This is a genomic window from Sphingobacterium sp. UBA3519, assembly GCF_002377215.1.
Classification (GTDB): Bacteria; Bacteroidota; Bacteroidia; order Sphingobacteriales; family Sphingobacteriaceae; genus Sphingobacterium; species Sphingobacterium multivorum.
The window spans coordinates 57,672-115,342 of record NZ_DFPI01000021.1; the positions used below are offsets into that span (position 1 = coordinate 57,672).

Here is a 57,671-nt window from a genome sequence, read left to right on the forward strand (position 1 = left end):
ATCTTTCTGTTATATTAAACAACGTTTTTACTGCAGCACTATTGTGTTGACAGACTTTACTAGAACTTATTGCGAGTTTATTTAGCCTGTGATTCTTGCGTCTTTTGAGATTCTTTATATACTTTGTTGTCCTCGTCATCCATTTCCATGTCGAGATCTTCTTCTTTGTATTTTCCCATTTTTAAGTGAAAGTTATCTGGAGTGCCCGTAATTCGCATAGGTATCCCAAAGATTCCAAAAGGAGGTAAGCCCAGTCGAAAACCCAGGTTCATCCGCCCATCTAAGGTCACTTGACCTTCAAAACGAGGCCTGAATCCCATCATTTTCATTTTCGTGCGTTCGATGGTCATCACATTATTTTTGATATGGGATTTAATAACAACTTTTTTCACTTCGCCATCTTTCAATTTTTCCTTGGAAGTAGATTGACTAATTCCATTAAGTAACTTGAAGCCTCTGAATTTAATTTGATTCAGTGTTAGGGATCCATCGCCGACGATGGAGGGCATTACTGGTTGCATATTGCCATTCAATAAACCACCCAATTTATAATCCAATGAAACCAGGCCATAAGCATTTTTGGCAGAGCTAACCATTTCTCTGAATAGCGGTATCTCTTTGTAAGCGCGTTGAATATCAAAGCTGTCAGCTTTCACAGCATAATCAAAACTTGCTCTACGTGGATTTAGAGGACGATAGCTTCCGTTCATATCTACTTTCAGTCCCGCTAGTTCAAAGTTTTTCTTATGAAGAATCATCTTACCGTCTTTTATCTGTAGGTCACCTTTGAAGTCTTTGATATTCATTTTATTATATGCTATGGCATTGACAAGCCCCAAGACCTGAATGTCCAAATTTTTAGGCAGAAGAACTACACCACTTTCCGAAGAGCTTGCAGTCGTCGATGTGGCCGGAGAAGCAAAAACCATAAAATCATCCACATTGATTTTCTTGCTGCTGAGTGTAAATTGCCCCTTTAACGGTGCTTGACTACTTGTTGCATAATTAATAATGTTGTTGAGATATCCTTTGATGGAAATATCATTCTTCGCATAGGCTACCAAGAATTTATCGAAATTCATTTTCTCCTGATAAAAACTGAAGTTCCCACTTCTAATTGCAATAGGCTGTGGAAGCATGTCGGACTGAACCTGGATGTTTCCAATACTTAACTGACCACTATTTTGGAGTCGGTTATAATGACCATTGGTGGCATCGCTCTGTAAACCTTTTAAACTGAAATCCGTATAGATAAAACCATCGACATTGGTACCATCTAATGCAAAGAGTTTATAAATAGGGCCGAGATTAAGCTTACCCTTGGATTGTATGCTGTACTTGATATTATTGAAGTTCTTGAGGTCTGCATTCAAGAAAAATGGTTCGCCAGCAAATGTAAATGATACCGGTAGGATTTTGACATTCAGATCCGAAGTGAGCCTTTTTTGCTATTGACAAAGGCTTCGACCTGAATATTTTCCATCGGGATAGGATAATCATTTGACTTGATCAAGCCATTCTTCATCACGATGGATGTATTGGTTTCGGGAAAAATGTTTCGTTTGAGATCCACATAACCTTTTGCCATGAGGTTGACATCCACTAATCCTGCCAATTCAACTTGTTTAATGGGATAGAAATTTTTGATATCTGCTAAATTAAATGAAGCTTTTAAATCCGAGTTGACCGCAATTTTATTAAAATCTGTTATTGAAATAAAACCCTTTATATAGTTGTTAAGCGCCTGAACAGAAATATCATGGATTGCTATTGATGCACTTTTTAATTGGCCATCGGGATCCTTTGCTTCCAGACGATAAGCAATTTTGTCCAACCCCTGTGGGAGGTTCGCCAATTTGAATTTACCATCTACGAGTGTATTTTTGATATCAAAAGTAGGAATGGATGCAATGTATTCCTGTTCGCGTTTTTGAAGTCCTACCTTACGAATAGCTTTGGCGTATGTTCCGTCGATTTTTGCGTAAAGATTCCATTTTCCACCAAATGAAAAGTCTGGGAATTGTAGGGATTCATTGAGTTTACCGAGATCAAGATCACTTTTTATGTTGGCATGCATGGTTACAGGGTGTAAACCCGCAATGTTGCCCTGTGCATTGAAATAGCCTGAAGCAACTTTAAAGTCAAATTGTTTCAGATCAATTTGTAGTGAGTCTGGATTCAGTGCCGGCAGGTCTATCCGTAATTTTGCATTCCAGTCTGTTAGCGGATTGGTGGATTGTTTATACGCGAGAAAGCCATTGTTGACCATGAGTCCAAGGGAAAGATTAGGCATTTTGTTGTTGTCGACAATATAGTCTCCTTCTAAATTGACAAAAAAACCTCCGATGTACCTTTCACGGAGAGGTCCTTGATCCAAGAAGCGTAGCTATTTGGGACTAATGAAAGTAATTCGGCCAAGGTGCTTTCCTGTGATTTTAATTTGAAATCCAGGTGATAACCATGGGAGATAAAAGACAACAACCCACGGAAACGAACCGGTAATTGATTTATTTTAATATCATTTCGTTCGAAGACGAAAGATAAGGTATTGGTATTGATCCGTGTTAGCAAATTGGCATCGATCGACTTTTTGTCCACATACAATTCATTGTCAAAGGAAAATGAAAAGGATGCAATTTTTGCACGTGTGTTCAAGTCAAAGATATTTGACATCAGATCTCCCTTACCCTCATATTCCAGATCTTTTGCCTCTATCTGTAGCGGAATGGAGCGATCTTCATAATGGAGATTTGTTTTTTCAAGTTTAATCAGTTGGAAGGCTAAAGCACTGCTTTCGGAATTGTCTTGTGTTTTTGTAGCATCAGCGGAGCTAGATTTATAAATATTGTAATTGGCATTTCCCAAAGAATCAACCAGGATGTTGATCTTCCCGCTGTTCACGATAAACTTGTCGATTACAATTTTAGATTTGAGAAGACTCATAAGGTCCACGCCAAAACTGACTTTTTTTGCAGCGAGCAGCGTGTCGTTTTTGAAAGGTTCGGCCCCTTTTAGTAAGACATCATCCATCGATGCAGTAAGCAAAGGGAATTGATCAAAGAAGGTTAATCTTACTTTGGAATAATTTAATTCACCTGTAATGTGCTCGTTTACGAGCGATTTGACCTTGCTGTTTACTTCATTTTCGAATATATAAGGAATAGATAATATGCTGATAACGAGTAGTACGGCGATGTTTGTAAAAACGATAGCGATACTTTTCACAACTTTTATAAATGTTGCTTTTGACACTTTGGAATTTTTTGTGGTTACAAAAATCAGAAAATTATTATTAATCACAGTTATGTGATGCATTTATTTTGAAAAGGGCTTGGATTATGTCGTTTTTCATTGACAAGAGGCCGCGTTAAAGCCTTTCTTGCGAAGTGCTTTGCATAGGCTTTTAAAAATTTCATGTATTTTTGCAGCGTGAAATTTCGATTTAAAAATGCCGAACAGAAGAATAGTATCATCCTGACTGCCTGTTTGTTTTTGTTGTTGTTGATTGGGGGAGGCTTGCTCGGTATTATCCATCATAAAGTAGACCTCCTTAAGAAGAGGATACTGATCGATTTTGCAGATGAGAATATGTTGCTTGTCAAAAAGCAATTGGAGTTGTTGCAGCAAGATCTATTCCTTTCGGAAAAAAAGATCTTAAATCAGCCCGCCTTTGATCTAAAAGAAAGTGCTGACTCGCTGTTGGTCGTTTTGCCGGTTGGACAAGCGGACTCTGTCAATCAGCGAATGCTTACCTTGTTACGCACACGGACAATAAATCACCGACTATATCACATTTATCTGGATGTAGTAAAATTGAATGCCTATTTCGCGGAACTCAATTTCGGAAGACGAGCTTATTTCGAGATTTACGACGACCGTGGATTATGTGTGTATTCTCCAGATAATCGAAAGTGGGGTAAGCGGGCCAGTACAGCAGTTGCAAAACAAGGACAGATTGTGAAATCTGATTTTCTTCAGCTGGACGTTATGGTCAATTCGTATCCCTGTAACATTCTTTTAGTGGGTGGTGAAATCAAGGTGTATGTCCTGTTGCTGAGTATTGAAGAGGAAATCCAAGAATTGCTAACGTATAGCATCTTGCTTGGTGTGGGCTTGATGTTGGTAGCTATGGTGTTAATCTACTTTAATATCGTGGAGCGTCGCAAGATTCAGCAGCTGAAACTGCAATCCCTGAAGCAAGAGAATGAATATACGCGCATGCAGTTGGTTCAACTGCGGCAGCAGATCAATCCGCATTTTTTATTCAATACATTTGGGTCGCTTCAATACCTGATTGGAAAGGACAATGATCTTGCGAAGTCTTTTATTGGCAAGATGACAAAAGTCTACCGGAAGATGCTCCGCACAGATGAAGCCGAATGGTCATCATTGGGGGAGGAGCTGGAATTGGCCAAAGCCTATTTCTTTTTACAGCAGGTGCGGTTCGGAGCGGCCTTAAGTGATATGGAAATTCGGCTGCCAGCAACATGTTTGGATCGGAAAATTCCACGTTTGGGCCTGCAGATGCTGGTAGAAAATGCGATCAAGCATACCCGTATTTCGATCGAACATCCGCTGAAGATTCAGATCATCTATCTTGTTGAAGAAAACGTGCTGGAAATCCGCAATAACTGGCAGCCCAGACAGGGGGCAGAGCTGGAAGGTGAGGGGTACGGACTTAATTATTTAGCATCCATCTATCGTTATTATGCGATGTCGGGATTCCGGTACGGGATAGAATCGGACTTTTTTTCGGTATACTTACCACTCTCATCCAGTTGAAAATGAAGAATAAAAGATGGTCGGTTTACGTGTTCATGTTTTAGTAGCGCGTGTTCATACCTTTAAACTGCGTGTTCATCGCTTTGCATACTTTTCTGTATAATATTTTTAACAAATTTGGCTCCTAATCTAGAAATATTAGTTCGTGGTTAGCCTAATCCTATCCGATCAAATAGCATAAGTTTTAAGTATAAATGACTTGGAATTGACCTGCTTGGAATAGACAAAATTACTTTCTAATCGTTCTGTAGTAAGCTAAAATTAGCTTATGGATAACACGAGATAATAGCTTGATGATCCGTCATCACTTTTGAAAAACACATGGAGTGCAACGAGCTCAGATATCACCTTTGAAAACAAGGGCTCAAAATATTTATTTGATGAAAAACACTTACACTAAGTTAGCCATAGGTCTTTTATTTTCCGCTGGTCTAATGCAATCTTGTTCATTATTGCAAACAGTAGGCCTGCGAAAAAAAGAAACGGTTACTTCTGCTAAAGATTCTATTGCCAAGAAAGATACGACAGCTGCGTACGACAAATTGTTTAAAGATGCCCGGGTTGATACTGGTATGTTTACGGTAATTCGTAAGGAAAATAATTACTATTTTGAAATTCCATTGAAGAAAATGGGACAGGATATTCTGTTGATACAGAAGCTGTCTTCCGTTCCATTGGCTTTAAATGAGGCTGGGGTAAACAAAGGAATGAATTATGAAAATAAGGTCATCCGGTTTACACTCCGCAAGGAGAAGAAAGAAGTGTGGGTTTCGGAGATCAAACCTCAGGTGGAAGTCCCTAAAGGTGACGCAATAGCCGCTTCGGTATACGATAATTACCGCCCTTCTTATATTGAATCTTTTAAGATTGAAAGTTATTCAAAAGATTCAAGTGCTGTTGTAATCAAAGTCAATAAGGTATTTGATGGTTCAGAAAAGAGTTTTACGGATGTGTTTACTTCCTTGGGTTTGGGAACTTCACCTAAAACCAGTATATCTACAGTTGAAGATATCAAATCCTATGCGAATAATATCGTTGTGAAGTCTGTATTTTCTACCAAGGTGACGGAAGGTAATGAATCTGTACCGGTTTCTTTGGAAATTACAAGTAACCTTTACGAACTGCCTGAAACGCCTATGGTTGCCCGGTTTGCAGATCCAAGGGTTGGTTTCTTTACTTCGCCGCGTTGGTATTTTAACGATAAACAACAAGAACTGGATAAGAAAAATCTGGTCAATCGCTGGCGTTTGGAACCGCGTGACGAAGACAAAGCGCGCTATCTGAAAGGGGAGCTGGTCGAACCCAAAAAACCGATTGTCTTTTATTTGGACCCAGCGACCCCAAAACAATGGCGTCAGGCCATTATTGATGGCGTACATGATTGGCAGGTCGCCTTTGAAGCTGCTGGCTTCAAAAATGCAATTCTGGCCAAACAACAGCCCGATAGTGTCAAATTTGATCCAGACGACGCTAATGTTTCTTCTATTGTATACGCAGCATCTGCTCAAGCTAATGCCATGGGGCCATCTGTTGTTGATCCACGCTCAGGGGAGATATTAGAAGCTGACGTGATTTGGTGGCACAACGTCATGACTATTTTGAACAGTTGGATGCGCATACAGACCGGTATCGTAGATACATCAGTACGTGCTAATGTTTTCTCCGATGAGAAAATGGCACATGCTATTCGTTTTGTGTCGTCCCATGAAATTGGACACACGCTTGGATTGATGCACAATATGGGCTCTTCGGCAAGTTTCCCTGTTGATTCGTTGCGTAGCAAAAGCTTCACCGCTAAAATGGGAGGGACCGCTCCTTCCATTATGGATTACGCACGTTTCAATTATGTGGCGCAACCTGAAGATGGTGTGGAACAGATTACTCCCGTGATCGGTGCTTACGACAAGTACGCCATTGGCTGGGCCTACCGCTGGTATGGCAAAACACAGCCTTGGGATGAAATCCCTTTGCTGAGAAAGGAAATTGATAGCCATGTACATGATCCTATTTATCATTACGGTGAACAGCAGGACTCTAAAAATATCGTTGATCCGCGGGCTCAATCGGAAGATCTTGGTGATGACGCCATGAAGGCTGGCGAATATGGTATGCTGAATCTGCGTCGCATGATGCCTAATATTATCAATTGGACAACCAATGTCGGCGATGATTACTACCGTGCCGGTAAGTTGTATATGGGCGTGGTTGGACAATGGTATGCATATGCTGATCATGTTTTAAATAATATTGGTGGTATTTACCTCGAAAATGCTGTTTTGGGTGATCAAAAAGATGCCTATAGCCCAGTACCAAAAGACAAACAACTACGTGCTTTGGAGTACCTCAAGAAGAATGTCTTTTACATGCCCGAATGGTTGTTCGTTCCGGAGCTGATGGCAAAAACTTTTCCATTGAAAGATTCTCCGTTAGGACCATTTGAGTACGCTCCTTATAACTTACAACGTGAATTTCAATACGCTATGTTGTATAAACTGGTCAATGATGAACGTTTGCTGCGTATGGTTGAGATGGAAAATCTTTTCGGAAGTAAGAAAGCATGGAGCGCACCGGAGTTTTTAACTTCTGTACGTCAGACGGTTTTTGCTAAAACCATCAGCGGACAATCGTTGGATCTTAAAACACGGATGCTGCAACAAAACTATGTGGATGTGCTGATGGTCTCTACCAACAAATCGATGGAGAAACTAAATGCGAAGAAACTAGCAGGTATCGAGCAGCTGGTTGAAGCGACGCAACCTGACCTATGTTTACATCCACAACATGCATCCTCTTCAAAAGCTGGACTGCGGAATGTACATGTCACTGGTATGATCCGTACTTCGGATATGCTGACTTATAAACGCGCTGAATTATATGAGATTTACCAGTTGTTGAAACAAAAGCAGCGGACTGGTGATGCGACGACAAAATCGCATTACATGGATCTTTTATTGCGTATTGCAAATACCTTAGAATTAAACTAATATATTAACATCTACCAAAATGAATAAGTTTTTAATACCGTTGACCTTCATGTGTGTGCACGTTGCGCATGCGCAGGAATCCAGAGAATTGAAAGGAAAGGTTCTGGATGCGGTCACTTTAAAACCTGTCGTGGGGGCGACAGTTGTCGTTGAAAGTTCGGCAGTAGCAGAAGATATCGGTGTACCTAATCAGGTGCAGCAGTCGGCATTGGGTTCATTGACCGATGCGGCTGGTGAATTTCGCTTAAAAGTGCCTAGTAATTTAAAATATGTAACGATTAGCTATGTCGGGTACCAGCGTATTCAGGTGCCGGTATTTCAGGATCATAAGACAATCTTGCTTCAGCCAAGTGGTGAATCTTTAGATGAAGTGATCGTAACAGGTTATACGGATATCAAAAAACGTAAGAATACGACGGCTTACAATAAAATCAATGTCGCTGATATCAAACAAACCGGAGTTTCATCGATCGACGAAATGTTGGCTGGTCAGGTCGCAGGCTTGCAGCTGAGTAATTTTAATGGTGGACCTAACAGCGCGCCACAGATCCGTATCCGGGGTACGGTATCACTCAATGGCACACAAGACCCCTTATGGGTCATCGATGGCTTACCGATTGAAGGAGCTGAATTGCCCAAACGAATTGACAAAGACAATTTGAATAGCTTGAGTAATCTTCCGATTGCGGGTATCAATCCTGACGATATCGCCGATATTACGGTATTAAAGGATGCAGCGGCGACTTCCATCTATGGCGCGAGGGCGGCAAATGGAGTCATTGTGATTACCACAAAAAGGGGGAAATCTGGACCTGCAAAACTGCAGGTATCAGCAAATACTTTTGTGACGCAACGTCCGGATTTCGGTAAACTCAACCTGATGGATGCCAATGAAAAAGTGGACTTTGAACTCTTGATGGCCGACCGCACCGATTTAAATTATCGTGCGGATAAGGGGGCCGTTATGCGGATATTAAACAAAGCAAATGCATTGGATGCTTACCGTTCGGGTGGTTTGGCAGCCTTATCACCTGAAGTACAGCAGTCAATCAATCAATTGCGCACACAACAGACGGATTGGGGAAAAGAACTTTATCGTCAAGCTTTGAATCAGCAGTATTCAGCTTCAATTTCTGGTGGTAATGACGGGCATCGTTATTATTTGTCCAGCAGTTTTTACGATGAGAAGGGAGCAACAAAAGGAGCAGATCTTCGTCGTTATTCTTTGACATTAAATAATGACTTCAATATTAACGACAGATTCAAAGCTGGAATCAATCTATTAGGATCCGTTTCAAATAGGCAGAACCCAATCCAGGATGACGATGCCTTTACTAATCCTAGTAATTATATGCGTTTGGTTAATCCATACTTGACTGTACGTGATCAATCTGGTAAATACAATTATGATCCGGATATTGAAGGCTATGAAAAAGATACCTATATTCCTTTCAATGCTATAGAAGAAAGGGAGAATACCAAATATACGTTAACGAATAAGGCACTGAAAGCGATTGGTTACCTGGAATATACTATTATTCCACAATTGTCATTACGCTCCGAATTTGGTTTGCAGTTTGATGAAAACAGCACAGAAAAATTTGCCGATCAGGAAAGTTATAATACGCGCAAGTTGCGGGCTTCGACGCGGTATTACGATTCTGCAACTAAAACGTATAAATATTTCTTGCCTACAGGAGGTAAGATCGAAAATATCAATAATAGTATCTTCCAATATAATTGGAAAACTTACCTAAAATATAACAAAACTTGGAACGACAGACATGAGCTGGAATTGATGGGAGGAACAGAGCTGCGCCGTAGTACGAATAAAGCCGTATCAACGAAAGGTTTTGGCTACAATCCAGCGACTTTAACTACACAAAGTATTGTTTTTCCAAATAGTAATGATCAAACAAACGCCAAATTCCTTCAGTATAGTAAGGGATATATCGAGAACTCATATGCCTCTTTTTATGGAAATGCGACCTATACGTTTGATCGTAAATACAACGTCAATGGTAGTATTCGTTATGACGGCTCAAATATGTTCGGTGTAGATCCGCAATATCGTTTCTTACCAATCTGGTCTTTGTCCGGATCCTGGAACGTACTTGAGGAGGACTTCATCAAAGGAAAAACGGCGTTATCGGATCTCCGTTTACGTGCTTCCTACGGTATCCAGGGCAATGTCGATCGGAATACCTATCCATTTATCGTTGGAAGGTATGGAAATTCGACTTTAATTCCGGGTTATAATGAAGGAACAGTTACGGTTGAGATACCTGCAAATGATAAATTACGTTGGGAGCGTACGCAATCTTATAATGCTGGAGTTGATCTAGGTCTATGGAAGAATAGATTGAATATTACGGTTGACTATTACAACAGAAAAAGTACCGACCTAATAGCTTATAGTGCATTGCCTTTAGAAAACGGTTTCCAGAATGTGCAGGTCAATTGGGCCTCAGCACGAAACCAAGGTGTAGAACTGACCATATCAAGCCGTCAGATTCAAACAGATAAATTCTCCTGGTCAACGGACTTTAATATCGCACATAATGACAATAAGTTATTGACGGTTATGAATGATCCGAAGGCTTATGCACCAGAGGCACAGGAAGGGCGCCCAATCAGTGGTCTATATGTGCTGGAAACGGCTGGACTGGATAAAGATGGTGTGATGCAATTTAGAAATCAAGATGGATCGGTTTCAAGCTTTGAAGAGTTTTATGGTTTATACGATCCTTGGGCTGATTTCTTGCCGGGTTATATGTCGCAAACCGACATGACAGCTGCAGAATACCGTTCTAAATTTAAATACAAGGGTAGTAAAGATCCGAAGCTTATCGGTGGTATGACCAACCGTTTCCGTTATGCTAACTTTGACTTGGCGATTTCAGCTGTCTTCAATCTGGAGCGTTGGGTAAGCCGTACACCGACTTATAATCCAGCGAAGGTCGACCGCGGACAGAATTATACAACAGATCTTTTGAATGTCCTACAAAAGGGTGGTAATATGCCTGCTTTGGGAAGTATAAGTTCTGAATTAAATGACCGCTGGATGGCCTATGCCTGGATGGAAAGCAACGACCCAATTAATTCGTTTAAACAATATGATATTTGGGCTAAGAAAATGAGTTATGTCCGTATCAATAGTGTACGTTTGGGATATACACTACCTCCTGCACTAAGCAAAAAAATTGGTGCAAGCAATTTACGCGTGAATGTAGAAGGACGTAATCTATTTGTTTTCGGAGCAAATTATGAAGGGTATTTTGATCCGGAGACTTATGGAAACTATTATGCGCAGCCGATCAGCAAATCTTTTGCTTTTGGTCTGTCAGCAAGTTTTTAATTCTTTTAACTGATTTATAACATGAAAAAAATAGTTTATTTTGGAATGATCATGGCAGCGAGTGCATTGGCATCCTGCAATAAATATTTAGATATACAACCGGTAGGAACGGTCATTCCTGCCTCGGAAAGTGATTTTAGAGGGTTAATGACAAGTAGTTATACTGGTTTTCCTGCGCATAAGTCTTATTTGTCCTTGCGTACAGATGAACTATTGTTGGATGAAAGTTCGACAGATGCGGCTAGAACCAAAGATATCTATCTTTGGAACGATCAAAACCCCGATCCTGCAACAATTGCTTATCCTTATTTGGCATTCTATAAAAGTATTTTTTATACGAATCAGATCATCAGTACGATCGATGACAAGTTGGCTAGTAATGGTACAGTAGACCAGATCAAGGGTGAAGCTTATCTCATGCGGTCTTACGCTCATTTTGAGTTGTTAAATCTTTACAGTGAGGTCTATTCGGCGAGTAATGCAGGGCTTCGGGGTGTTCCTTTATCGACAAAGATTGACCTGGAACAACGTTTTGTTCCCGCGACCATTGGAGAGTCTTATATGCAGATCCTAACTGACATGGAAAAAGGGACAGCGTTACTGACTGTCGATGATCAGGCAAAAGGTGTTAATTATCGCTTTAGCAAACGCGCTGCTTTTGCAATGGCCTCACGCGTTCATTTATACCGCGGTGAGTGGCAGGAAGCAATTGATGCCGCTAAAAAAGCTTTGGCTATAAATGACAAATTGGTTGATCTCAATGTTGCTGGAAGCCTACTTCCGAATGATTTTGAATCCGCAGAGATGATTATGGCTTTGGAAAAAGTATCTGTTCCTGGTGTACGTACAAGTTCCTTTATTTCACCGGCCTTATTAGACAGTTATTTAGCAGGCGATTTGAGAAAAGGTCGTTACTTCCAAAAAAGTGGGGGCGATTATGTATCCCTCAAAGGTGGAGACAACCGTTTTAACGTGAGTTTTAGAAATGCTGATCTTTATTTGACGATGGCCGAATGTTATGTTCGCCTGGGAAATACAGCAGAAGCATTAAAATATCTGTCTGCTTTAAAGAAAAACAGATTTACCGCAGATGCCTATGCCAAAGAAACGAAGGCCGACGCAGGTTTGTCAAAGGAGCAATTGCTAGATGCGGTTCTGCTGGAACGCAAGCGTGAACTGGCGCTAGAGGGATTACGCTGGTATGATCTAAAACGGACGACAAGACCGGCGATCACACACAGTAGTTTCGGTAGGACGGTAACCCTGCAGCAGAACGATCCACGTTATGTGATTCGCTATCCACAGGAGGCAATCAATAATAATCCCGATCTGTTAAAATAATCGATTTTTTTTATCCTATATATATTAATCCATTTTCTTTTTTTAGGAAATGGATTTTTTATTACATTCAACCCATGAGATGGAAAATACTGATTGTCGAAGACGAAGACTGGGCTTTTGTAGGCTTAAAGGAAATGTTGACTGCGCTCTATGGAGAAAGCGAACTGATCTTTACCAATGCAAAAGAGGTTCAGGAAGCGGTGATGACGATCAATAGAAATCAATTCGATCTGATTTTTATGGATATCCACCTGATGGATGGGCTGAGCTTTGAAATTTTTAAACAGGTATCGATCGATGTGCCACTGATTTTTACGACTGCTTACGAACAATATGCATTGGAGGCCTTCCAAAATAAGGGTTATGCCTATCTGTTAAAGCCTTTCGATAGCGACGAGTTGGCGAAGATCATGAAACGTATCGAACCGCTACTACCCAACGTAGAACCTCGGCTCAAACAGCGCTTCCTAGTGAAATATGGTAATTTTTTAAAGTCGCTGGCCATTGCTGATATTGCCTATTTTATGGCAGAAGACAAAGAGCTGTATGCCGTAGAAAAAGGATCGGGAATTGCATATATTATTGAAGATACCATCACACATCTCGTTTCACAGGTGGATCCAACAGTTTTCTTTCAGATCAATCGGAAATTCCTTGTTCGGATAGATGCCATCCAGTCCATGTTAAAGATTAGTCGAAATCGAATCAAGTTAGAGCTAATGCCTTCAACCCCAGAAGGAATTGTCGTCATTGTTAGTGAGGAACGGTCCCCGAAGTTTCAAAAATGGCTTGATCAATAATGGTGAATTAGCTAACGAAAAAATATTTTTCTAGACATATTTATAAATTAAATAGCTGAATATTAGTGTTTTTTGTTTTTAGTTCTTAAAATCTAGTAATTCAATGGGTATCGGCTCCATTAATGCCTCCAGTGCACCTTTGATCGTGTTGGATGGTAGTCCCTATGCAGGAGATATTAACTCCATCAATCCGAATGACATTCAGTCCATCTCTGTTTTAAAAGATGCAGCATCAAGTGCACTTTATGGTTCCAGAGGGGCAAATGGGGTGATTATCATTACCACAAAGTCGGGAGTGACTTCCGACAACACCAAGATTAATCTCAATTTTACACAGGGCTATTCAACACGTGCAGTTCGTGACTATGATCAGGTGTCGACCGATGAATATTTTCAACTCTATTGGGAAGCTTTAAGAAATAAAAACCTATCAAATGGCCTTACGGCAGAGCAAGCGGCGTCCAATGCAAGTAAGACCGTATTGACAGATTTAAATATTAATCCTTACGGCAGTCAATACCCACAGCCGGTCGGCGTAGATGGTAAATTGGTTGCTGGAGCAAAAACGCTTTGGAATGATCCATGGACCGACGTATTGCAACGTACTGGGGTGCGTACACAGGCAGACCTCGGATTTAGCGGTGGTAGTGCAAAGAGTACCTACTACATTTCAGGAGGTTATCTCAATGATCAAGGAATTGCAATTGAATCGGGCTTTAAACGCTATAATCTGCGTGCAAATATTGACAGTAAGGTCAAGTCTTGGTTAAATGTAGGCCTGAATATAGGTGGTAGCAGTACACAACAAAAGTATCCGCAGTCTTAAGACAGTAATACGGCTAATATTATAAATTTTACGAGACTGGTCCCGTCTTTTTATCCGTACTATGAGCGGAATGCGGATGGCTCATATGTCCTTGATGGAGCCGGAAACAAGATTTACGATTTTGGAGAATATCGTCCAAGTGGTGCGACTCCACGTAATAATCTGGCAGCATCTCTTCCTTTGGATCGAAATGATATCCGCCGCGAAAATCTATCTGCACGAACCTATCTGGAAGTGTTGTTTTCTAAAAACTTAAAGTTTAAGTCGACTTATAGTCTTGATTATCTCAATGGAAATACGCACGACTACACTAATCCATTGTTGGGCGATGGTGTGAACACCGGGGGGTATGTGTATCGTTCAAACGTACGTACGGTCGCACAGACCTGGAATAATTTGCTGACCTATGAAAAGCAGTTTGGTTTGCATTCCCTCAATGTATTGGCCGGACAGGAATACTATGATTTTAACAGCAGTAATATAAATGGTAGCAGACAACAGTTTGTACTTCCTTATTTTGACGAACCTGCTGCTGCATCTCAACTTAATAATTTTACAGGATCCAGTGTTGATTATAGGTTACTGAGCTTTTTGGGAAGAGCGGAGTATAACTATGATAACAAATACTATTTTTCAACTTCCTTACGGACAGATGGATCATCTCGGTTTTCGCCGGATAAACGTTGGGGTACATTCTGGTCTGTGGGCGGCTCATGGAAACTGAAGCAGGAGGATTTTCTGAAGGATAATACAACGGTTAATCAGTTAACCGTCAGAGCGAGTTATGGTGGACAAGGAAACGATAATCTGGGAACCTATTATGCTTATAAAGGACTTTATACCATTGCAAATAGTTTGGGTAAAGGCGGGACGTATACCGGCAGGCTGGCTACGCCGGATCTAAAATGGGAGTCGAACCTTAATTTGAATGTGGGGGTTGACGTATCCGCTTTTGAGAACCGGGTGTCGTTAAGCGTGGAGTACTTTAACCGTCGAAGTAAAGATTTGCTATTTACAATGCCGATGGCTTATTCAACAGGATATACAGGCTATGATGCAAATATAGGAGCGCTGAAAAATACAGGTGTCGACGTGGATATTCGTACTGTCCCGGTTCGAAATGAAAATTTTAAATGGAATTTAGACGTCAATCTTTCGCATTACAAAAACAAGATTACAGCTTTGCCAAAAGACAATAAACCGATCATCACGGGTAATAAACTCCTGCGTGTAGGTGGAAGTATCTATGATTTTTATCTGCCGGAATGGGCTGGAGTAAATCCAGATAACGGTCTGCCGCAATGGTATACTGCTGATAAGGACGGTAATAAAACAGGTGAAAAAACTTCGGAATACAGTAAGGCCGGTAATTTTATTGCCGGAACTTCATTGCCAGATCTTGTCGGCGGGATTCAAAACAGTTTCACCTACAAAAATTTTGATTTGTCTGCTTTATTGAGTTTTAGTTTGGGTGGACAGATATTAGATAACGATTATATTCAGCTTATGCATAGCGGTAATAATCCAGGACGCGCTTGGTCAAAGGAGATCCTCGAGCGCTGGACGCCTGAGCATACGCAGACCGATGTGCCTAAATTGACAACTGATAACTTGAATTGGACTTCTTCGTCCACACGCTTTCTTTACAGTGGCACTTATGCACGCCTTAAAAATGTAAGTTTAGGTTATCGATTACCTTCGGATTTATTGAAGCGGATAGGTGTAGAAAAACTTCGCGTCTTTGCAACAGCCGAAAATCTATTGACATTTTATGGTCATCAAGGAATGGATCCAGAACAGACGGTGAATGGGGCGACCTATTTTCGCTATCCGGCAATGCGAACAATCTCTGGTGGTATTCAGCTTGTTTTTTAATGCCTTATTGTTAATCTGAGAATTTAAATGAAAATCATGAAACTAAAAATTGTATATATCATATTGGCGCTCTCCCTAGTAAATGCATCATGTAAGGATGCGCTTGAGCTGGATCCGACGACCGCAGTGCCTGAAGGTGAAGTTTTTAAAAACACCGACAATGTTGCTACGGTGATCAACGGTACCTGGAAGTATTTAAATGATACCTATTTTACCTATGCTAATCCGGGATATACAGCGGTAATGCGTACTAGTGATGCGATGGGAAGTGATGTGGCGGTGACCACCAAATATGGCTATCGTGATGCTTATGCCTTTACCGAATTGACAAATAATCGATCAAATCGTGTCAATTCTTTTTGGATTATGTTGTATAAGGTGATCGATAACATGAACAATGTCATTGCAAAGGTAGATGGGGCCGAAGGCTCTACTGAAACTAAAAATGTGTTAAAGGGAAGAGCTAAAGCATTACGTGCATTTTCCTACTTAAATCTGGCCACATTTTATCAGTTTAGTTACCTCAAGGACAAAAATGCGAAATCTGTTCCGATTTATACCGAACCCAGTACACTATCGACTGAAGGAAAATCAAGGTCAACACAGGCAGAAGTGTATGAACTTATCTTGAAAGATCTCAAAGACAGTGAAAGCTTGTTGGCTTCTGCTGGTCGAGCGGATAAATACGAAATCAATGCAGAGGTTGTTTATGGTTTGCTCGCTCGGACTTATCTGCAGGTTGGCGAATGGAAACTGGCCGCAGCGTATGCTGAAAAAGCAGCTCAGAAGTATAATTTAATGACTCCGTCAGATTATCAGGCGGGTTTTAATGATCTTGGAAATAGCGAGTGGATTTGGGGGCATCAGCAGACTAACGAGCAAAATGTGGCAAGTTATACATTTCATTATTTGGATGTTTCGTCAGCTGGATCTTATTACTATAGTTTTATGGCCGATCCTTATTTTAAAGATTTATTCGATACCAGTGATGTGCGTTACGCTTTATTTGAATGGGATAATTTACCCGGTCGGGAGGGCTTTCTACGGTATAAGAAGTTTAAGTTTAAATCGAATTTGATCGGTGACATTGTGTATATGCGTGCTTCGGAAATGGTTTTGATCGCTGCCGAGGGGTACGCACGGGCTGGTGAAAAAGATAAAGCAGTAGCAGCCTTGAATAAGCTGCGTGCAGCGAGGAATGCAAAGCTGTTTTCAGGAAATGATACGGATCAATTAATTGCAGCGATCCTGATTGAAAGACGAAAAGAGCTTTGGGGGGAAGGATTTGCCCTGTCGGATATTCTTCGGACACAAGGAAAGGTTGCACGAAAATCTTATGTTGATGCAGACGGCAAGCCTATTCAAGTCCAAATTGTGGGTGCAGATGGCAAACCGAAGCTAGTGAACGGGCAGGGGCACCGGGTTATTAAGTTTCCTAATGGATCTAATTTTGTGGAAAATAGCCCTTATTATTTGTTTGCTATCCCATACGAAGAGACTGTGCGGAACCCGAATCTGTAAAGTTAGTTGTTGGTTTATTATTGAAGAAATCCGGTGTACCCTGTGCATCGGATTTTCTTTTTTCCCGCTCGCCCTTCTTCTTAGGCTGTATATTGTGGTTCCTTATGTTGAAGAATGCTTCCTTTTTTTAGTGTCGCCCTGTTGGCCCTGCTGCGCGTTGGGCTCTTCTCGATTTAAAGGTTGTCATCTTTTTTCTCTTGTATGTTGTTTTTTCAGCTGGCTTATCGTGTTCCTGTAAATTTGGACAAGAGATTGCGTCGGTAAATAGGGTGAGGGTTAGTTTTCCACATTATGTTAATAACGCTGTTGAAAACCTGTTTAAAAGAAAAATACAGTTATTAACAGTACTTATTAACATTATGTTGATAACCTTTCTTTTTCTTCTTTTTGCTTTTGTTCATCCAGATGATGTATCCGGTGATGGGCAAGGAAGCACAAAAGAGACTGGCAAGGCAAGCGATAATTTTTGTTGTGAGTCCACCGATGGCACCGGTATGAATATCATAGTTAAGTGCACCGAGCTTATCCCCATACTGCAATTCGTTGCTGGATTTGACTGCTGTAAGACTGTTTTCTTCTTTATTATAATAAAGCCAGTCAAATACACCACTTCGTTTTTCATGATGTCTCACCTGTATATCCATTGCTGTTTCGGTCTCTTTTTTTAGTCGGATCGACATCATTTCAGCATCCGGATAATTTGTCAAGGCATACCGCAGCGCATTGTCCTGAAATTTCTTTTCCACAGCGGGCAAGGGTATAGGGGAGCTACGTGTGGAAGAAGCTGTTGGCGACTGCAATAAATTGAATGTTGCGCTATAGGTCTTTTTAAAATCCGGAAAAGCAAAAGCGAGTCCCGTAATGGCAAAAATCAATCCGATAAATAAACTGTAAAATCCGATGACATTGTGGAGGTCGTGGTTCAGTCGCTTCCATTTGACTTTGGTATCTAACCAAAAACTGCGCTTGAGATTCTTGCCCTTCCATTTTTTTGGCCACCAAAGAACAATACCACTAAGTAAGATAAGGACAAAAATGACCGTTGACCAGGCGACGATAGGGTGGCCATATTGCTTGCCCAAGAGGAGGTTTAGGTGAAGCTGAAGCACTAACTGAAAGAACTCTGTTTTTGAATTCTCTACTTGCTGTATCTGGCCAGTATATGGATTGATGAAAACTCGTTTGTAATAGCGGTAATAATTCCAATGGCCAAATGCTTTTTCGTCCGTTTTTATGGCACGAAATACTTAGGTACGATTCTTCGAAGGATAGAGATCAACCCGCGTGATTTTTTGATTTTTTTTGAGGCTTTTCTGTGAGCTGTCAAGAAGTGTGCTTAATGGTAGTGGAGTTTTTGAGTGGATGGTTGTATCGGAGATAAAATATTTTTCAGGATAAGCCCAGAGCTTGAGCTCATCCTGAAAGGTGTATATGCTGCCCGTCAGGCTTAGGATGAATACCACAACTCCGGTGATGATTCCGAGCCATTTATGCAACCAAAGAATGACGGTCTTAAACATATTAAAATTTATAATTGATGTTAAATGAGGCCAACATACCTTGTCCTTTGACGTATTCTTCATTTAAGGCACGATATTGACTGACAACAGGGTAATAGTTTTTATTGAATAAGTTTTCTACACCCATACCGATAGACCATTGTTTGTTTACTTGGTAATTTCCATTTAAGTTAAATAGGTCAACAGTTTTAACGGGGCCTTCACTGTTTTTGTAGACGCCTTTATCGTTTGGAAGAAAGCGATCCCGGGACCCGGTATGTACCCAAAAAAGCTGAAAGGTTAAGGGTTTGATTGGCGTGTAATAGATGTATCCCGTTGCTTTGTCTGGCGAGATCCGTGAACCATTGAGGTAGGATTTTGATCCATCGTCCTTTTTTGACTTTCCTTCCACATAGGCATAGGTTCCACCGATGGTCAATTGAGGCGAAATATGAGCGCTTAATGCAATTTCGTAACCATACACATCTTCTGGAAGACGTTGTGGCATCAGGTAACCGCCAATGTCCACCAGTTCAACACCCATTTTTGAAGTACTGTAGTAATAAGATGCTGATAGCTGGAAAATGCTGTAATTGCTTGAGAATCCGATTTCGTAATTATTGGTGATAATAGGATCAGTTTTTAGGCTATCTAAATCATTATCTGTTGCCCGACGTACAATACGGCCAAGTTCATTGATCGCGAAACCTTGAGAGAAACTCACGAAGGGATTAAAGATCGCGAATTTGTTGTAACGCAAACCTGCATTGAAGGTCGCTCCTTTGTAGGGGATATTGCCTCCTTTTACAGCAATACTTCCTTCGTTGTTGGGACCTGTAGCGATGGTATTGAAATCCTTTATTTTGACTGTTGCATTTTCATAACGTACACCGCCTTTAAAGATTAAGTTTTCTAGGAAATCAATTTTTACCTGGGCGTATGGAGCAACGTTTAACATATTCATATAGGGAATATAGACCCTGCCATCGGTCAGATTTTGATCCGTAACATCATTTAATAAATCCACACCATAGGTGATATCCGCATTGGAACCCAATACCTGGAAAGGTGTGTTTAGGTTAACGCGTAGGCCTTTTTTCTCCGAGTTGATCTGTGTTTGTCCCGGACCGTACCATGCAGAGGCTTTCTCAACATAACGGTTCATGGATCGAAATGTATTGTAGTATGCAGAAGCAGTTAAGGATGTCGAAGCGAATAGATTACTTTTAGTATAGGTTAACATGGCATTGTGGTTATACGGAGTTCCGGCAGGTTTACCTGGATCATCGCCTTTTACGCCTATCGTTGGCGTTTGACCATATACACCTGTTTGGGTGATGTATCTGTTGTGTTGGTTACTTCTGTAGAAGTTGTACACTGCTGTAATATTGGAACTACTATCGATACGGTATCCGGCCTTTAAAAATGCATTGTATTGATAGGTGTTCGAAAGACCGTCTGTCTGACCAAGGGGAACTCCGTCGCCATCGCGCTGCAAGCCAACGTAATCGGCCGAACCGCTAACGGTATAATTCCATCTGTTTTTTTGTCCGTACAAGGTTTGTCCTATGCGATATCCCATGGTGCCGGCGCTGTGTACGGGATTGAATGTTGTTCGTAGACTGGTGATTCCTTGGATAGCTGCAGCGTCTTTGGAGGGATTGCGTGTAATGTAATTGATAATCCCGCCTGCCGATCCATTTCCATAGATGGATGTGGCACCTTTGATAACCTCCACGCGCTCGATGACACTCGGGTCAATGGTCCGGAGATCACGTTGTCCATTCATCAAAGGTGTAGATTGCGGAATTCCATCGATCAACACCAGTACAGATCGCCCACGCAGTGTTTGTCCAGAATTGGTCGCTTTGTTGGTTGAGGTTCCCAAGCCCGGGATGGTATTACCCAAAATTGTGGAAAGATTGGTGCTTATCTGACTTTGAGCTTCGATTTCTTTTGTGGTTAAAATAGAAACTGAAGAAGGAACAGTTGAAATGTTTTCCGCTTTACGTCCAGCTGTTACGATAATTTCATCTAAAAGTTGAGTAGAATTGAGCTGAAATAACAGGGGCTGTTGAACGGTATCTAAATTAACTATTTTTTCAACCGTTGAAAAGCCTGTATAAGACACACGCAATTGAATGGGATTATTCAACGGTCTTTTGGCAAAAATGAATTGTCCAAGTTAATTAGAATAGCCGACGTTTTTTCCGTCAACTTTGATATTCGCTTGACTTAATGGTTTATTGTCACTGTCCTTGACAATTAGGGATAATTCTTGTGCATTGAGTTGAGCGCTTAAAAGCAAAAGTATTCCACTGCTGAACATTGTATAGCATGTTCTATTTTTCATGGTAATTTATTTAGATTAAATATAAATTAATGTGCAAATATAGTTTATTTTATCATTGTGCCGACAGCTATACGTTATTTTTTTGATTTTTATAGATGTTAGGTCGTGATTTTCAAGTTCATTTTGTCGCACTTGATGCATATGAATTGGTAAGCAAATGTTTACGGGCAGGGGTTTACACGAATTGAATGCTTTATTAAAGATTTATTGATCTTGGATGATTAATTTAGCATACTGTTTTTTGTGTGTCGCAGGCTTAGAGATTTTAACGTAATTATAAATTCATGAGAAGAACATTTTTTGCTTTTTTTCTTTTTGTTTCGTCGTACTCAATCGTCGTCGGACAAAAAATCCACTCACTCGCGTTTGCTTCTCCACAGGCGATGCGAGATTATTTTACCTATGCTAGCGACAAAAAAATTGTCAGTGGTCATCGGGGAACGATTGAGGCTGGGCTTCCAGAAAATTCGATTGCGGCATTTGAGGCCGTGCTGCAAAAAACAACGGCTATTTTTGAAATCGATCCGCGTTATACCAAGGATAGTGTTGCTATTTTGATGCATGATGCGACATTGGATCGAACCACAAATGGAAAAGGAAAAATAGCAGACCATACCTGGGATGAATTGCGTAAACTGAAGCTAAAGGATCAGGCTGGAAATGTGACCAACTATGGTATTAACACACTTGATGAAGTTATTAAATGGGCAAAGGGTAAAACTATCCTCAACTTAGATAAAAAAGACTTACCATTGGCGGCTACAGCAGCAATACTAAAAAAATACAATGCCTACAGTTGGGTGTGGGTTACGGTACATAATACTGAACAGGCAGCGTTTTATTTGGCGCAGAATCCAGAACAGTATATGTCCATGCATATCAAAGATCAAGCTGCATTGGAGAAGTTTAAATCCGCTGGATTACCCTACGACCGTATGATTGTCTATATCGGGCCAGAACTAAAGGATTCCAATCAGGCGATGTATCAATTTTTCAACAGAAAGGGTGTGATGTGCATGATTTCAGCAGCACCTACCTACGATAAATTGAAGACAAAGGCAGAACGTGCCGAGAAGTATAAGGCCATATTTGCGGAAGGAGCCTCCATTCTTGAGTCTGATCTTCCTATGGAAGTTGGCGAAGTAATCGATTCGTTTTGACGAATTATTATCAATCCAAATCGATATTGTCATCTAAAAATTTAAGATACTTAGGTGATTCATCGTCAAAAATGTCTCTTCCTTCCATCATATAGGCGCGGAGAAGATATTCCTGGGCAGACTCGCTATTATTGTCTTCCAAATAGCACTGTCCTAAGCGCAGCATGATAAAAGGGTTTTCATAGGCATTTTCGATAATGTTCTGTTTTGCCTTTTCAAAATGGGAGAGTGCATTGCGAAAATCGTCCATTAAGAAAAAGGCATCTCCAATGGAAGCTTCGAGCCAGAGGCTTTCCGCATGAACATTTTGTGGACTAGGGACTAGATCAAGCGCTTCGGTCCACACCCGAATTGCTTCCTGATAGTTGCCTTCATCACATTGGATGTTTCCTTCCTCGCTAAGTTGGTCTATTCTGTCTAATGTTTGATCGTCCATAGCATTTTATTCTTTAGAGTGCTATACGAAGATAAGAAATCTACAGAAAAAAAGCGGAAAAATAACTTCTTCCGCTTCTTTGAAATTGTTTGAATTTATGCTTATTCTACATCAAACCACAATTTAGTGAGTAATGTATTGCTACCCTGACGTGCTATGGCTTCCTGATAGCTCGTTCCGTTGAGTGATTGTTCGGTTCCCGGGTAGAGAAAACGCAAAGGAATTTTGCCATTTAAAGCACCAGCTTTCGCTGGTGTTAATTGCGGATAATCTAACCTACGCCATTCTGCAAAGGCTTCTAAGCCCTGTCCATACAAGGCAATCCATTTTTGTTCGCCAATGGATTTTTTGTAGCTATTGGAATCGAACTTAATGGCTGCCTGGCTGAGATAGCTAACGATTTGATCATTGCCAACGTTGTATTGCTCCAAAGAGGCACGGATTGCCTTCTGATAGTAGTCTGCTGCGTCACCTGTAATAAATCCTCTGCTGACTGCTTCTGACAAACCAAAAAGTGTTTCCGAAAAGCTTAAGATTACTGCTGGAGCATGTGGGTCTCTAAAATAGATACCAGGTCTTGAAGTACGGGCGAATCCTAAGTTACTGGCGTCGCTTGCCGTTAAACCATTTGGTACGCCGATATATTTTTCTGGCGTTGAGGTAGTGGTTGTATCGGCATAAATACCTAAGCGCGGATCGTTAAGTGAACGCAATTTGTCGACAATTGTCTTACTGACTCTATAGTCTTCCCGTGCTTCAAACGATGCACTGACCGGATTACGATAGGGAGCGTCGCGATAGATGAGCTGTGCATTGTCTGCATTTGAAGTCAAATAGCCACTTCCTTCTGCAGCGATCTCCTGTAATGTTGTTTTGGAGAGGCTTGGTAATCGGTCTGCTATACGTAAAGCAATACGTAGACGGAGGGCATTTGTAAAACGCTTCCATTGTGCGATCTTACCGTTATAAATAATGTCTCCTTCAATATTTTTTCCACTCGGATTTAATAAAGCCTGAGCACTTTTCAGATCGTTTAATAAGCCTGTGTATACTTTTTCTTGCGTATCGTAATGTGGTGTAAGATAAACGTCAATATTTCCCGCTTCTGTGTAAGGTATTTCACCATAAGCGTCCGTAAGTAGCGAGAACACCCAAGATTGTAGGACGATTGCCACCCCCTTATAGTTGTCATTTCCTGTGCTTGCCGCCAGTTTTTGAATGATTTTCAATTGGCTAATGCTTTTCGAGTACCAGGTAGACCAACCCTCGTTAAAATCATTATTTGTAAAGATGTAACGATCGGGATCAGTATACTGTATTCTCGCCCAATGTTGAACAAATAACAAGCTAGACGCGAGGTTGTTACTTATACCCCAGTAGCTATCTGTTGTCGTTTTAATCGTACTGGTCAGCAGGTAGGCCGGCTGAGGAGTTTCTGCTTCATTCTGATTTTGGTTTACTTTTGCCAACTCGTCTTTACAGGACGCCGTTAGGCCCAGTAAGAGAAAAAGTCCTGCTATATGTTTGTTATTTATTTTCATTTTCTATCGTTATTTGTTTATCAATTAGCTGTTATCAACGGTACTTGTACCTTATTTGCTTTGTTAATTGCCAGTTACTTGTATAAATCCGTAAGTTTTGTTCTATTTTTAATCCGATTGTTTCATTTTCTTAAAACTTCAGGTTCAAATTGAAACCAAAGCTTCTGGTTGTCGGTAATTGCAAACTTTCCAAACCTTGGGCATTTCCTGTATTAAAAGCTGTTTCCGGATCAATGTTGGGCGCATTTTTATGAATAATCCACAAATTACGACCTACTAAAGAGAAAGATGCTCCCTGAAAACCAATTTTGGAAATCCAGCGATTGGGTAATTGGTAACCTAGTTTTACCTCGCGCAACTTGACATAGGAAGCATCGAATACATTTGCTTCATTGGTTCTATATAACGTTTTATAATATTGTTGTGCCGAAACAACTTTCGTGTTTTCCGAACCATCTGCATTAACGCCATCTGCAATAATACCGTCATCATAGGTAATACCGTTGACAGTATAACTCAAGCCGCCATGTTCAGCATCTCTTCCTGGAAGCGTGGAGGCTAATACTCCTGTTCCTGTACCGGTAGCATTCGTGCCAGAATACAGCTTTCCACCATGTTTGATGTCGATCAAAAAGCTTAGATCAAAGTCTTTGTAACGGAATTGATTGGTAATGCCACCTAACCAGTTGGGTGTAAATTTTCCAAAATAATGGTTGACAGGGTCGGTAGCAGGTGTCCCATCTGCATTTACAATAATACGTCCGGCGTCATTTCGTAAAAAGCCGGTTCCGTAGAGAGTTCCGTAGGGTTTCCCGACTGCAGCCAGGACCTGTACTGTTCCCGAAGAACCGATCGTATAGCTTTTTAATAATCCGGCATCATCTAATTCTACGACTTTACTTTTATTCGTCGCAAAGTTTACATTGATGTCCCATTGAAAATCCTGTTTTTTTAACGGGGTAACACCGAGTTGAATTTCCAATCCTTTATTATTGATTTTTCCGGCGTTGACAAGTTGTTTTTTGTAACCTGTTGAAGGGCTAACATCAACGCTTAGGATTTGATTGATACTATTGATATCATATAAACTTAGATCCAAACGTACCCGACTTTTGAAGAAGGCCAACTCGGTACCTAATTCCGTCGAGGTTGTTGTTTCAGGTTTTAGATCTGGATTTTTCTTGATGTCATTGACTGATAATTGCGGGCTATTTCCGTAAGGCGCACTAAAAAGATAAGAATCTATTAAATTAAATGGATCGGTGTCTTTACCTACTTTAGACCATCCGCCACGTAATTTCCAAAAAGAGAGTATATTGCTTTGAATAGCAAGAGCATCTGTCAATACGATACTTGCGTTTGCTGATGGGTAGAAATAAGATAGGTTATCAACGGGTAAAGTTGAAGACCAATCATTTCGTGCCGTCAGATTCAAAAAAGCATAATTCTTATAGCCTAATTGTGCGGAAGAAAAAATGCTGTAAGCTTTCAAGGGACTATACTCACCTGTTGAGATCAACGCATCTCTCGAGTTTGCCAGCGTGTATACGTCAGGTACTGCCAAACGCGGTGCCTTTTGGTTATTCCGTTGTCGGGACTGGCTTCGTATATTTCCACCCCCTAGGATGTCCAACGTGAAGTCATTGGAAAGGGGACGGTTATAATTTAAAGTAAACTCCGTATTATTTTCATTTACGGTGTAAGCATCCTCTTCGTAAGAGCCATAGGGCGTACCATTCGTGCCATATGCGATTCTAATTTTACGCCGATCCGTATAATAATCGTTACCTGTACGGAAGTTTGCCGTCAAATGCTTATTGATTTTATAGTTCAAACCAATATTGCCAAAAATGCGGTCGCGCTGCTGCTGAACCGTATTCTCTTCCGCAATGAAATAAGGGTTGCTATAATAACTATTGTTCCAATTGACTAGATTGCCGTTAGCATCCCGATAATTTTTTAGACGCGAAACATCCACTTGCCTTCCAAACCACGTAAATTGTAACATGTAACCATTTGAACGGAAACCGCCAACACCTGGTAAATTACCAGAATTCGTGCGTACATAGTTTGCGTTGGCCGTAAGGGTTAGATCTTCTGTGATTTTATAACGTGTATTAATATTGAAATTGTTTTTTTCAATGGAAGAATTTGGAACAATCCCCGTTTGATTGCTATTATTATACGAGAAACGGTAATCAATTTTGTCAGTTGCATCGGCAATTGAAATACCATTGTTTAAGGTTCTTCCCGTACCAAAGAAACTCCTGACGTTATCTGGATGTGCTACAAATGGCACGGCTTCACCATTGGAATAAAACTGAGGAATCAGTCTGCCGTCCATCTTTGGCCCCCAGCTTTCGTCCACACCATCATTTATCCCACCACCCTTGCCATCTACATAGCTAAATTTTCCATCGGCACCTTGTCCGAAAACATTTTGATAATCGGGTAAAACGGCAAGTCGTTCGATTGTATTATTTGAATTGATGTTTATTCCTAGTCCTTTGCGTTTTTTTCCGGATTTTGTTGTAATCAAAATTACACCTGCGGCGGCCCTTGAACCATATAATGCAGCGGCATTAGGTCCTTTTAGTACACTGATCGATTCAATATCTTCACTGTTGATGTCTGAGATTGCATTAGCATAATCCCGATTACCGCTCGTACCCAACTGGGAATTATCAACGGGGGTTCCGTCGATCACAAATAATGGCTGATTATTTCCCGCAATTGATGTTTCTCCGCGGATAATAATCCGGGAGGACCCCATATTACCTTGGCTATTTGTTACCTGAACGCCAGCAACCTTTCCCGCAAGTGAATTGACTAAATTACTTTCTTTAGCTTCCGAAAGATCCTTTCCTTTCAGCTCCTGAATAGAATATCCCAATGTCTTTTTTTCCTTCGAGATATTTAATGCCGTCACAACGACTTCGTCGAGTTGTGAAGTCGTTGGCAGAAGTTGAACAGTCGTGAAACCTGTAGGATTGGTTTGAACAGTCCTAGTTTTAAAGCCAATGTATTGAATGCTGATGTTGAGTGAGCTTCCGGTCGAAGGGAACTCAAATAATCCATTTGCATCTGTTTGAACCTGCTTTTTACTGCTTGTTTCGGTAACTGTAGCCCCTTGGATAGGATTGTTGTTGTTGTCGACTACCTTTCCTTTTATAGTGGTTTGTGCGTATAGCGCGCCAGTACTAAGACAAAGCGCGGCCATTACGACAAAATTTATGTTATTTTTTGCCATATTAATTATAATTGTGAGTTTATTGTTTGAGTTGGGTTATAGGAGATATTTGAAATTTACCTGTAAAAACATCCCCTTAGGACATTCGTTTTTCAAGGATATTATCTGTATGCTGTTTCATGTGTTAAAAAATGTTAATGCAAATATATAAAATCTACCTGATAACTATACTTTGTTTTTTTGTTTTTTGTAATTTTTGAGTCAGAATGATGAGATGTGGTCGTTAAAGGAGCGGGGAGGCTAAATAATCAAGTTCGTTTTCTTTCCGGAATACCTTCATATATTCTATGCAATATGTTGCCTATCAGAATATTGATTGGCGGATACGAATCATAAACGGCGACGCACGAATTGTAAATCTTTGTATTCTTAAATAGGAAAGGGCAACATTCTTGTTCAGCCATTCCATGTAATAAAACGTATAACGCAATGATTATTTTTGGCACAAGAACAAAGGTATTAGCTAACAGATCGCAATCGGCGATTGGCAACTGTGCATATTGTGGTACTGCTCAGTCTCTTTTTGCATACAGACAAGTGAAGTACATTCATATTTTTTGGATACCCCTATTTCCATATGCCTCGGAGATTATTACCATGTGTACCCATTGCAAAAAGCTAAGTTATCAACGTGAAATCGACCCACAAACACTTCAGTCCATATCATCGGGAACTATCCGTAAAACACCTATTGGATATTTTGCGGGCTTAGTTCTGATTGGACTTTTTGTATCCGCTATTGTTATAGCAGGAATTTCCGGCGCAAAAAAGAAGGAAAAATACCTGAAAGATCCAAAGGTTGGCGATGTGTATAAGGTTTCCTATACAAAAGATGGAAAAACCATGCGTACGCTTTATCGCATCGCCAATTTAACGAAAGACTCTGTTACCTTTGACCTAAACGATTATGAAGCGGATAGCCGAAAGGGCCTACGCAAATTGCGCGAGCAACATGCAGATAGCTATTCTGAAAAGCAACGTTTATCACGAGCTGAACTTGAAGAAATGAAAAGTAAGATATCGAATATTGAAAGATTGTAATGATTATTTTTATCGTTGTTATGAACAAGCTTCAGCTCTTTACCTGATCTATTTCTTTGTTTTGACAATATTAAACTTGTGAATATAACCTACCATAAAATATTGTTTTAATGTTAGTGAATTTCCAAAATACGTCCTGTTGCCCTGACTGCCCCAATAATTTTGGGTATTCTGATTCAATATGTCAAAGCCAGTCAATTTTAGCTGTGAATTGTTTTTCAATGTGTAATAGACTGAAGCATTTAAGATATGGTAGTTTTTTCTTCCACTCAATCCGCTGGCCCGGTTATCTAGCGAGTAGGTAGATTCCAATGAAAACCCGTGGATCGGATTAATATTCAATCCTGCGCCAATTTTATGTGTAGAATAGGTTGATTCAATAAAGTCGGGTTTATCTTTTACCGAATTTATGTTTTTGTTCCAAGAATAAGTGTACTGTGGTGATATCGTCACCATGTTTTTCCAAGTCGCGGAAAATTGTTGGCTGGCATTAATCCCTATATTGGTCCCTTTATTATCAACATCATTGATGGAACTATAATTTTCATAGGTGTAGATATTGTTGTTTTGCGATAGATAGAATGACCAATTTTTATTAGCTTTTAGGTTGTATCTCAGGTAAGTATAGGCACTATAGTTATATTTTGATCCAGCAAGAAACATCTGGGTGGTCATTTGTCCTGTATTGTTGTTTCGCCAGCTACGGCTCCCGATGCTGTTATTGACATAATTGATATTCCCATTGACATTAAACTGCAATTTCGAGGTATACTTATAGTAGGATATACTAACATTCTGTTTTTCGATATTGTTGAATATAAAAGATGTCTTTCGCGTATACAATGGATTTAGATCCATGACGAGCTGTTGAATTCCGTAGAGTTCGGGAGACTCGAGATCTTTGTACCAGCCGAGGTTTAGATCTTTATAACGGATGTTAATATTGGGAAGCCAGTAGCCTAAAGATGATTTCTCGACCGAATTGATTTTAAGTAAATCAAAATGATTTGCCTTTACTTGATAGGCTGTTCCAAATTTTACGTTGAAATCTTTGGTTGGTCTCCAGTAAAATATAATCCCCGTAATATAATCCTGGTATTTGTAACGGTAACTATTTTCATAGGGAGCGGCATGTACTTCTCCAGTACTGTCGCGGTTGATGTACACACTCTCCTGTGGTCCCTGCCGGTTGGTGACATAGGTAAAATAATAATCAAAGTTGAGTTTTTTAATAGTTTTATTGTAATAGGCAGCACTAAAATAGAGATTGTTGGAATTATTTTGTGTTAGGTTTTTATGCCATAGACTAGTTTGAGGATTCGCTGTATCGTAAATATTGGTAAGCTGGAAAGAGCTGTCGGTCTTTTCATTGGTATTGATGGAAACCGTATTTCTAAACGATACAATATGATTTTTATGGAGTTGTTTTTCGATATAGAAACCATGTGAATAGTTTAGTGTATTTTCATTATTTCCTCCTGTACCTGTTGCGTCATTTAGTTTTTTGAGATCCGTATAGGAGCGGTTCCTTCCTAAGGTTGAGCTGTTTTTTGTATTGATACCCAAACTCGGTGTAAATTCAAAGTAGGCTGTGGTGTCCATGCGATGACGGAGCAGGGTTTTGATATTATGCCCTACAGATCTCTCCTGTTGTTGGTAATTGGATTCTGAATATTGTTTTTCCTGGTCGAATAAAGAAATTTGATTGCCTGTATTCTGATTTTCGGCTTTATTATATTTCAGCATATACATGATATTCAACTTGGTTTTCTTTCCCCAGTCATTGTTGAGGTTAAATCCTAAGCCTATATCGTTGGCTTTACCTGAATAGTTTCTACCTCCAAAATTATCAAAACCATAATTTTCGGAACGACCAAGCCCAGCTTCTTGGTTCAATTCATTGTAGTCAAAACTTTGGCGGTTAATGTTATTTCCGAAACCGATTAAACTCAGCTGGAGTGTATCCTTAAATGTATTGAATAAACCGCCAGCCTCATATCTACTCCGGGTACCGGCACTGCCATAGAGCTTACCGAAGCTCGCTCTGAGGAAATCTTTCTTAAATTTTAAATTAATCGTGATCGGCAGTTTATCTCCGTCTTCATTATCCTTTTTTGTTTCACCCTTATCACGGTACACCTGTACAGTTTTAATAAGCGAAGCGTCCAGGTTTCGTGTAGCAATACGGAGATCACTCGAAAAGAAATCCTTGTCATTTACTTTTACTTTTGAAACCTCTTTTCCTTGATAGTAAATCGAACCATCCATATTGACCTGCAGACCAGGTAGTTCTTTGAGCAATTCCTCTACGTTGACGTTGGGGCGAGTTTTGAAGAAGTTGGTGTTATATTCTAACGTATCTTTATTCATCCGCACGGGGGGAACGATATTGACGACTACTTCATCGAGACTTTTGGAATCGAGCTTTAATAGAGTGAAATCATAATTTTCTCCGTTAGGAATATTGAATTCTTGACGAAAGGGATTTGCATTGACATGTGAAATAAAAAGTGTTAGTGCGGTGCCTGTTGGAATTTTAACAAATTCAAACTTAACTTTTGTATCAGTAAGGAGATAGGAAACCACGGAAGAGTCTTTTGAATTGAGAATCGTTACAGTTGCTTTTTCTAATGGTTCCGCGTTTTGAGAAAATACCGTCCCGAGAACTTTTCCCTTCGATTGGCCTATAACTATAGTTGTGGTTAGTAATAAAATTAAAAATAAGTAAATTTTCATAAAATTTAAGTACGTATATCTTGGCTATATTGAGGGTCAAAATGATTAAATGTAAATCATTTTAATACAATATTAAAGAAATGAATTTTATATTATAAATGAAAATTTATTTAAAAAACAATCGATTGCGGATTTTATTTGTTACAATATCTTTTGAATTATTTGTTTGAAGGGCAATCTTTTTGCGATGATTATATTGTGCTTCACGATATAGCTAGCATTTCGATAAGCAATTTGAAGAAGGGTATAGTATTAAAATGAGGGTATCCAGTAGATCGGATACCCTCATGGCATTATTGGTCGATGTTGATTTTGTAAATTGCTTCTGCTTCTTTGTCATCAAATTGGCGCATTTGCGTGAGAAGTTTCTTTTTCATCCGTTTGACGACGCTTCGATAGGTAGGATCCTTGTAGATATTATGGAGTTCATTGGGATCCTTCTGAAGGTCAAAGAGTTCCCAATTTTCGATCCGTTTATAATAGCGGATCAATTTATACCGATCATCACGAACACCAAAGTGGGGGCTCACGGCATGTTCGCCATTTTCAAAATAATGATAGAACAGATCTTTCCGATGTTCCTCGCTGTTATTTTTCAGAACATGAACAAAAGATTCACCTTGCATGTCTTTCGGTTTTTGGATAGCAGCTAATTCCAATAGCGTGGGAGCGATATCAGCGTTGACAATTTTAGCATTTATAGTTGAGTTTGGGTGTAACAGGGCTGGGTACCGCATGATCATTGGTGTACGAAAAGACTCCTCATACATCCAACGTTTATCGAACCAGCCATGTTCACCCATATAAAAACCTTGGTCTGAAAGATAGATTACAATTGTATTTTCAGCGAGGGATTTTCGATCTAAATAATCCAATACTTTCCCGATGTTGCGGTCCATGGATTGGGCAGTATTGAGATAATCAATCATATATCGTCTAAATTTCCATTCAGCGAGCTGTTTTCCTGTCAAATTACCCTGTTTCAATTGTTCATAAATAGGACGGTAATAGGCGATATAGCTGTCCTTTTGAGTTTGGTTCATCCGCTTGAAGTTACCGTCGGCCATCATGTCTTCCAACGAATTGAACATTTTGAGATCGTAGCCCATTTTCATGTCCTTGTCAATGGACATTTCCTGCAATGCAGCTGCCGGCCTACTTTGGTAATTGTCGTAGAAAGTAGCGGGTAAGGTGAAATTTACAGCATCATAGCTCCCAAAGTCCTTTGGATCCGGCATCCAGGTACGGTGTGTAGCTTTGTGACCGATGACTAGACAAAAGGGCTTCTCAGCATCTACGGTATCTAACCAATCAATTGCTTTTTCGGTTACGATATCGGATACATACCCTTCAGTGCGTTTGCGGCCCTCTTTGCTGATAAAATCTGGATTAAAATAGGTTCCCTGCCCAACAAGAATGTCATAATAGTTGAAACCTTGCAGTTTGTCTCCTAAGTGAATTTTACCCACCCAAGCGGTATTGTAACCTACGTTTTGGAGCTGTTTCACAAAAAGATCTTGGCTAAAGTCGAATTCAGAAGTTTCATTGTCTTTGAATCCATTTTTATGGCTGTACTTGCCCGTCAATAATGTAGCCCGGGATGGTCCGCAGATGGAATTGTTTACAAACGCATTTTTAAATAGAGCACCCTGAGCAGCGATGCGATCTATCTGTGGTGTTTTTCCGTATTTCGAACCATAGGCGCCTATTGCCTGATAGGCATGATCATCGGAAATAATGATAATGATATTAGGCTTTTTTTGTGCAAATGTATTTTTATGCAGAAATGTTGCGAGTACAGCAAATAAAAAGATCCTGAGTTTCATTGTGTTTTCGGTTTAAATTGAATGAATCAAGCTTTTTTAAGCTATGCGATTTGAAATAGTATAGCGTTAGCGAAGCATTATCATGCTGACTAAGATAATGATTATTATGTATTACATAAAATAATTAAGTGAGTGAATTTACTTTTTCATATCATTGCCGCTGTATTTTTGATTCGAATTACAATGAGAATAAAGGATAGATCAGATCTTTTTTATAGGACAATTATGGGATTTAAGGCAATATTAAGTGTATACTCTTCGCTTTAGTAGATGCTTAAAGCCCAATCATATAATCGGGCCTTTCTATCGTAAAGTGAATCAATCCTGTTAAACAGATTATCCAATAGATTTCTTATATAAAAAAAGGCGCTGATAATGATTATCAAGATGCTTGCGCATGGCATTTCGAAACACCTCAGCATTGCCCACCTTCAATATATCTACTAGGCCTCGGTGTGAGATAAAGCTTTTCGATGAGCTGGGACTGGTCAGTAAGCCACTGCTGTGCACATACTGAAAAACAGGTAAAAGCATGTTCTGAAAGTCTTTGAGAATCGTATTTCCAGTTATTTCGTAAAGCTTACCATGGAAGGCAATTTCAGTTTCAATGTCGAAAATAGTATTATCTGCATCTATAGGTTCTTTTGCAACGATCGCTTCCAATTCCTCCATGTCCTTTTCTTGTATATGTTCAAAGAGAATATCCGCCATACCTATCTCCAGAACCATACGCATTTCAAAAAGATCCTGTAAGGTCTTGTTTTCCATAATGGTCGGATAAAGTGATTTGCGTAGGGGTTTTATAAGATCTGGACTCGTTAAAACAGCTCCGCGATGTTTTTTGGACTCGATCAATCCGACCATACGCAACCGCAACATGGCTTCGCGAACCACCGTACGACTTACGCCAAGGGTTTCTGCCAGCTCAATTTCCTTAGGTAAAGCATCTCCAACCTTTAAGCCTTGATTGACAAAAAGATTGATGATTTCTTTTTCGGCACGATCTACAAGAGAAGAAGTATCAATTGTATTCAGATGTTCTATGAACGAAGAATTCGGTTCCATATATATTACATAATAGCGCATTAGGCGCGTTAAGGCAAAGATAATTAATAAATGTGATTAATATGTTATACATAATTTAATTAAAATTTGTTTTTTACATTTTGTAATTTATATATTTGCATATATGTAATACTTAATACAAACCAATATGTATTCAAACCTAAAATTACGAACCCTCCTCAGCCTGTCTATTTTGATGGGCAACATGCTCTTAGCGCAAGCACAAGACCATGCCGTGCGGGGTAAAATTACCGATGCAAAGACAGGGGAATTGCTTGGCAATGTTACTGTAAAAGTCAAAGGGTCCAGCCAATCTTTGCAGACAAACGCTGATGGAACATTCTCGATCAGCACGAATCCCAATACCGTATTAATTATCACGTCTACGGGGTATAGACCATATGAAGTGAAAGTTGGGCAATTAAATCAATTGGATATCAAACTCGAGTCCAAGGTTGAGCAAATGGATGAAGTCGTGGTGGTCGGGTATGGAAAAATGAAGAAGTCGAATTTAACGGGGTCTGTAAGCAGCTTGGATAAAAAAGTGCTTGAAACTGGAGTTCGCTCGAACCCAGCTTCTGCTTTAGCGGGTACGATACCGGGTATTCGAGTGCAGCAAACTTCAGGAAGACCGGGAGCTGTACCCACGGTTGTGCTTCGAGGTGGGACTACGTATGGCGGCGGTGGCACGCCATTGGTTATTGTTGACGGCTTGATTAGAAATGGATTTAATGACATTAATCAAAATGACATTGAATCGATAGATGTCTTAAAAGATGCTTCTGCTACAGCAATTTATGGTGCTAGGGCTGCAAACGGTGTGATATTGATAACCACAAAAAGGGGAAAAGAAGGTGTTTCCAATATTACATTGTCGTCTAAAGTTGGTGTTAATAAATTGAACAACCCTTTTGATTTCCTAAGTGCCAAAGATTACTTAAACTGGAGTAGAAAAGGTGTTCAGGTATCTGGGCAATATCAACCGTCCCAATTGAATCAATTAACGAGTGTGGGCCCCTTTGGTACGGGGAATAAATATAAGGATGATAAAGGAAATATCCTAGATGGTAATCTTACCAGCAATGCCGTGTGGAGTACCATGTTGCTCGATGATACCAATCGTGAATTGTTGCAACAGGGATGGCAGACCATGATTGATCCTGTGACTGGAAAAGAACTAATTTTTAAAGATTTTGATTATGCTAAATATGCACTTCGTGATGCTAGTTTGACGCAAGATTATAATATCGCATTACAAGGTGGGAACGATAAAGGTAAATATTATGGAAGTGTGGGGAAGTATAACGAGAAAGGGATGCCAATCAATACTTTTTATGATCGTACAACTTTTGTGTTAAATGGCGAATATAAAGTTAAACCTTGGCTACATTCATTGTCAGGGGTGAATTTCGCGTATACGAAATGGCGTGACGCTATTAACGGAGAAGGAAACTATATGACGCGGGCACTGGGGGCCCCTCCAACAATGCGTGGTACAAATGCCAATGGAGATCTGCTCGTTGGTCGTGATTATCAAGATGGGAACCCTCTGGTAAATGATGATAAGTTCATTCGTAAAAATCTAAATCAGAAGCTTACGCTTACCCAAGCTTTTACAATTAATTTTTTGGAGAATCTTAGCTTACGCGTCAGTGGAAACTGGTTTTTTAACCAGTCTACTTCGGAGTCCTTTAATAAGGATTATATAGCCAGCCCAGGAAATTATGTTCGCACAAGAAATTCCTCGGCTTCCTATGATAAAATATATAATCAAACCTATAACGCAGTCTTAAATTACAGAACTGAAATCGCGAGTTCGCATCATATTGACGCGATGTTGGGGTCGGAATTTTTTGATACGTATAACAATGGATTTACAGCTGCGGGAAGTGGAGCTCCAACAGACGACTTTATGGATCTTGGATTAACGAGTCCAGAGGCCAATAAAAGAAGTATCGATTCATACCATGATCGACAACGTATCATGTCCTATTTTGGACGAGTAAACTATGACTATAAAGAAAAATACCTTTTGACATTGACTGCACGTAGAGATGGTTATTCGACATTACTAAATAATCGATGGGGAACCTTTCCTGGAGTTTCAGTCGGTTGGGCTCTACACCGTGAAGATTTCCTGAAGGATTATTTAGGCACTGATAAAGTCGTAAATACGTTAAAATTACGCGCTAGTTATGGAGGGAACGGTAATGTCAGTGGAATCGGATCTTATACACTTCAAGGTTCATATGGCACAAACAAGTATGATGGGCAAGTGGGGTACACCATGTCCACGCTTTCAATTCCAAACCTCAAATGGGAGAGTTTGATTACAAAAGAAGTCGGACTTGAATCCAGAATCTTAAATAAGATTGATTTGAGTCTTGCCTATTATCATCGGACGACTAAAGATAAGATTGCAAGTTTATCATTACCAGCTTCAGCCGGTTTTACTACAATTACGACCAACAATGGTGATATGCAGAATCAGGGAGTCGAAATTGGGGTGAATTATCAAATGCTGAGAAGGAAAGATTGGGATCTAAGCTTTAATTGGAATACGGCGTATAATAAGAACAAGATCTTAAAATTGCCTTTTAATGGCGTTGAAAATAACAGACAAGGCGGTTTACAGGTTTATGATCCAAAATCCAAAGAACTCATTTGGGTAGGAGGCAATCAGGAGGGGCAAGACCCGAATGTTGCTTATGCTTATGAAGCCATCGGGATCATTCGGACAAAAGAACAGTTGGATAGCTATGCCTTGCAATTGAAGGATCTGATCGGTGCACGTACATTGGTACATCCGGATGTCTATAATGCGTTGTCCAGTAGTGAGAAGAATTTATACTATCCATTAGCTTTAGGCGATGTTATGTGGAAGGATGTAAACGGAGATGGTATAATCAATTCTTATGATAGGGTGTATATGGGAAATACAGTGCCGAGATGGACGGGCGGATTTGGTGCAGCTTTGCGCTGGAAGAATATTAACTTGAGTACCCGTTTTGATTACGCATTGGGCTATGTTGCTTATGACGGACCGAGAGCCTGGTTTCTTGGAATGATGCAGGGAACATTCAATACGACAACAAGTGTATTTGATACATGGACACCTGAAAATCCAAATGCAAAATATCCGACTTATTATTGGGCAGATCAATTATTTAAAAATAATACGAGTCGGGAAAGTAGTATGTTTTATAATAAAGGAAATTATCTGGCATTTAGAGAGATTAATGTCTCTTATCGCTTGCCTAAATCCATTGCTAACCGATTAAAAATGGAAGATTTAAGCATCTCCGCCACAGGCCAAAATTTACACTATTGGTCAAAAAATACATTGTTCTCCCCTGAAAGTGGAAGTGTGGGACAAAATGGAGGCGGATACCCTCTTCCTAAAACATTTATACTTGGGCTTCAATTAACATTTTAATTCCAAATTATGAAAAAGATATTTATATATATAGGTCTTGCAGTTTTTCTGTTTTCTTCTTGCAAAGAAATTGACTTAGACCTTAGTCCCGAGGATTACTTTGCCAGCGGCAGTTTCTGGAAAAGCAACGAGCAGGTTGCTGGTGCTATGTTGGGACTCCACACCCAGTTACGTGGACAACAGCAAAACTTATGGAATTTGGGTGAACTGCGTGGGGGAACCTTAAGAGATGGTACCAGTTTTACAGGAACAGCATCATTGAACTCAGCAGGGATAATTACACAGGATATTCGTGAAAGTTCTCCTGGCATATCGGGCTGGGCTGGATTGTACGCGCCAATTTTTCAGGTAAACAATTTTATTTATCAGGTTGAGAAAGCCGATTATTTGACAGATCTGCAAAAGGGCTACTATTTGGGGCAAGCCTACGGACTGCGTGCTTTTTATTATTTCTATTTGTTTAGAACTTATGGCCGGGTGCCTTTGGTGACAGAACCACAAGCAGCAATTAATACCCCGACCTCGGCAGAAGAAGCATATAAGGCGCGAACAGAAACGGAAAAAGAAACCTTAGACTTTATCAAATCGGAAGTTGATAAATCGGAAAAATCGTTTTCAGGAAACTACGAGACTAAAAATCAAAAAGCACAATGGTCTTTGGCGGCAACAAAAATGTTAAAAACGGAGGTATATTTATGGTCGGCCAAAGTTGATGTGGATGGAAAGGCCCCAGAGAATAGTCTTGCGGAATTAAAACTTGCAAAAGCCGCTATAGAAGAAGTAATTCCTAAATATACGCTTGTCAGCAATTTTGCAGAGGCCTTTAAATCTGCCAGTGTACCAGCGATGAAAGGTAATGCTGAAATGATCTTTGTACTTCGTTACCTAAATGGAGAAGCGACTTCATTTTTCAGTAATTTCATTTATGCGGCAAGTGATGATATCACAGGCTATGTAGATGATAATGGGCAGGCAATTCCAAAAGATCCTCTTCAGGCTGGATCCACGGGTTTGATCCGTTACGAGTATAAAATGGACCTCTACAGATTATATGAAAAGGCTGATACGAGGGCAAATGCAACATTCCTTAATTTTAATAAAGGAAATACATCTGCTATAGTATTTAGAAAATTCTTGGGAACTTTGATAGACGGCGTTCGTAACTATTCTGATGATTATCCTGTTTATCGTCTATCGGAGGCCTATTTATTGTTGGCGGAAATTAAGAATAAATTGGGAGAGGATCCAACTGCTGAAATCATGGCTGTACGTAATCGGGCATACGCTGGAAAAGCACCTTTGTTTATAAATAGCAGTTTTGAGGCAAACGAATTAGCGATCTTCTATGAACGTACAAAGGAATTTGTGTCCGAGGGCAAGCGATGGTTCGATTTGCGACGCATGCAGGATTCTGCTGGAAAACCATTGGTGTTTCGTAAAGATTTGAACTTAGTCGGCGTATTGAACAATATTGATGGTCAGAAACATAAAATCTTATGGCCAATAGACTTGGGGACACTTACTGTAGATCCCAAATTAAATGATCAGCAAAATCCAGGTTATAAGGGAACCTAAAAACGAATATCCTGTCTCAATCCCACGCGAAGGTCTGAGACAGGATATTGTTAACTTTTTATATAAAATACCATATGCTAAATCAAAAAATCTCAGGATTAATTGCAGCGCCATTTACTCCTTTCGATGAAAACGGAGAATTGAATCTTGAGCTGATTCCGCAATACTATGCGATGTTAAAGCGCAACCGCGTCACGGGAGCCTTTATTTGTGGCTCTACCGGAGAAGGGGTGTCGTTGACTTTTGAGGAAAAAGTTGCAGTGATGACAGCTTGGGCCAGATTGACAAAAGAGGATGATGCATTTACACTCATGATGCTTCTGGGCGGAACAAATATCAAAGAATGCCAACAATTGGCTAGGCTGGCCGAGCAAGCGGGGGTCGATGTCGTGTCATTTACTGCACCATCTTATTTCAAACCTGCTAATGTGGATCAATTGGCAAAATGTTGTGTGGAAATTGCACGTGCGGCACCGAATACGGCTTTCTATTATTATCATATTCCTGTATTGACCGGCGGAAATTTCCAGATGATCGACCTGTTGAAGCAGATTGATGGGGTGATACCCAATTTTAAGGGAATCAAATATACACACGAAGATTTTATGGATTTTCTAAGCTGTATGAATTATGCAGATCGCAAGTATGATATGTTATGGGGAAGAGATGAGAATATGCTGTCCGCTTTGGTATTAGGTAACAAAGGAGCGGTCGGAAGTACCTATAACTACGCAGCACCTTTATACCTTGCACTTATGGAGGCTTATGATAAGGGAGAGCTTGAAAAAGCTAATGCTTTGCAGCAGCAATCTATCGATATGATCACGTTGTTAGGGAAGTATGGTGGTATTTCAGTAGGGAAAGCGTATATGAAATTAATTGGGCTTGACTGCGGAGCATTTAGACTGCCCGTGAAAAATATGTCTGTTGAGCAGTTTGAACTGTTTACGGAAGATGCGGTGAAAGTTGGCTTTCAGGGTTTTTGCGCACATTAAGTTAGCTCACTTGTTCTTGTGGGCTAACGTGTTTCCCTCAGGAGATAACTAAGAATAGCTTGGCGAGTATGTTCAACAATAAATAGATATGACAAAACAACATTGGATGGGAGTTATCGTGGGAATACTGTTTACAGGAGCTGTTGATGCACAAGTCGGTCAATTGGAATGGCATAAAGGCATTACGTTGCCGGCTATGCAAGATGGAAAGGCGCATATTGGTTTGGCAGGACCAATAGCTGGTGTCACAGGCGATTGTCTTCTGATTGCCGGTGGAGCGAATTTCCCGCATTTACCACCCTGGGAAGGCGGTGCGAAAGAGATCCAAAAAGAAGTATTTATTTACAGAAAAGAAGGGGTAAGACTACGCTTAGCAGCGCAGGATAGTCTTTCTATGGCGGTTGCATACGCTGCCAGCCTGAGTCTACCCGATGGATTGCTGGTTATCGGTGGAGAGACTCCTGAAGGAAAAACAGCTGCTTGTAGACTAATTAAATACGATGGCTCTAACAAGAAAATTTCGGTGTCAGACTTTCCGGATCTCCCATTTCCGCTTGCCAATATGGGAGCGGTAGTTTATGGGAATAAACTCGTCATCGTCGGTGGTGAAAAGCAGGATACGGTATCGGACCAAGTGTTGCAATTGGATCTGGCGCATCTTGAAAAAGGATGGGGCTGTGTGGGAAAATTACCCTATGCCGTCTCCCATGTACAATTGTTGTCTGATAGCCAAAATAATCTTTATCTACTGGGTGGAAGAAAGGCTCATCCTGAGAGCCCTTCAACGTTATACCATGAATTATGGTGCTCTACCGATGATGGTCGTACCTGGTCTAAACAGGCAGACATTCCTTTTCCTGCTGCGGCAGGAACCGCATGTTTATTACCCGACCAAGGAATATGGTTGCTGAGCGCAGATCGGGGTGATACCTTCCATCGGGTGGAATCGTTGATCTTTGACGCTAAAAAGGAAGCGAATCCATCGAAGAGACAGCAACTTATTGATGCTAAAAACAAATTGCAAATCAATCATCCTGGTTTCGGTAGAGCAATATGGCGCTATGATTTGAATCTTAAAAAATGGAGCCGGATGGCGGATCTGCCATCGGATGGGCCGGTGACCACGACAGCGGTGGTCTGGGACGACATGATCATTTTGCCTAGCGGCGAAATTAAGGCAGGCGTTCGTACTCCTGAGATTTTAGTAGCAACATTTTCTAATAAATAGGATTGAAAAAATAAGATATAAAAAATTCATATAACCCTGATAAAGCTTAAGATGATCTCTTCTTTACGACATAAATCTTTTTACCCGTGGCTCGTTGTAGCACTCCTTTGGGGGGTAGCCCTGCTGAATTATATGGACCGGCAGATGCTATCAACTATGCGCGAAGCCATGCAGGTCGATATTCCACAATTGCAGCGTGCTGAGACTTTTGGTGTATTGATGGCCGTGTTTCTTTACATCTATGGTCTTATGAGTCCGATAGCGGGTATCGTTGCCGATCGTAGCAATAGAAAATGGCTGATCGTAGGCAGTCTTTTTGTTTGGTCAGCGGTAACTTATGGTATGGGGATGGCGCACGATTACACAACACTATTGGTACTACGGGCTATTATGGGGTTTAGTGAAGCGCTGTATATCCCGACAGCCCTTTCCTTGATCGCCGATTACCATACTGGAAAAAATCGATCGCTGGCCATTGGGCTACATATGACAGGACTCTATACGGGGCAGGCTTTGGGCGGTTTTGGTGCAACATTAGCCGCTTCAAAAGGATGGCATACCGCTTTTCATTGGTTTGGAATTATCGGAATATGTTATGCCCTCCTACTTGCAGTCTTGCTCCTGGAGAAGAAGCACGAACCGTCAACTGATGAGCGTACTTCAGAAGATCAATTACCCCTCTCTAAAAGCTTACTGCTGCTATTTTCCAATGTAGCATTCTGGATTCTATTGTTTTATTTCGCCGCTCCAAGCTTACCGGGTTGGGCCATCAAAAATTGGCTGCCAACATTGTTTGCAGATAGCCTAAATATTCCAATGGCCAGTGCAGGTCCATTGTCGACAATTACAATTGCGATCTCATCCTTTATCGGGGTTATCGTCGGCGGAATACTCAGTGACCGATGGGTGCAAAAACATATCCGCGGTCGCATCTATACCAGTGCCATTGGCCTTGGACTGACTATACCGGCTTTATTGTTTTTAGGGTTAAGTCAGACCTTACCTGCAGTTGTGGGGGCGGCAGTCTGTTTTGGAATTGGCTTTGGTATTTTCGATGCCAACAATATGCCTATTCTTTGTCAGGTTGTTCCCAAAAATTTGCGGGCAACCGCTTATGGCTTTATGAATATGGTAGGTGTATTTGCTGGAGCTGTCATCACACAATGGCTGGGAAGATTTAAGGATGAAGGCCATTTTGGGTTAGGCTTTGCATTATTGGGGGCTGCGGTACTGTTAGCACTTCTCTTGCAAATCGTATTTCTTAAACCGAAAACACTGGAAAAGTAACCGCAGCTATATCCTGAATGAATAGATCATGAATATGAAACCCTTCATCCACATAATGCTTATCAGTATTTCAAAAAAAGGAGGCCTACTTTTTTGTTTGATCCTTTCCATCTTAATTTCCTTGGGACAGCCCCGGACAAAGGTAGCTTGTATTGGTAACTCCGTAACCTTTGGTTATGGCCTCGGCAATCCTAGGCTGGATTCTTATCCAGGGCAGCTTCAGTCATTGTTGGGCCAGCGGTTTGAAGTACGGAATTTTGGCCATTCAGGAGCCACTCTTTTACGTAAGGGGCATAGACCTTATTTTAAAACAGAGGAATACAAGAAGGCCTTGGATTTTAAACCCGATGTTGCCATTATACATTTGGGACTCAATGATACCGATCCGAGAAACTGGCCAAATTATAAATACTCCTTTGCATCAGATTACGCGGATTTGATTGATTCCATACGATCCGTTAATCCCAAAATGCAAATTTACATCTGTCGATTGACGCCTATCTTTAGCGGTCATCCGCGTTTTCTCTCAGGAACCCGCGATTGGTACAACCAGATTCAGGAATTGATTCCTCAGATTGCTCAAAATAATCAAGTCGGACTGATTGATCTCAACACCCCGCTTCGGTATCGAATAGATCTTTTCGACGACTACTTGCATCCAAATAAGCAAGGAGCAACAATGATTGCGAGACAGGTGGCTAATGCACTGGTACCTCTTAGCCAAAAACTACAAGTGGCCGAAACCATCGGTTCGGATATGGTGCTCCAGCGTAATTGGGAGAATAGCATCTTTGGTAAGGGCACTGCTGCCGCTGAGATCAACATTGTTTTCAATAAGAAAAGCTATAAGACTAAGGTCAATCCTGATGGTTCCTGGGAAATCAAGTTGCCCAAAATGGAGGCTGGGGGATCTTATGACATCGAAGTAAGTTCCGGCAGAGAGAAAATAGTGTTGAAAAATATTCTTTTTGGCGATGTATATCTCGCTTCGGGACAATCGAATATGGCTTTTCAACTTCGCCGTGCCGCAAACAGCGATCCGTTGATCAGAAATGCCGGTAGACTACACAATCTGCGCCTTTTTAAGTGCCGCAACCTTGTGGAGACCAATGCAGTTGCATGGGATACCGTAACCTTAAGGGAAGTAAACGATTTGGCCTATTTCAACGGCAGCTGGAGGCAAGCGGCTGAAGATGAAGCAGCACAGTTCTCTGCAGTTGCTTATTCATTTGCCGAACAGATTGCCAATGAGCAACATATTCCTATTGGCATTATTGATCTGTCTGTCGGTGGATCCAATACCGAATCGTGGATTGACCGTAAATCATTGGAAAACGATGATTTGCTGGCTTCTTATATTCATAACTGGCAAAAATCTGATTTTGTGCAGGAGTTCTGTCGGGAACGTGCGGGTCAGAATCTCGCTGGTTCGAACGTGAAAAATCAACGTCATCCGTATCAACCAGCTTACAATTTTGAAGCTGGCGTCAGCAAATGGTTAAACACCGGGTTGAAAGGAATACTGTGGTATCAAGGTGAAAGCAATGCGCATAATATAGAACTTTACGAACGTCTTTTTAAAACATTGGTTTCTTCCTGGCGGAAGAATTTTCACCAAGAACTGCCCTTTTTCTTCGCGCAGCTCTCCAGTATAGACAGGCCTTCATGGGGAGATTTTAGAAACGCACAACGCTTATTGGAGAAGGGTATTAAAGGTACATACATGGCCGTAACGCTCGATGTAGGTGATTCTTTGGATGTACATCCCCGTGAAAAGATTACAGTAGGCCAGCGCTTGGCAAATTTAGTGCAGAAACACTTTTATAACGTTGAACTGAATGCCGATCATCCTGAGCCGGTCAGTTGTGCATTTCATGAGGATAAGCTGGTATTGATATTTGATCAATGTAAAAAATTAAAAACTCAGGAAAATACAGCGGTAAGAGGGTTTCAGCTGATGGACAATAAAGGACGGATTTTCAATGTAAACGCAAATATCCTATCAGATAATACCATCGAGATCGTTAAACCGAATTTCCAAATCACCAAAATCCTGTATGGATTCGAACCATTCAGTAGAGCAAATCTTCAAAATGAAATTGGAACACCGGTATCCACTTTCGCTTTGACGATTCAATAAATAGAAATGAATTGATGTAAGTAGTAAAACACATGAAACAGATAAGTATAAAAGATACCGCAAAAATAATAGACAGGGATTACTTGAAGGATTTGGAAGTATTCTATCGTGATCAGCTTTTAAAAGACACTGTACCATTTTGGTTTCCCCGGTCCATTGACCATGAATATGGCGGATATTTGTTCATGCGCGATCAGGATGGGACTTTGATAGATACCGATAAAGCCGTATGGATACAGGGAAGGGCATGCTGGTTGCTGGCCACACTTTACAATACGGTTGAACAAAAAGAGGAATGGCTGGAAGGAGCCCGAATCGGCTATGAATTTTTGAAAGAGCATTGTTTTGACGCTAATGGAAAAATGTATTTTCATGTTGACCGCCTAGGCGATCCTATTCGTATGCGTCGCTATTTCTTTTCGGAGACTTTCGCGGCAATCGCCTTTGCAGCCTATGCAAAAGCGACTGGAGACGAGGAGATAGCAGATGAAGCACGACATCTGCTGGGAATTTGCCTCGCGTATGCAAATGGAGAAAAATTGATCGAACCAAAGTATGAAGCCACAAGGCCAATGAAGGGAATAGGTGTGCCGTTGATTATGATCAATACGGCACAGCAGATTCGTGAGACCATTGGGGATCCGCGTTGTGATCGTGTCATCAGTGATTGTATCGCACAGATTGAACGTGATTTTGTTAAGGACGATATTCGCTGCGTGATGGAACAAGTAGGACCTGAAGGTGAAATTGTCGATCATATTGACGGTCGTACACTCAATCCCGGACATGCTATCGAAGGAGCTTGGTTTATCCTACATGAAGCTAGATCCCGGGGAAACGATCCGCATTTGATTGACCTAGGCTGTCGTATGTTGGATTATATGTGGGAACGGGGCTGGGATAAAGAATATGGTGGTATACTCTATTTTCGAGATGTCTATGGAAAGCCAGTACAAGAATATTGGCAAGATATGAAATTTTGGTGGCCGCAGAATGAAACGATTATCGCAACATTACTCGCTTACCTGATGACTGGGAATGAGAAATATAAAAATTGGCATCAGCAGATCAATCAGTATGCCTATGATCATTTTCACGATAAAATCAATGGTGAGTGGTATGGTTACCTCCATCGTGATGGGAAGATTGCCCAAACCGCAAAAGGGAATTTGTTTAAAGGTCCTTTCCATCTCCCTCGCCAAGAATGGTATTGTATGCAAACTTTAAAGGAATTTAATTCCCTTAAGTAGAAGATTATGGAGCACCAAAAGTCCATTACATGTACATTGCTATCCGGTCTGCTGGTTATTCTTATTTTAATCAGTCCTTTATGCTGTCTACCGGATTCAATCAAACCTCCTTTGCTTCCTATGCCCCATGCTGTGAGCTGGAAAACAGGGCGTTATTGTTTGCCGGATCTTGTCCATGTGCATATCAAAGGGGAGGTTGAAAATGCTGATAGGCAGATGTTAAGCCTCTTGTTGAAAGATTGGAATGTAACTCAGGTTATTTTCGACAACTTCAAGAATAAAAATATCACCATTGTTTGTGATCACGAATTGGTTTTACCTTCGGCATCATTGGAGGCTTATCGGATCGACGTAGATGAACAGGGAATACAGATCGAAGCCAGAACGAGTGCCGGTGTTTTTTATGCCTTAAAAACTCTGGGTCAACTCAGAGGCAGTGATGGCAAGTTGCCCTATTGCTCCATTACCGATTATCCTTCCTTTCGCTGGCGCGGTTACTTGGTAGACGTCGGACGAAATTTTCAGTCAATGGATGTGCTAAAAGAGCAGATCGATGTCATGGCGCGCTATAAACTGAATATTTTTCACTTTCATTTCACTGAGGATATTGCTTGGCGACTGATCAGCAAAAAATATCCCGGTTTGACCGACTCGACGAATATGGAGCGTTGGAAGGGAAAGTATTATACCGTTGAGGAAATGCAAGAACTAATTCGGTATTGTCGTGATCGGCATATCCAACTTGTACCCGAAATTGATATGCCGGGACATTCAGCAGCATTTCGCCGTTATTTTAAAACTGATATGCAGAGCGATAGCGGCATAGCTATCCTCAAGGAACTGGTTAAGGAATTTGCAAACACTTATCCGGGACTACCTTATCTGCATATTGGGGGGGATGAGGTGAAAATTCATAATCAAGAATTTTTACCGATGATGACAACATGGACGGAGGATTTGGGTCTAAAAACTATTGGTTGGGAACCCGGCGGCAATTTGCAACCAAACACAATCCGGCAGCTTTGGATGCGTGGCCCAAAAGCTATTACCAATGATTCGCCTTTTGAAGTCATTGATTCAAAGCACTTGTACATCAATCACATGGATCCTTTAGAAACGGTGACGACCTTGTTCTATAGGCAGTTGGGCGGACAGTCTTCAGAAAATGAAAAGTTAATGGGTGCGACGCTATGTTCATGGCCCGATCGCGCGGTGAAGAATGAAAACGATCTATTTCGTCAAAATGGAGTTTACCCCGCTTTATTGACATTTGCGGAGCGCAGCTGGCGAGGGGGAGGGGATTTTGCATGGCGTAGTAATATCAAAACGGATGTGAAAGGATTGGCTGATTTTGTCGAATTTGAAAAGCGTTTACTTACACATAAACAACTGTATTTTAATGGTCTTATCTTTCCCTACCACCAACAAAGTAGGCAAAAATGGATATTATACGGGCCTGTGGAAAATAAAGGCGATCTGGGTATGGCCTTAAAAAATGAAGCTGCAGGAGATTTTAACGCTTTGAAAAAGATCGGCGAGTTTTACGGAGGTACCATTGTATTGCGCCATTGGTGGGCTGATGTTGTTAAAGGGGCGATTGACCGTCCACTTGAAAATAGTACCGTGTATGCCCTGAGCAAAGTGTGGAGTGAAAAAGGGGGCAACCAAGGTTTTTGGATCGGTTTTAATGATCTCTCGCGTTCGTATGCCAGTGACTCACCACATTTGGGGACCTGGGACGATCGAATGAGCACACTTTGGGTCAATGGACATAAAGTGCTTCCGCCAGATTGGCAACAGGCGGGCAAAAAAGGAGACTTGGAAGTCCCCTTAATTGATGAGGGATACAGTTACCGAAGTCCTACGATGATTCAATTGCGCAAGGGCTGGAATACCATTGTAGTCAAACTGCCCGTGGGGAAATTACAAGGGAAAGACTGGCAAAATCCACTGAAATGGATGTTTACCTGTCTCCCGATTGAAAGGGAGCAGTAAATCGTATATCTAAATGCATGAATGCAGATGAAATTTTTAAAGAAAAGTAACAATAAACTTATATCGATATGAAGAAATTAGGGACAATGGTGGTATTTGCAATGTTAGCCAGTATCTGCCACGCACAGGAAGTGAATGTGTTTGTTTCAGGCGAAGAGGGCTATAAAAGCTATCGTATACCTGCCATTGTAAAGGATAAAAATGGACAGTTAATTGCTTTTGCCGAAGGTCGGGTGGATCATGCTGGCGATTTTGGTAATGTGGATATTGTTTATAAAACCAGTAAGGATAATGGAAAGACCTGGGGGCCATTGCAAGTCGCTGTGGACAACGATAATTTACAGGTGGGAAATCCAGCACCTGTAGTTGATCTATTGGATCCAGCATATCCTCAAGGACGTCTCTTACTTTTTTACAATACGGGGAATAATCATGAGGGAGAAGTGCGCAAAGGGAGTGGCCTGCGGGAATGTTGGTCAATTAGTTCATCCGATGGCGGTAAAACATGGTCCAAGCCACAGAATATTACGCTCGAGACACATCGCCCCAATCAACCGTCAGTAAATGCGCAATATACCTTTAAGGACGATTGGCGAACCTATGCGAATACACCCGGGCATGCTTTACAATTTGATTCTGGTAAGTATAAAGGACGCATTTATATTCCTGCTAACCATTCTGAAGGAAATCCAAAAGAAAATGGCAAGGACTATTTTGCGCATTCGTATTACTCGGACGATCATGGAAAGACCTTCAAGATAGGGGCGAGCGTGAAATTTGAAGGATCAAATGAAACCATGGCCGCGCAAATATCGCATACAGGACTGTATATGAATTCCCGTAATCAACAAGGTAACGTAAAATCGAGGATTGTGTCCTATTCCAGTGATGGTGGTGTCAGTTGGGATACAACCTATTATGATAAAAATCTGGCCGATCCAGTCAACCAGGGCTCGGTACTTTCCTGGCAAAAGAAAGGAAAATATGTATTGGCTGTTTGTAATGCTGCATCAACCCATAGAAGGGACAATCTAACCGTTCGTTTAAGTAAAGATCAGGGCAAAACATGGTATTTCAATCAGGTCGTTGCCAAAGCTCCCGAAGGTGTGAAAGGGGATTATGCTGCTTATTCCGATTTAGTACTTTTAAATAAAAATAAACTCGGTGTTCTATTTGAAAAAGAGAATTACAGCAAAATTGTCTTTCAGCCAGTAAATTTTAAATAATCAGGCACATCGTGTTATCGAAATAATACACATTTTCTTTCATTTCTTCCTTTTGGTTAAAACAGGAAGGAAGAAATGAAAGAAAAAAATGAATCTTCGTTTCTAATGCAGCTTGCTCCACAGGCTGTCAAATAACGCTATAAACTTAATTAAAACCAATAATCCAAAACTAAATGAGAAAAACCAAATTTTGGCTGGTGTTGAGCCTAATCGCAACTAGCCTGTCTATTTTTGCCTGCAAAAAAGACTCGACAACAACAAAAACTTCGATTCCGGAAGTCAGTAAGGCGAAGGCCTCGACTAAGCTATTCAATGCTACTGCCGTAGCGACAACAGATTACGAACTGATCTGGTCGGATGAGTTTAATAGTAACGGGGGATTTGATTCCACAAAATGGTCTTATGCAGACAGGGGCACTGTCGCATGGAATAAGTATATGACCTCCCTGCCGGCTTATGCATCCCAAGACGGGAGCAATCTTGTATTGCGTATGGATAATGCGGTTGTAGCCGGAGATCCTGTTGCCTATCATGCGGGTGGAGTTAAGTCGATGGGAAAATTTAGTATGACTTATGGTAAAGTTGAAGTGAGGGCTAAGTTTACACAAGGAAGAGGCTCCTGGCCTGCGATTTGGATGATGCCCGAACCGGCTACGGCGTATGGAGGCTGGCCAGCCTGTGGTGAAATTGATATTATGGAGCATGTCAACAACGAAAGTGTGATGTATCATACGATCCATAATAGCTCGGTTACTAATGCAAATGGTGGAAGCACCGCTTCAAAAGCGGCCACTTATAATACGACAGATTACAACTTATATACGATGATCTGGAGTCCAAACGACATTCGATTTTACGTCAACAATGTATTGCAATATACCTACGCAAGGGTTTCTGGTGGCGGAACGCAACAATGGCCATTTGACGTACCTTTTTATCTGATTTTAAATCAGGCCGGTGGAGCTGGATGGCCAGGAGCGATCACAAATGCTGACCTGCCCTTTAGTATGCAGGTTGATTATGTACGTGTGTATAAGCTACCTTTATTTAGCAATGGCGATTTCGAAAGTGGTACCATCTATCCATGGACAACATGGGGTGGCGGATCATCGGTCGTTTCCACCGACGCCCGGACAGGAAGCAGATGCATCCGCGAAACGGGCGGGGAGACATCCATTGAACAATACCTGACCGGTTTAACGCCAAATACGACCTATCGGTTCGGTGGCTACGCCAAAGTGTCTACAGCTGGCCAGTCAGTTAGTATCGGCGTCAAAAACTTTGGTGGAACTGCAGTCAATGCGACTATTGGTACGACCAGCTATTCCAATGCTTCGGTTACTTTTACAACTGGCGCCAATAATACTACGGCTACGGTCTATTTCTATAAACCCTTGAGCGGTACTGTGTATGGTGATGATTTCTATTTAGAAAAACTGTAAGACACGTTAGTTGAAAGAGCAGTGGTTTTAGTTCAGCCACAGCTCTTTTAGCGATATTGCGTGATGACGAGGGCATCGGTCCGCATGGAGGATGTCGATATAACTTCATAACTACCTAATGAAAAATTTCAGATAGTGCCGAATAAGGGCCATGAATCGTTGCGGTAGTTAACGGCAGTATCTCCTTATTTCCTTAAAACGAGTGTATGTCCATTTTGATAGAGTGTCATTTTGTTTTCGTTACGTTCAAAGACGATCTTTACACCAAATTGCGGTTGGACCAGCGTGTTTCTATCCTTCGCTTTTAGCTGAAATGAAGATTGACCAACGACCTGTCCAAATACCTTGTTGCCCTCTCTCGTAATATTTATCTGAATAGGAGGTTGCTCGCTTTTATATTCGCCAATGAGACTTGAAATTTCTTCCTCTGTCAATTGTATTTCCGCAAGATCAGGAAGTGGAAAAGGTTTTTTATAAAGCTCGCCCAGACTGAACTTTAAAATTTCATTATTAGTATAATTGTTGGCATTACTAATGATAGCGACATTATAATTGCCATCATCAAAATGGCCAGCGACAGAAGAGTAACCGTCTATACCGCCTGTGTGGCCAAAGCCTACATGTTCATAGAAGGGCAATTGGAATAAGCCGATCCCATAGCCCTGATCTATTTTTTTCATCTCTTCCAGGCTTGCAGCATTGATGATTTTATGGCTAAATAATGCATTGAAAAATCTGGCCAAGTCTGCCGGAGTTGACCACACTGCGCCAGCACCAAGCGGAACTGAGTTGTCCGTGTGTGGTTCAAGGGTCCATTCTTGTGTATACCGATAAGATTCGCTCAGATCACTGCCGTTATTTTGTGGACGGCCGAATGTGGTTTGTTCCAACTTTAGTGGCTGGCAGATATACTCTTTCAATAAAGAAGCATAGTCTTTTTTCCATACTTTTTCCAGAATATAAGTAAGTAGAATGTAGTTTGAATTACTATATACATGCTTGCTGCCGGGGTCAAATTCAACTCCGCCTTTGATGATGCGTGCGACAAGTTCCTGTTCTGTTTGCGGTTTAGTGTTCCATGTCAAATAATCTTTGTCGTCCGTGATGCTGTGAACTCCGCTGCTGTGATTTAACAATTGACGAACAGTAATCTTTTCGGCGTTGGGAATACCCTTAACGTATACGGACAATGTTTGATTTAATTGGAGTTTTCCAAGTTCAGCTGTTTTTAGAACAAGTGTTGCGGTGAATGTTTTGGAGATCGAGCCTATGCCATAACGGGTATCTATGGTCGCTTTCTTTTTCTGCGCCAGATCGGCATATCCAATTGTCTTTTGATAAAGCAATTGATCACCTTTGCTGATCGCAATACTGCCCATCCAGACGTTATTTTTGTCCATGACGGACATGAGACTATCCATGCGAACAGGTGTGAATTCCTGGGCTTTGAGAATGGGGCTTGATAGGGTTCCTAAGAGGAACAATAACACTGTGGTTCTTTTCATAATTTATGGGGAATAGATTTTTTGAGTTTCAAAATTAACGTGGAGGAATAGTAAAGTCCACTGATGATAAATAGAAAGGCCGGAATGAAATAATTGCCCAATTGTTCGTAACGTAGGGCTTCTTCGTGCTGTAAAATAAGTTTGCCGAATATGAAAAACTTGTTGGGCGCATAGAAGAATCCGACTCCCTGAGGATCAATAAACTTGGCCACGATGAGAAATACGGCGATGAGCATCAGGGTATAGATGATATAATAAATCATGTTTATGATCCCTTGTGTGAGCATGATAGGTACTCGTAATAAGGATAGGGATTTACGAGGAGATTCTATTGACGGGGCAATGGACGTTGACAAAATCATTTCCTTGATAAAAGTCTCTGGTAACCCGAGTTTATCTAAGATTTCTTGGAGCTGACTAGGCATGGCGTCATGGATTAATTGTGGGGGAAGCTGCTGTTGCAATGCCTCAAATATGTGGCTATTGATTTCACATAAGATATCCTGTCTTTGCTCCAAGGCTAATTTTTTTACAAGAGCAGTCGCTGTTGACATGTAGTCTTGATATAGCTGAGCTGAGGATCTATTTGTAAAGGGTATCTGGTTATAATGCATGCGTCAAAGTGGTTAAATGTTGGTTTAAGCTTGTCCAGTACGTTCTCATCTCTAAGAAAGTACTTTGGCCTTCCTTTGTTATTTTATAATATTTTCTTGGAATCCCAGTTTCCTGAGGCACCCAGTTCGATTCGACCAGGCCTTCGTTTTTTAAACGGATCAATAAGGGGTATAATGTTCCTTCAGCAATATCAATGGCCGTTTTCTTCTTGACCTCCTGGATAAGATCGTAGCCATAGTATTCCTGATCATAGGCAAGAATACCTAATACAACAAAAGAAAGACTTCCTTTTTTTAGCTGTGAAATCCATTTGTCAATAAATTCTTTGTTCATGGAAGTAAATATATAACAAAATACATAGTAATACAATGTATTGTTTTAAATTTTTAATATACCTTTTAATGAAGGAAAGTGTCCTAATTAAAAAAAGAATGGGGAAGTGGATTTGATGTTACTTCGATTGAGTTTTTGCTAAAAAAAAACACTTGAAGTGGGGAACTTCAAGTGTTTAACCTAACCAATTATTAACCTAAATTTATGAAAAGTATACTTTCTCAAGTATAGTAGACTATATTCAATATCTGTGCCATTCTACTTGTTAGTTTTATACTATTTTTCTTTGTGTTATTTTTGTTACGTAATATCACTTGATTTGGTTGATGTTATATCTTATTTGGTAATATTTTTATGTTTTTAAAGATGTTAAGTAGTTTGAAAAAGGATTGAGTTAATTTTTGGTAAAATTTCGCCTATTTTATTGGGCAAACTTTCCGCATGTGTATATAAAAGAGAACAGCCCCTGTCCGAAAATAGGGTAATTGTTATTACACAACGTAACACTTGAAGAGTTCTTTCCACTCATCATCAAGATTGCCTCTGTATACATTTTGTTTGGCGCGGCGATACCAATATTCTGCATTCCATTGATCACCTTCTTTGCGGTGTAAATAAGCATGAACATGTGCTGCGTCGGTTCCCCCCAATTGATCGATGAGGCCGTGCGCGGTTTTCCAATTTCCTTTCAGATCATACCAAAGTGACTTTTGTACCGCTGTCCAATGCTGAAGTGGACTTTCAAGTGATTGAAATTCTTCTATTGTCATATTTTTTTATTCAGTTATTTCTTTGCTCCAAATTTCATAAATATCGTCTCCTTTCGAGCTTTTTCCTCTATGCTGCCATCTGCCATCTACAATTTCACCGTCAAAGGCCAGTTCTTGCCCAACTCGATTTTTGTCTCTCGAAAAGAATTGTATTTTTTCAGTATACCGATTGTTATCGTATTGATAGTTGCCCCCGCCAGTACCATAGAAACCTTTTTGTGCAGGATTAATCGCTATCCATTGAAAATAGCCATCAACCAATATTTTGATTGTTTTGCGGTCTGCTTTCGGAATATCCTGCATTTTTTCTCCTTGTTGGCGACCAGTGATGCGCCAAAGTGCGTCCAGGTCCTGCGGGACTTTTTTCTGTTTAATATAGAGATGATAGCTATTCGCTATTTTTAGGCGAAGGGAGTCTGCTTCACTCCGATACGGCAATTGAGTTGTTTTGCCGATGGCAGATGAATCCTGTGAATTATACTCGATGGCGATATTGATCAGATTAGGCTGTTTATCAAGTGGCCCACCCCAGGTATGTTGAAAACGTTTTCTGACATCATCGTAACTTATAAACGAGATATAATGATCTTTAACGAGCATTAAGTGTTTATTGATGCCATCCTGGTATAGATAGGCTCCGTCGTGAAGTTGCTGTGCCTGGATTTTAGAAAAATAAATTCCAAAAAATAGGAAGAATAGTAAGGTACAATTTTTCATAACGGGTCTAAACTTGTTTCCTCTAAAGATACAAAATAAAACAGCGATACGAATGACGGACATTGGATTTAATCGAATCAAAAAAAGCTGACCAGTCGCCGCAGCGCCGCCAAAAAATGTTAAGCACTTTTATGAGGGGCAGTCCGGCGAACGGTCAGCTTTTCGATAGGATGTTACAACTATCTATTTGAACTTACTCGCCAATGCAGCGAGCTTGCTGGCCATATCCGTTTGTGGCTCGGCCTGCTTTTTAGGTTCATTTTTTTTGTTTTTGGGTAGCGCAGGCTTTTCATCTGTTTTCATTGACAATGCGATACGACTACGCTTTTCGTCTACTTCTGTTACTGTTACCATGACGTGTTGCTGTACTTTGACGACTTCATGGGGGTCCGATATATAGCGATTCGATAATTGGCTTAGATGTACCAAGCCATCTTGATGTACGCCAATATCAACAAAGGCTCCGAAATTTGTAATATTCGTCACGATTCCTGGCAGCTTCATGCCCACTTTTAAATCCCCAATGGTATTGACGCCATCTGTGAATGAGAATGCTTCGAACTTTTCCCTTGGATCTAATCCGGGTTTCGCTAATTCATTGAGAATATCATTCAATGTCGGTAATCCAACTTCCTCTGAGATATAGTTTTTCAAAGGGATCGATTTTCGCAAGTCAGCGTCAGTCAATAGATCTTCTACTTTTTTGCCAAGGTCTTTGGCCATTTGTTCGACCAATGCATAACGCTCGGGGTGTACCGCCGACGAATCCAGTGGGTTTGCGGCATGGCGGATGCGTAGAAAGCCTGCAGCTTGTTCAAAGACTTTATCGCCAAGGCGAGGAACTTTTTTCAGTTCGCGCCTGGAGGCAAAAGGACCGTTCTCATTCCGGTATTTGATGATCTGTTGTGCCAGGGATGGACCAAGACCGGAAACGTAGGATAAAATTTGTTTGGAGGCCGTATTCAATTCGACACCGACAGCATTTACGCAACTGATGACCGTATCATCCAATGAAGTCTGGAGTTTATTTTGATCTACATCATGCTGATATTGTCCGACACCGATCGATTTTGGATCAATCTTAACCAGTTCAGCCAATGGGTCCATCAACCGTCTACCAATAGATACTGCGCCGCGTACCGTAACATCTTGATCTGGAAATTCTTCACGGGCAGTTTCGGAAGCCGAATAAATAGAGGCTCCACTTTCATTGACCATTACGATGGTAACGTTATTTAATCCGAGTCTCCGTACAAATTCTTCCGTTTCACGACCTGCGGTCCCATTGCCGATTGCGATGGCTTGGATATCATATTTTGATACTAGATACTGAATTGTTTTTTTTGCTTCTGCAAGTCCATTGACTCCTGTATGCGGAAAGATGGCCGTATTTTCTTTAAGCTGTCCCTGTTCGTCCAGAACAACCGTTTTACAGCCTGTACGAAATCCTGGGTCGATCGCGAGCAGCCTTTTCTGCCCTAGTGGAGCGGCTAGAAGTAGTTGACGCACATTGTCGGCAAAAACTTTGATGGCTTCCTCATCGGCTTTTTGACGTGTCAATACACGAATTTCCGTCTCCATAGAAGGTTTTAACAGCCGCTTGTAGCTATCGACCAAGGCGAGTTTTACCTGAGCTGCGGCATCGTTGGAACCCTTAATATAGATGGATTCGATACCTGGTAGAATTTCTTCTTCATTGATATCGATATCTAAATAGAGTAATTCCTCTTTTTCTCCGCGGCGCATGGCCAGCACACGATGTGAAGGTGCATTTTTCAACGGTTCAGACCATTCGTAATAATCTTTATACTTTAGTGCAGCTTCTTCCTTTCCAGGAACTACCCGTGAAACAAATGTGCTTTTTTCGAGGAATATCGCTCTCGCTTTGGCTCTCACTGTCGCATCTTCCGCAATGATCTCTGCGATGATATCGCGGGCACCTGCTAGTGCCTCCTCTGTATTCTTAACGCCTTTTTCTTCATTTATTAAACTGTCGGCAAGGGGGAGGAAATCTCCTATTTCTTGTGCTAAAATGAGATCCGCTAAAGGTTGCAGACCTTTTTCACGTGCCACACCGGCGCGAGTTTTACGCTTGGGTTTGTAAGGCAAATAGATATCTTCGAGACTGGCCATGGTTTCGGCACCCAAAAGCTGCTGCTCAAGCTCCGGTGTCAATTTTCCCTGATCGTTGATCGATTTAAGAACAGCTTCTTTACGTTTATCTAAATCACGCAGCTGCTGGAAACGATCTCTGATCGTGGTGATTTGAACTTCGTCCAAACTACCCGTCATTTCCTTACGGTAGCGTGAGATAAACGGAACAGTAGCACCTTCGTCTAATAGTGCTATAGTCGTGCGAACTTGTTTTTCGCTAATAGAAAGCTCATTAGCAATGGTAATTTCGTGTGTTGATAAGCTCATTGTCGGTTTAATCTTAAAAAGTAGAGCTGTTGAATGGTGATTCAACAGCTCTAAGTATATCTAATTATAAACTAAAGTAGTAAAATTAAGCAGGTTTACTGGTATTGTCCTGCTCAGGAACTTTTTTATCTTCTACCTCGTTGTTTTTCGTTTCAGCAAAATGATCGTTATACCCGTACGTGATGTGAGATGGCTCTTCGCCGTAATCGGGTTGTTTATGTGGGTTATGTTCGACGACACCGGCAGGTGTTGTGAATTCATATTTTTTCTTTGGTTGATCTGTTTCTGAACCTTCGACGGCTTCCTGGGGCTTAGCCCCTTCTTCGTGTGCTGCTTGAGCCT

Annotated in this window: 38 protein-coding genes and 1 pseudogene (1 of these 39 only partly in view); 20 read left to right on the top strand and 19 right to left on the bottom strand. The window is 40.8% G+C overall.

Going from position 1 to position 57,671, the window contains the following annotated elements:
- Positions 1-77: 77 nt before the first annotated feature.
- The 3 genes from B3297_RS10345 to B3297_RS10355 are packed head-to-tail and all read right to left on the bottom strand — an operon-like array spanning position 78 to position 3,252.
- A complete protein-coding gene (locus B3297_RS10345) occupies positions 78-1,373 on the bottom strand; it encodes an AsmA-like C-terminal region-containing protein (RefSeq protein ID WP_070564783.1) in 1,296 nt (431 codons plus the stop codon).
- Between the two features lie 50 nt (positions 1,374-1,423).
- The gene (locus B3297_RS10350) at positions 1,424-2,377 is read right to left on the bottom strand and encodes a hypothetical protein (protein WP_139144955.1); all 954 of its coding nucleotides are present in this window, start codon (positions 2,375-2,377) and stop codon (positions 1,424-1,426) included.
- Positions 2,323-3,252 carry an AsmA family protein gene (locus B3297_RS10355; RefSeq protein ID WP_286778898.1) on the bottom strand — a complete coding sequence of 310 codons (930 nt, stop codon included), beginning with the start codon at positions 3,250-3,252 and terminating at the stop codon, positions 2,323-2,325. Before B3297_RS10355 ends, B3297_RS10350 begins: the two co-directional genes overlap by 55 nt.
- Positions 3,253-3,429: 177 nt before the next feature.
- Between B3297_RS10355 and B3297_RS10360 the strand changes: the two genes are divergently transcribed.
- The 8 genes from B3297_RS10360 to B3297_RS10395 all read left to right on the top strand — a co-directional run bounded on the left by B3297_RS10360 (position 3,430) and on the right by B3297_RS10395 (position 17,487).
- The gene (locus tag B3297_RS10360) at positions 3,430-4,782 is read left to right on the top strand and encodes a sensor histidine kinase (RefSeq protein WP_159332754.1); all 1,353 of its coding nucleotides are present in this window, start codon (positions 3,430-3,432) and stop codon (positions 4,780-4,782) included.
- Positions 4,783-5,162: 380 nt separating this feature from the next.
- A complete protein-coding gene (locus B3297_RS10365; RefSeq protein ID WP_175441976.1) occupies positions 5,163-7,766 on the top strand; it encodes a zinc-dependent metalloprotease in 2,604 nt (867 codons plus the stop codon).
- A gap of 19 nt (positions 7,767-7,785) precedes the next feature.
- Positions 7,786-11,124 carry a SusC/RagA family TonB-linked outer membrane protein gene (locus B3297_RS10370; protein ID WP_070564796.1) on the top strand — a complete coding sequence of 1,113 codons (3,339 nt, stop codon included), beginning with the start codon at positions 7,786-7,788 and terminating at the stop codon, positions 11,122-11,124.
- 21 nt (positions 11,125-11,145) lie between these two features.
- Positions 11,146-12,465 carry a RagB/SusD family nutrient uptake outer membrane protein gene (locus tag B3297_RS10375; protein ID WP_070564800.1) on the top strand — a complete coding sequence of 440 codons (1,320 nt, stop codon included), beginning with the start codon at positions 11,146-11,148 and terminating at the stop codon, positions 12,463-12,465.
- A 74-nt stretch (positions 12,466-12,539) separates the two neighbouring features.
- Complete coding sequence (locus B3297_RS10380) at positions 12,540-13,265, top strand: LytR/AlgR family response regulator transcription factor (RefSeq protein WP_286778899.1); 726 nt, start codon at positions 12,540-12,542, stop codon at positions 13,263-13,265.
- 103 nt (positions 13,266-13,368) lie between these two features.
- Positions 13,369-14,091, top strand: a complete 723-nt coding sequence (locus tag B3297_RS10385) for a TonB-dependent receptor plug domain-containing protein (protein ID WP_070564807.1) — start codon at positions 13,369-13,371, stop codon at positions 14,089-14,091.
- A gap of 36 nt (positions 14,092-14,127) precedes the next feature.
- A complete protein-coding gene (locus tag B3297_RS10390; RefSeq protein ID WP_262511820.1) occupies positions 14,128-15,966 on the top strand; it encodes a SusC/RagA family TonB-linked outer membrane protein in 1,839 nt (612 codons plus the stop codon).
- Positions 15,967-16,002: 36 nt separating this feature from the next.
- Entirely contained in the window at positions 16,003-17,487 is a 1,485-nt protein-coding gene (locus tag B3297_RS10395; protein ID WP_139144956.1) for a RagB/SusD family nutrient uptake outer membrane protein, read from the top strand.
- A gap of 338 nt (positions 17,488-17,825) precedes the next feature.
- Here B3297_RS10395 and B3297_RS10400 read toward each other — a convergent pair.
- The 3 genes and pseudogenes from B3297_RS10400 to B3297_RS10415 form a co-directional block, all read right to left on the bottom strand.
- Positions 17,826-19,070, bottom strand: a pseudogene (locus B3297_RS10400) (PepSY-associated TM helix domain-containing protein).
- Entirely contained in the window at positions 19,009-21,141 is a 2,133-nt protein-coding gene (locus B3297_RS10410; RefSeq protein WP_286778901.1) for a TonB-dependent receptor, read from the bottom strand. Before B3297_RS10410 ends, B3297_RS10400 begins: the two are co-directional and overlap by 62 nt.
- Before the next feature lie 30 nt (positions 21,142-21,171).
- Positions 21,172-21,339 (bottom strand): hypothetical protein, encoded by a 168-nt coding sequence (locus B3297_RS10415; protein ID WP_286778902.1) that lies wholly within the window; start codon positions 21,337-21,339, stop codon positions 21,172-21,174.
- Positions 21,340-21,623: 284 nt separating this feature from the next.
- Between B3297_RS10415 and B3297_RS10420 the strand changes: the two genes are divergently transcribed.
- Entirely contained in the window at positions 21,624-22,499 is an 876-nt protein-coding gene (locus B3297_RS10420; protein ID WP_070564822.1) for a glycerophosphodiester phosphodiesterase family protein, read from the top strand.
- 10 nt (positions 22,500-22,509) lie between these two features.
- Here B3297_RS10420 and B3297_RS10425 read toward each other — a convergent pair whose 3' ends face one another.
- The 3 genes from B3297_RS10425 to B3297_RS10435 all read right to left on the bottom strand — a co-directional run bounded on the left by B3297_RS10425 (position 22,510) and on the right by B3297_RS10435 (position 27,726).
- Positions 22,510-22,935, bottom strand: coding sequence for a tetratricopeptide repeat protein (locus B3297_RS10425; protein WP_046673933.1), 426 nt, complete (start codon positions 22,933-22,935; stop codon positions 22,510-22,512).
- A 101-nt stretch (positions 22,936-23,036) separates the two neighbouring features.
- Positions 23,037-24,476 (bottom strand): SusD/RagB family nutrient-binding outer membrane lipoprotein, encoded by a 1,440-nt coding sequence (locus B3297_RS10430; RefSeq protein ID WP_115049657.1) that lies wholly within the window; start codon positions 24,474-24,476, stop codon positions 23,037-23,039.
- A 130-nt stretch (positions 24,477-24,606) separates the two neighbouring features.
- A complete protein-coding gene (locus B3297_RS10435) occupies positions 24,607-27,726 on the bottom strand; it encodes a SusC/RagA family TonB-linked outer membrane protein (protein WP_201303471.1) in 3,120 nt (1,039 codons plus the stop codon).
- A 429-nt stretch (positions 27,727-28,155) separates the two neighbouring features.
- On the opposite strand from B3297_RS10435, the gene B3297_RS10440 reads away from it, so the two are divergent.
- Positions 28,156-28,767: a hypothetical protein gene (locus B3297_RS10440; protein WP_115049658.1), complete on the top strand. Its 612-nt coding sequence runs from the start codon at positions 28,156-28,158 to the stop codon at positions 28,765-28,767.
- Between the two features lie 48 nt (positions 28,768-28,815).
- On the opposite strand, the gene B3297_RS10445 is transcribed toward B3297_RS10440, so the two are convergent.
- From B3297_RS10445 to B3297_RS10455, 3 genes are all read right to left on the bottom strand, one after another.
- On the bottom strand, positions 28,816-31,503 hold the full coding sequence (locus B3297_RS10445; RefSeq protein ID WP_286778903.1) for a hypothetical protein: 2,688 nt from the start codon (positions 31,501-31,503) through the stop codon (positions 28,816-28,818).
- A gap of 293 nt (positions 31,504-31,796) precedes the next feature.
- A complete protein-coding gene (locus tag B3297_RS10450) occupies positions 31,797-33,329 on the bottom strand; it encodes a sulfatase family protein (RefSeq protein ID WP_286778904.1) in 1,533 nt (510 codons plus the stop codon).
- Between the two features lie 336 nt (positions 33,330-33,665).
- Positions 33,666-34,394 (bottom strand): FadR/GntR family transcriptional regulator, encoded by a 729-nt coding sequence (locus B3297_RS10455; RefSeq protein ID WP_070564842.1) that lies wholly within the window; start codon positions 34,392-34,394, stop codon positions 33,666-33,668.
- A 148-nt stretch (positions 34,395-34,542) separates the two neighbouring features.
- Between B3297_RS10455 and B3297_RS10460 the strand changes: the two genes are divergently transcribed.
- The 10 genes from B3297_RS10460 to B3297_RS10505 all read left to right on the top strand — a co-directional run bounded on the left by B3297_RS10460 (position 34,543) and on the right by B3297_RS10505 (position 50,968).
- On the top strand, positions 34,543-37,830 hold the full coding sequence (locus tag B3297_RS10460) for a SusC/RagA family TonB-linked outer membrane protein (protein WP_070564845.1): 3,288 nt from the start codon (positions 34,543-34,545) through the stop codon (positions 37,828-37,830).
- 9 nt (positions 37,831-37,839) lie between these two features.
- Entirely contained in the window at positions 37,840-39,405 is a 1,566-nt protein-coding gene (locus B3297_RS10465) for a RagB/SusD family nutrient uptake outer membrane protein (RefSeq protein WP_115049662.1), read from the top strand.
- 74 nt (positions 39,406-39,479) lie between these two features.
- Positions 39,480-40,400 (top strand): dihydrodipicolinate synthase family protein, encoded by a 921-nt coding sequence (locus B3297_RS10470; protein ID WP_115049664.1) that lies wholly within the window; start codon positions 39,480-39,482, stop codon positions 40,398-40,400.
- Positions 40,401-40,488: 88 nt separating this feature from the next.
- Positions 40,489-41,628, top strand: coding sequence for a hypothetical protein (locus B3297_RS10475; RefSeq protein WP_147282056.1), 1,140 nt, complete (start codon positions 40,489-40,491; stop codon positions 41,626-41,628).
- A gap of 51 nt (positions 41,629-41,679) precedes the next feature.
- Positions 41,680-42,915 (top strand): MFS transporter, encoded by a 1,236-nt coding sequence (locus B3297_RS10480; RefSeq protein WP_115049668.1) that lies wholly within the window; start codon positions 41,680-41,682, stop codon positions 42,913-42,915.
- Between the two features lie 28 nt (positions 42,916-42,943).
- Complete coding sequence (locus B3297_RS10485) at positions 42,944-45,055, top strand: GDSL-type esterase/lipase family protein (RefSeq protein WP_115049670.1); 2,112 nt, start codon at positions 42,944-42,946, stop codon at positions 45,053-45,055.
- 32 nt (positions 45,056-45,087) lie between these two features.
- The gene (locus B3297_RS10490) at positions 45,088-46,305 is read left to right on the top strand and encodes an AGE family epimerase/isomerase (protein WP_115049672.1); all 1,218 of its coding nucleotides are present in this window, start codon (positions 45,088-45,090) and stop codon (positions 46,303-46,305) included.
- Between the two features lie 6 nt (positions 46,306-46,311).
- Positions 46,312-48,300: a family 20 glycosylhydrolase gene (locus B3297_RS10495; RefSeq protein WP_286778905.1), complete on the top strand. Its 1,989-nt coding sequence runs from the start codon at positions 46,312-46,314 to the stop codon at positions 48,298-48,300.
- A 68-nt stretch (positions 48,301-48,368) separates the two neighbouring features.
- Positions 48,369-49,526, top strand: coding sequence for a sialidase family protein (locus B3297_RS10500; RefSeq protein WP_115049676.1), 1,158 nt, complete (start codon positions 48,369-48,371; stop codon positions 49,524-49,526).
- A 173-nt stretch (positions 49,527-49,699) separates the two neighbouring features.
- On the top strand, positions 49,700-50,968 hold the full coding sequence (locus B3297_RS10505) for a family 16 glycosylhydrolase (RefSeq protein ID WP_070564865.1): 1,269 nt from the start codon (positions 49,700-49,702) through the stop codon (positions 50,966-50,968).
- 185 nt (positions 50,969-51,153) lie between these two features.
- On the opposite strand, the gene B3297_RS10510 is transcribed toward B3297_RS10505, so the two are convergent.
- The 7 genes from B3297_RS10510 to B3297_RS10540 form a co-directional block, all read right to left on the bottom strand.
- Entirely contained in the window at positions 51,154-52,473 is a 1,320-nt protein-coding gene (locus tag B3297_RS10510; protein ID WP_115049678.1) for a serine hydrolase domain-containing protein, read from the bottom strand.
- Complete coding sequence (locus B3297_RS10515) at positions 52,470-53,027, bottom strand: hypothetical protein (RefSeq protein ID WP_147282057.1); 558 nt, start codon at positions 53,025-53,027, stop codon at positions 52,470-52,472. The genes B3297_RS10510 and B3297_RS10515 overlap by 4 nt, the downstream gene beginning before the upstream one ends.
- A 49-nt stretch (positions 53,028-53,076) precedes the next feature.
- Positions 53,077-53,421, bottom strand: coding sequence for a PadR family transcriptional regulator (locus B3297_RS10520; RefSeq protein ID WP_070564875.1), 345 nt, complete (start codon positions 53,419-53,421; stop codon positions 53,077-53,079).
- 491 nt (positions 53,422-53,912) lie between these two features.
- On the bottom strand, positions 53,913-54,191 hold the full coding sequence (locus B3297_RS10525; RefSeq protein WP_115049681.1) for a hypothetical protein: 279 nt from the start codon (positions 54,189-54,191) through the stop codon (positions 53,913-53,915).
- Positions 54,192-54,197: 6 nt separating this feature from the next.
- The gene (locus tag B3297_RS10530) at positions 54,198-54,908 is read right to left on the bottom strand and encodes a hypothetical protein (RefSeq protein ID WP_286778906.1); all 711 of its coding nucleotides are present in this window, start codon (positions 54,906-54,908) and stop codon (positions 54,198-54,200) included.
- Between the two features lie 183 nt (positions 54,909-55,091).
- Complete coding sequence (locus tag B3297_RS10535; protein WP_070564883.1) at positions 55,092-57,329, bottom strand: Tex family protein; 2,238 nt, start codon at positions 57,327-57,329, stop codon at positions 55,092-55,094.
- A gap of 85 nt (positions 57,330-57,414) precedes the next feature.
- Positions 57,415-57,671, bottom strand: the 3' portion of a protein-coding gene (locus B3297_RS10540; protein ID WP_070564886.1) for a Sec-independent protein translocase subunit TatA/TatB. Its footprint extends 265 nt past the window's final position; 257 of the gene's 522 nt are visible here — the last part of the coding sequence; its start codon lies off the right edge, out of view; the stop codon is at positions 57,415-57,417.

Coding starts and splice junctions, on each gene's coding strand:
- B3297_RS10485 (WP_115049670.1), top strand. CDS start 42,944: ATGAATATGAAACCCTTCATCCACATAATGCTTATCAGTATTTCAAAA.
- B3297_RS10445 (WP_286778903.1), bottom strand. CDS start 31,503: ATGAAAATTTACTTATTTTTAATTTTATTACTAACCACAACTATAGTT.
- B3297_RS10495 (WP_286778905.1), top strand. CDS start 46,312: ATGGAGCACCAAAAGTCCATTACATGTACATTGCTATCCGGTCTGCTG.
- B3297_RS10395 (WP_139144956.1), top strand. CDS start 16,003: ATGAAACTAAAAATTGTATATATCATATTGGCGCTCTCCCTAGTAAAT.
- B3297_RS10430 (WP_115049657.1), bottom strand. CDS start 24,476: ATGAAAATAAATAACAAACATATAGCAGGACTTTTTCTCTTACTGGGC.
- B3297_RS10385 (WP_070564807.1), top strand. CDS start 13,369: ATGGGTATCGGCTCCATTAATGCCTCCAGTGCACCTTTGATCGTGTTG.
- B3297_RS10530 (WP_286778906.1), bottom strand. CDS start 54,908: ATGAAAAATTGTACCTTACTATTCTTCCTATTTTTTGGAATTTATTTT.
- B3297_RS10490 (WP_115049672.1), top strand. CDS start 45,088: ATGAAACAGATAAGTATAAAAGATACCGCAAAAATAATAGACAGGGAT.
- B3297_RS10425 (WP_046673933.1), bottom strand. CDS start 22,935: ATGGACGATCAAACATTAGACAGAATAGACCAACTTAGCGAGGAAGGA.
- B3297_RS10500 (WP_115049676.1), top strand. CDS start 48,369: ATGAAGAAATTAGGGACAATGGTGGTATTTGCAATGTTAGCCAGTATC.
- B3297_RS10375 (WP_070564800.1), top strand. CDS start 11,146: ATGAAAAAAATAGTTTATTTTGGAATGATCATGGCAGCGAGTGCATTG.
- B3297_RS10535 (WP_070564883.1), bottom strand. CDS start 57,329: ATGAGCTTATCAACACACGAAATTACCATTGCTAATGAGCTTTCTATT.
- B3297_RS10520 (WP_070564875.1), bottom strand. CDS start 53,421: ATGAACAAAGAATTTATTGACAAATGGATTTCACAGCTAAAAAAAGGA.
- B3297_RS10455 (WP_070564842.1), bottom strand. CDS start 34,394: ATGGAACCGAATTCTTCGTTCATAGAACATCTGAATACAATTGATACT.
- B3297_RS10480 (WP_115049668.1), top strand. CDS start 41,680: ATGATCTCTTCTTTACGACATAAATCTTTTTACCCGTGGCTCGTTGTA.
- B3297_RS10505 (WP_070564865.1), top strand. CDS start 49,700: ATGAGAAAAACCAAATTTTGGCTGGTGTTGAGCCTAATCGCAACTAGC.
- B3297_RS10460 (WP_070564845.1), top strand. CDS start 34,543: ATGTATTCAAACCTAAAATTACGAACCCTCCTCAGCCTGTCTATTTTG.
- B3297_RS10450 (WP_286778904.1), bottom strand. CDS start 33,329: ATGAAACTCAGGATCTTTTTATTTGCTGTACTCGCAACATTTCTGCAT.
- B3297_RS10365 (WP_175441976.1), top strand. CDS start 5,163: ATGAAAAACACTTACACTAAGTTAGCCATAGGTCTTTTATTTTCCGCT.
- B3297_RS10380 (WP_286778899.1), top strand. CDS start 12,540: ATGAGATGGAAAATACTGATTGTCGAAGACGAAGACTGGGCTTTTGTA.
- B3297_RS10475 (WP_147282056.1), top strand. CDS start 40,489: ATGACAAAACAACATTGGATGGGAGTTATCGTGGGAATACTGTTTACA.
- B3297_RS10465 (WP_115049662.1), top strand. CDS start 37,840: ATGAAAAAGATATTTATATATATAGGTCTTGCAGTTTTTCTGTTTTCT.
- B3297_RS10440 (WP_115049658.1), top strand. CDS start 28,156: ATGATTATTTTTGGCACAAGAACAAAGGTATTAGCTAACAGATCGCAA.
- B3297_RS10510 (WP_115049678.1), bottom strand. CDS start 52,473: ATGAAAAGAACCACAGTGTTATTGTTCCTCTTAGGAACCCTATCAAGC.
- B3297_RS10420 (WP_070564822.1), top strand. CDS start 21,624: ATGAGAAGAACATTTTTTGCTTTTTTTCTTTTTGTTTCGTCGTACTCA.
- B3297_RS10415 (WP_286778902.1), bottom strand. CDS start 21,339: ATGAAAAATAGAACATGCTATACAATGTTCAGCAGTGGAATACTTTTG.
- B3297_RS10435 (WP_201303471.1), bottom strand. CDS start 27,726: ATGGCAAAAAATAACATAAATTTTGTCGTAATGGCCGCGCTTTGTCTT.
- B3297_RS10515 (WP_147282057.1), bottom strand. CDS start 53,027: ATGTCAACAGCGACTGCTCTTGTAAAAAAATTAGCCTTGGAGCAAAGA.
- B3297_RS10370 (WP_070564796.1), top strand. CDS start 7,786: ATGAATAAGTTTTTAATACCGTTGACCTTCATGTGTGTGCACGTTGCG.
- B3297_RS10525 (WP_115049681.1), bottom strand. CDS start 54,191: ATGACAATAGAAGAATTTCAATCACTTGAAAGTCCACTTCAGCATTGG.
- B3297_RS10470 (WP_115049664.1), top strand. CDS start 39,480: ATGCTAAATCAAAAAATCTCAGGATTAATTGCAGCGCCATTTACTCCT.